Raw genomic sequence first — 57,671 nt, forward strand, 5'->3', positions numbered from 1 at the left:
AGTGTGATTATTTGGAGCTATTTTCCCTAAAATTGATGCCGCTTGCCTACGGGTTTCTTCAGATTGAGAATCACGAATTAACTCCACTAATGCAGTGATAGCAGTGTGATTATTTGGAGCTATTTTCCCTAAAATTGATGCCGCTTGCCTACGGGTTTCTTCAGATTGAGAATCACGAATTAACTCCACTAATGCAGCGATCGCTTTTTTGCAATCTGTTTCTGCCAGTACAGCTTTAGCCTTTTTTTCTATGCGTTCATCAAACCTCTGCCACTGCTGTTTTTCAATGTTGAAATAACCAAAGCCCCATGTAACAATTTGCTTGGCGATCGCATCTGCCAAAGCACAATCTTTAAACTCGGCAATCCCAGCTGCGGCTAGAAAATAGGCTCGATATTCATAAAACCCCTTCCAGTTAAGAATTTGACTCTGACTGTTGCACCCATCTTCAAACTCTACTAACGCTTTGATAAAATCTTCCTTCTGTTGCTTTTTTACATCTTCTCGTCCCAACCACAGTAAAATCACCTCTTTCCACTGCGGCTCAAATATACGATATATTCCTTGTTGCGGGTTTTCAGGAACGTGATTCAAAAAATAGTGCCAATCGTCAACGGCTAACGCGGCAAAATATTCCTCAAAGGTGGCATGGTAAAACGCATAAACCTTTTCTTTGCTAGGAGATTCAGCCGCAATCCCTACATGATTTAGCCAGCCGAGTTGCCAAGCTTTATAAAACAGTGAAGTGTCATCATCTACATCTCCCAGTTCCTCACTAATAAAACTTTCTCGCAACCGGAACCGCGAACTGCCTTCATTGATATCCCGCAGTGCTAAACGTCCCAAGCCTTTGTTTAAATCGCGTTGTTCTTTTGTGCTGGTGCGGAAACGATTTTTTTTCCATCTGTAGAACTGCTGCACACACTGATGATACAGTCCCGCTTTTGTCTCTGGTAACTTCTCTTCTTCACCGTGCCAGATACCACACAATAGTGCTAACCGTAAAGGAGTTTGCACCAAGTCTTGTAGGCGTACTGGTTCAGCTGAGTCTAATTCTGCCTTTAACCGTTCTCCTTTTTTACTGTTGCCAAACCAGTTATCGATAAACTGATGCACCTGTTGGGGATAGTCAAAGTCTAGCAAGCGATAGGTTTCAAAGGTTTCCAGGGCGTTAACATCCGCTTGCCAAACATTCAGCCGACAAGTTAGCACTATTCGTGATGAAGGTAGCCATCCAGTTAATTGACGGGAAATTTCCTCTAATGGCTGGTGAGATGCTTCCCCTCCAGACATTTCATCTACTCCATCTAACAGCAGCCACACTTGTCCCTGCTGTATTTGCTTTATAAAGTCTTCCCGCACTTCCTGAGTTAATTGTTTTGCAGGAATTGCTTGCTCTAGCCAACTATTACATATATATGTTTGAATATCTGTCAAAGTACTATTTTGCCCCAAGTCTGCCAGAGAAATCCAGACTGGTAAACCTAAATCTTTCTTTAACACCCAAAAAGCTATAGTTTGCAGGAGTGTTGTTTTTCCTGCACCCGGTTCCCCAATCACGGCTATTTGCTGGCCTTTGGTTTTACCTTCGCCATGTTCTAGAATTTGACTTAAGAAAGCTTCATGCTCAAATCGCTGCTGCGTTTCATACTGCGGTTCATAAAGCCGTGTTCCCACATCTGGAGAAAAGTTACCCTTATCGCGTTTATCTGTTTTTGTGCGTTGTACCAGTGCCAGAGGGACATAAATTTGTTCTTTATCTTTTCTGGCAGATTCATCTTGCATGATGAAATTGCTGGTTGTCCGCCGCTGCGGTTCTAGCATGGTGTTACAGATTTCGCGCCAGTCAATGGGAGTAGCTGCGGTTTCAGGTGGCGGAGTCGTCGCTTTTGCATCAATTAAGTCTGTTAGTTCTAAATCTAAGGCTTTGGCGATCCACTCACCATAACTCCTACTAACAAATTTTTCAGTAAAAAAGCGTTTAACCGTCTTCTCACTCACTCCGGCTTTTGTTGCAATTTCTAAAAAAGTTAAAGGACTGTCATCATAATTACGTTTCTCAGCTTTAGCCTTTTGTAATTTATTTTTTCCCTCTTCATTGACTCGAACACTATTGCGGTTCCGTGTTTCCCCCATAGTTAATATATTTATTTTTGCAGATGAGGATATTTCTAGTTTAAAGAGATTGGTTGATTTTTTGAGGGTCACAAAAGGTCAATTAATCTCTGTCCCTGTCCTGTCCCTAAATGTCCAGCGCCTCACTTATCACTCAACGTAACTTTGTCTTATAAGCACGTGAAACGGAGTTACGACAATGACAATGGTAAATCAAAACCTACAGAACCCAACCCTGCAACTAAAAAACGGAGTAGAACGACTTGATGTAAAGCCGCAAAAAGCTATCCCAGTGGTTGATGCTGGTCATGCATCATACCCAGTTGATGTTACACCTATATTGCTGCAACAACCTTCTAGCCCATTTGCGATCGCACTCAGCATCTCTATCGTAATTGGTGCGATCGCTGGACTGATAAAAACTCTAAAATCTGGCTAATCCCCACATTCTGCCCAGAAATTAACTTCTGGGCTAATAGATCCATAGGCAAATTATAAATGTTTACAGGGATAGAGTTACACGGATTCATACGCAAAGAGCGATCGTCACTTTTCAAGACAGACATCGCTGGACTGTTTAAAACTCTAAAATCTTACTAATTTCAACATCTCAAAATTCTCTGTGCATCAGCCCCTAATTGAGAATTGTCCAAGATGTTCAGTGAGATTTCCTAGTAATCGGAATTGCTATCTCTACCGTTGTATCTATAATTTATGGGAAAATTTCATGTAAATATTTAAAGTAATATGTCAGAAACACCTCCAGACGCTATTTGGATTGTGACCGATGAAACGCCGCAAATATCGATTCCTGACGGTGCTAAAGGCGGGAGTACGAATACACGCGGTTGGGGAGACGAAACTATCAGGGAAAGTATTGCTAGCAAAGGGGTAGGAGATGCCGTTAAAGTTAGCGCTCAAAAATTAGAGCAAAATATGACTCACTTTCTCAAAGTCGTGGGAAGTTTGTTTAGTCAAGCTGAACAGCAAGCAAAAGTCAACTCCAGGATGCAGCTAGATGAAATTGAGCTATCGGTGGAAATTAGTGCCGAAGGAGAAGTTAAATTAATTGGCAGTGGTGCTAAAGCTGGAAGTAAAGGAGCAATTAAGCTGAAGTTCAAGCGCCAAGAATCACAGTGAAATGGCAAAAAATTGGGCGATCGCGATCGGAATTAACCAGTATGATTATCTGCAACCGCTAAACTATGCCAAGCGGGATGCACAGTTAATGCAAGAGTTTCTGGGCAATGAAGCCGGATTTGAGCGGATATTCTTCTTCTCTGATGACTCTCCTAATGTTGCTGGAAAATCGACTCGCCCAACTCGCACTAACTTGCTGCGAGTCTTGCGGCAGTTATTTGACAATCCCTTTATGGGAGCAGGGGATAATTTCTGGTTTTTCTTCAGTGGTCATGGGATAAGATACGCTGACCGTGATTATCTCATGCCCTGTGATGGCGATCCAGAGGATATTGAAAACACGGCAATTGCGATTAACTTTGTGACTGAACGTCTGCGTCGCTGCGGTGCTGATAATGTTGTCTTGATTCTGGATGCTTGTCGTAATGAAGGCAAAAAAACAGGTGAAGGAATTGGACGACAAACCGCCCAAGAAGCACGTCAGCAAGGAGTTATCAGCATTTTTTCTTGTATTCCCCAAGAGTATTCTTATGAAATTGAAGCTTTACAACAAGGTGCTTTTACCACTGCATTACTAGAAGGGTTAGGAATTCAAGGTAAATGCGCTACTGTTGAACGATTGGAGCAATATCTCAGGTTTCGTGTGCCTGAACTGGTTCGCCAGCATAAGAATACAAGGCAAACGCCTTATGTGATTGCTGAACCTGTGAATAAATCCCACCTAATACTTGTGCCACGATATGCAACTCTAGCGGATATCGCCACGTTGAAAAATGATGCTTACCAAGCAGAAGTAAACAGGAATTTGGATTTAGCAGAGCAATTATGGATTCGAGTATTAGCTGCGGCTTCAGGACAGGATATGGACGCGGTGAGAGGTTTACAAAGAATTGAACGGTTGCGAAATAGTTCTGCAATTCCTGATTTATCTGAGCAAACAATTCCACAACCATCTAAGTCAGTCACAAATACACCTATAAGTAAACCTTCTCAAACACCTCCCAAGGCAACCTCACCAATTACTAATACTCAGACTTCTGGTGCGGAACAATTTGCAACATCTACTATTCCAACACCTTCAACACCTGCTTCACCATCAAAAAACCTAATATTACCTAACTGGTCACGACGACGTTTAATTCAAACTGCTGGATTTGCGGGTGCTGGGTTGGGTTTGACAATTGCAGTACCACGTTTTTGGCCATCTAGCCTAAAAAGCTTTCAATTTGAAGTTGTCACTGTGGATGCACAGGGAAATATCACCAACCGCCGTCAAGAGGAAGCGAAATATTTTGAAGAAAATTTAGGGAATGGTGTCACCCTAGAAATGGTGCAGATACCAGAGGGAAGCTTTATGATGGGTTCACCGGAAGGAGAAACAAAAAGAGATAAAGATGAAAGTCCACAGCATCAGGTGAAAGTGCCTAGGTTTTTCATGGGTAAATATGAAATCACCCAGGCGCAATATCAAGCAATTATGGATAATAATCCTTCCAACTTCAAAGGTGAGAAACGACCTGTAGAAGGGGTGAATTGGGATGATGCAGTAGAATTTTGTAAAAAATTGAGCCAAAAGACAGGAAAAAACTATCGACTACCCAGTGAAGCCAAATGGGAATATGCTTGTCGTGCTGGAACCAAGACCCCATTTTATTTTGGTGAAACGATTACCACAGATTTAGTTAACTACAACGGTGACAATCCCTACGGTTCTGCTCCAAAAGGTGAATTTCGTAAAGAAACAACAAATGTAGGAATATTTTCACCAAACTCTTTCGGTTTATACGATATGCATGGTAATGTATACGAATGGTGTCGAGATGTATATAATGAGAATTACCAGGATGCGCCGAAAGATGGTAGTGCCTGGCTAACTGGTGAAGAGAATGACGGAAGGCTGCTGCGTGGCGGTGGTTGGAACGACTACGCTTGGGATTGCCGTTCTGCTAATCGCCATAATTACTATCACACACATCTTGACTACGTTATTGGTTTTCGCGTGGTGGTGGCGTGAGGATTCCTTGCCCTTTACCCTCTTCCCCTTATGCCCTCTACACTTCTTATTCTTTTCCCTTCTTCTTCCCTGTCCGCCGCAGGCGAATCAAAAATTTCTTTCAACCAACAATTAATGTCTTGATATCAAAACTATTATACACTACATTTAATCAAATTTCTCACTTAGTTTAAGAGTTTGAGTATGGGGCAGGTCGTTTTTAGCTGCTGCGTGGCGGTAGTTGGAACAACAATGCCAGGAATTGCCGTTCTGCCAATCGTAATTAGGAACGCGCGCGAATCGTAACAACAATGTTGGTTTTCGCGTGGTAGCGGTGGCTGTGGCGTGAGTACTCCCCATTGTCAAAGTTGGTAAGTGGGAATTTATCGAGCGTACACCAGGGAGTCCAGACCTGAACCAGCGAGGAAGGCGACAACCTCCGAATATAAAACCGAGTCGGATAGCTTGGTAGGTTGCAAAACCGAACAGTTGTTCGACTCAATTAATTCTCTTACATTTAAAAGAAACTTCTAAAATTTAGCTCATTTTTAATTGTTCTAATTTTTGTTTAATCAAAATTTCAACTTCTTCAATCTCAGCATTCGATTTTGGGATGTCAAAAGTCTCTGGAGACGCTTCAGATGTAAAGCGGTCAACAAAAGCACGAAACGCTGCTTTGTTGTCGGGGTGAGCAATAACGAAGGCTCTTAACTCGGTTTTGCTCATGCTGCTAAATTCTGGCTCAATCACAAGAACCTCCAAAGACCATTGCGATAGATTTCTATCTCTATGTTATCTCCTGCCAAAATAAACACATTACCTGTTTGTTCATCGAGGCGGACAATGTAAATAGGAGTGAATGTATTAGTCAAAGATTGACATAGTATGACACACCTGATGCCTTGTTCAGCAGTTGGCAAGATTTGTATACCTCATAACCGCATAGCTTGGAATCAAAATAGCAGGTTCTGTTTCTGGTAGCTTGAGAAACTCATCTAAAGTTATCGATTTAGATGGGATTTGTAGCATTAGGGCTTTCTTATAAAAAAGAGTTTGATTAGCTTTATATTGATTTTAATGGTGCGTTGATCTTTGTGACAACGCACCATTATCTAAAGAAATGGCGAGTTTAAACAATCACTTCACAGATGTCACTGTTTGGTTTACTACTGAACGTGCTTTTTTACGGTCTGACCTGCGCGTTCCACCAGCCATCTCATACTCATCACTATTTTTGCCATAGCGAGATGCAACATTCAACAGCATCTGCTCAGTATAAGTATTTAACTCACGTTCTGCTTCTATTAATGCATTGTGTGTCTTATCTACTATTGTTTGTGCTTGATTATAAGCGGCTAGCTTTTCTCGTAACTCAACTACTTTAGTGTTGTAAATAACAATTGAAAAACCATTACTAAAGTCTAACTCAGGGTTAATTGTCTGCATTCCTTCAATCCGTCGTTCAGCTTTGGTCAGTGCTATAGAGTTTCGTTTGCGTTGCGTCATATAGTTTTCCTATTTGAATTAATTTATAAATAACCCTGCTTTTACACACTGAGTTATTTATATATCATCAAAATACGCAATAAGCAGATGCAGCAGCCACAGTGAAGTTACAGAATTATAAAAGCATTGGATGGCATTATCCAACTAGATAGATGCGGGTATATTTGCTGAAATTCGCTGAGAAAAGCAGGTTTTGAAGTCGAAAAAGCTGGTTTTGAAGTCGCAAAAGCTGGTTTTGAAGTCGCAAAAGCAGGTTTTGAAGTCGCAAAAGCTGGTTTTGAAGTCGAAAAAGCTGGTTTTGAAGTCGAAAAAGCTGGTTTTGAAGTCGAAAAAGCTGGTTTTGGAGTTGCAAAAGCTGGTTTGATGAAAGTTGTTCAAATAATTCCACGGGGTTATGGTGTACACACAAGTCTGAAATAGCTGATTAACCAGGGTTTTACCCCACCCTAACCCTTACGCCACTTGCTTCAAGTCGGCAGAGCCGACGGCAGTTGCTTCAATTCGGGAAACCCGCTGTTAGCACCTGCCTCCCCAACGCAGTGGCTCCCCTTTCCAAGGGGAGGGAACTAGATTTTCCGGTTTCCCCCCAATGCATCGGGGGGATTAAGGGGGGTAATTCAACTTGTGTATACTAAAAATTTATTTTTATAACTGAAAATTTTATTTTATTTATGTGTTAAGTAGCTTTTAGGATGTTATCTGTATAATCTATCATTCAGTCTAAATTATAGAATGTATAATCTATCATTCAGTCTTATTAATTCTTGACCTCTGTTACTTATTGATAGGTTGAAATTTGGGGATTAGGGCATCTATTTTTAAGACATAACATCCTACTCACTTAGTAGTTATTTATTAACGGAAGTTGAGAAGTTATGTAGGCATACTCTATCCTAGACATTACCTAAACTTGTGCTTCAAAAATCATGAGCCATTATATGAATAGTTAGCACGTTTACAGCACTATCCAATGTCTCAAGACTTATTAAACTCCTTTCAAGAAGCATACAGTAATCTCGAACTGTTTCCGTTGATGGAACGGAACGAAATGGAAAGATTTAGAGTTGAATACGGTGATGATTTGATTGCAGACCTGAACCAATTAGTGGAAGATAGTCCTAATGGAGATGGCAAAATTGTCTTTACAGGACATCGAGGATGTGGTAAGTCTACTTTGTTAGCTGAGTTTAGCCGACAAATTCAAGATAAATATTTTGTAGTTCTCTTTTCTATTGCTGACAAAATTGAAATGTCGGCAGTTAATCATATTAATATACTGTTTGCGATCGCAGTTAATTTAATGACAGAGGCAGAAGCACGCAAAGTTGATATTCCGCAATCTACTAAAGAAGCTCTTTATAAGTGGTTTGCTACCCGCACTCGCACTGAAGAATCAAATTTACAAGCAGAAACTAGTATTGGTTTTGACCTCTTAAAATTAATTAGCTCTAAATTAAAAGCTGATGCTAGCGTTCGGGATGAAATTAAGCAAGAATTTGAACGCAAGTTATCAGATTTAGTTGCCAGAATTAACGAAATTGCTGCTTTAATTCAAGCTGCGACTAAACAATATGTTTTAGTAATTATTGATGATTTAGATAAACTTGACTTAGGCAGAGTTAACGAAATTTATCGAGATAACATTAAAGCTCTTTGTCAACCTAGTTTTCAAATTATTTACACCATCCCGATCGCAGTTCTTCGAGAAACATTTCTCAGTACAATAATTGCCACTGAAACCAACGATCAAGTTGTGGCAATGCCTGTCTTAAAAATATTTGATAAAGGTAAAAATCGCTTCCCAAATGCCCAACCTCGCCCAGAAGCAACAAAGATTCTCGGTGAAGTTTTACAAAAACGAATTCCCAGTGAATTAATTGCAGCAGAAACGGCTGAAAAGATTGTAATTTACAGTGGTGGCGTATTGCGAGAGTTAATTCGGATTTCTAAGGAGTGTTGCCGTATATGTTTGCGAGCAATTCGGCGAAATCCTTCAGCCGAAGTTATCATTGATGATAAAATTCTTCTACAAGCAATCAATAAAATTCGCAATGATTTTTCCATCCGTTTAGGAAAGGTTGATTTCGATATTTTGCAGAGTGTGTACGAACAATTTATGCCCAACGACCCTAAACAAGCAGAGTTTTTAGATTTGTTACACGGGCTGTATGTTCTAGAATATCGCACTGAAGAAACTTGGTACGATGTTCATCCAATTATTATCGAAAGCTTGAAAAGACAGGGAGCCATTAATGTTAAATGAAGAATTATTAGATGATCAAGGAGAAAATCAAGATGCCTATGATGATTTAATTGTTTCTGTTGAAGCTCAAAAGCGGGGCTTAAATTTACTAATTGCAGTTTGCGATGATGCTAGCTTTCGCGATCAGATTATTGCTGAATATGAAGCTGAACTACAACCCGCCTTTCGTGCATATCGAGTAACTTTAGCGCGTCAAGAACCAAGCCTCAAAGCTGCTCTTAACCAACTGATACAACAAGAAGAATATCTCCGCCACCAAAATCCGGCGGTAATCGCTGTGACGGGTGCTGAACAATTGTATTTTCTCCGGTTGGAAAATGAGCAATCAGAACAAGAGAAATTTTTTGGTTACTTACAGTGGACAAGGGAAGGATTGCGCGAATTTCCATTTGCGATTGTGCTTTGGGTAACTAACCAAATTTTAGTCAACCTAATTAAAAAAGCTCCTGATTTTTGGAGTTGGCGCAATGGTGTATTTCGGTTTGAATCTAAAAAGACGAATGCTATTCCTGGTAAAGAATTAGAAAATATCCGCTTTGTTTTTCGAGACACAGAATTAGCCAGTACAGACACTAATGAAAATAACGCCTTTTTCTTACCCATTCAAGATTTACAAAGGTTAATCGAAAAAGTAGAACAAGAACAGGGAACCAAAAACCCCACTTTGGCTACGTTATACTCAAGATTGGGTGATATTTACCACAGTAGATTAAATCGGGGTGAATCTCAAAATTATCAAGAAGAACAAGAATTAGCAATTAAATATTGGCGTCAGGCGAGTGAGCTACAAAATGAATTAGGTTTGCAGATAGATTTAGCTACTAGCCTCAACAATTTGGCAGGAATATATCGTGCAATAGGACGCTACAGCGAAGCTGAACCATTATATCAACAAGCTTTAGAACTAAGGAAACGCCTGTTAGGAGAAAATCATCCTGCTTTTGCTACTAGCCTGAATAATTTGGCAGGACTCTACAAATCTACTGGACAATATAGTAAAGCAGAACTTCTATATCAACAAGCTTTGGAACTGAGGAAGCGTCTATTGGGAGAAAACCATGCCGATGTTGCCGCCAGTCTCAACGATTTGGCATTACTATACGATCAACAAGGACGTTATGAGGAAGCAGAACCTCTGTATCTGCAATCATTAGAACTCGAAAAAGGTCTGCTTGGCGAAAATCATCTTTCTTTCGCTCTGATACTAAATAATTTAGCACTACTTTATTATCATCAAGGACGCTACACTGAAGCTGAACCGTTATCGCAACAAGCAATAGAGCTAGATAAGCGATTTTTGGGAGAAGAAAATCCTGATGTTGCAACAGATTTGCACAATTTAGGTTTAATATACCGCGCTCAAGGACGCTACAGTGAAGCGGAATCTTTGTTTTTGGAATCGTTAGAACTCAAGCAGCGTGTATTACAAAAAGCGCATCCGCTTTTAGCAGATACGATCTATGCTTTAGGTTATATGTACAGAGAGCAGGGGCGTTACAATGAAGCGGAACCCTTATGTATAAAGGCATTAGAACTTGATAAGCACTTATTGGGAGAAAATCATCCCAATGTTGCCGAAAGTCTGAATAATCTGGCAGAAATTTATCGTGCAACTGGACGTTACATTGAAGCAGAACCGCTTTATTTGCAAGCTTTAGATATTTGTGAACGAGTCAGGGGTGTTGAGCATCTTCGTTGTGTAGCCGTGCGGGAGAATTTAGAAAAACTTAGTGTAGCAATGCGGGAGAATTAAGGTCAGAAAATCTCATGCAGAGAGAAGTTTGAGCGGCGGAAGCCGCCGCTCAAAACTTCGATGGGTGCACAGGTGCAGAGTAGAAGGATTGAGTTTTAAGACAGTCGCTAGAATCATTAGATTTTTAGTTGGGTAGCGATCGCCGTTAAGTAGTCATGTAAAATTAAGTACAGCAGATTGCAAGTTAATGAAGTACGAAAATACCCCACCCTAACCCTCCCCTTGGAAAGGGGAGGGAACTATATTGGGAATTTCTCCCCTTTACAAGGGGGGATTAAGGGGGGTAAAAGACGTTAGCAGCTTCCGCAATGCTCTAAATTACTTAAATTTTCGGTTTTTTAATAGAAATCAACAATTTTAGAGACGTTGCAATGCAACGTCTCCATATCTAGGTTATTGCATGAGAATTTGACGGATTAAAATGCTGATAACCTCATCTGGGTTATCGGTTGGTTGCAGTGGACTCCAGTCGCCAGCCCTGGCGTAGCCAATTACCTGTAAATAGTGGATTGTGCTAGTAACGGCTTTGGCAGAACCAATCAGTAGATGCTTTATCCGTTCTCTCTTGGGAAATGAACTCTCAGGCGATTGATTGCCGATGGGTGGAATGGAATCGTCGCCACGCAGATATTGTTCTAATTTTGACTGGGCGGAATTTTTCAATTGTGCCATTATTGTATTCATACTCCGATTTTGGGGTTTAGATAAGGGCGATCGCACACTTCTTTCCGGGATGAGGCGATCGCCTTTATCGATCTTGGGGTTTAGATAAGAGCGATCGCTGTCTTCTTTGTGGAATTTAGCGATCGCCTTTATCATATTTTTATTTTAATGTATAAAATTATACTTGTCAACCATTATTTGCAGAATTTTTATTAATAATTCTCAAGTTTTAACGACAAGAAATTATGTATATTTTTGACTTTTGAATGCGTGACTTTTGACTTATCCAACGGGGTCGCCTTTTTCTCAAACTAAGTTTTTACTATTTAAAATGACTTATTTTTGACTTTTGAATGCGTGACTTTTGACTTACCCAACAGGGTAGGATTTGAGAATGGTGCAAGGTCTTGGTTTTCTCGCTGATGTATGGTAAATTTAACTACAATCTAGCAGATACTTTGTTGTTAAGCTGGCTCAAAAGTTTATATGGCGGACAACACTACAGATAATGCCGATTCTCAAGAACAGTCTACTGCTAATGTTAGCCCTCAAGCAGATATTGACGAGCAACAAGAGTCTGTTAATGATGCTGCTATTAAGGATCAACCTACGTTTGAAGACTACCTTGGTTTTCAACCTTATGTGACAGCTATTGCAACTTTTTTAACAAATTCTGAAACCCAACCGCCGTTAACTCTTGCTATAGAGGGTGAATGGGGTAGTGGTAAGTCTTCTTTTATGAAGCAACTAGAGAAGGCAATTGAAAGAATTGAAAAGAACCATTTTGACAATGATATTAGAAAGCAAAGGTATAAGTGTGAAAAGGATCTTGAGAAATTTAAAAATAATAATATTCGTGAAAATTTATCTAGCTTTCATACACGTTTAAAACTGCTGGGTTTAAATTTCAAAAAATTTAAACCTTCAACAGTAGTGTGGTTCAATGCTTGGAGACATGATAAAGCAGAAGCTCTTTGGGCAGCTTTTGCACTTGAATTTATCAGACAAATATCTCGACATGACCAAAAACGCGATCGCTCTAAATCCCCGACTTCTTAAACAAGTCGGGGATCGGTAGGAAGCTTGCTCAATTGTCTTCCAAATCTATTAGGGAACTCCAACGAAACCAGCGTGCTCAATTGCCTTTTGTCCCTGATCGGTTAATAAAAGATTGGCATAAGCATTTCCAATCTGCTGTTCTTGACCTTTATTCTGCTTAATAATCACAAACAAATTAGCAATCATCGGATAGCTGCCATTTTTGATCGCCTCAGTATTTAGCTGGTTGCGCTGACGTGGACACTGTTCAAGTGGTACCATCGGCTCGCGATAGGGGGTAATTAGCTGACCAGAAGTCTGACCCAATGGCAAAGCCTTCACGCTACATTGAAAGACTACCGAACGGGCAGAAGCGTAATACACACCACCAGGGGTTTTACTGAGTTGGCGCACTGCTTCTGTAGCAGAGTAGACATACTGCACACTAGAACCAAGTGCTTGCCCCTTTAAGTCGCTGTTACTAGGGAATATTACTGTATCTGCATCCTCTGGTCGTTGGGAAAAAGCTGTGATGGGTAGATTTGGCCCACCGACTTGATTCCAATTAGTAATTTTCCCTAAATAAATTTGCTGCAATTGGTCAACAGTTAAACCAGGCACATTGAGTGATGGGTTGACTACCACTGCTATCCCATCTCTACCTACCAGACGTTGCTCAAGGGTAAAGCCTCGTTCTTTTGCCGTAGCTTGTTCTTCACCTGTGAGAGGACGGGAGGACTGAGCAAAGTCTATTTTCCCATCAAGCAACATCCGAATGCCGGAGCTAGAACCAGGGCTACCATTAACAGGGTTTACATAGTGTAATTGTAGTTCCGGGCGATCGCTCTGGATCTGAGAATCTACCAATTGCCGGATAGATGCCCAAGCTGTACTACCTCCGTAATTGAATGAGTCAGGGGGAACATCAGCAACTGTCTGAAAAGTTGATCCATTATTTGATTCATTATTATTAGAGACATAATTAGATACGCTCTTGCCATTTTGAGCAGTGGAAGAGTTAACACTGGTGCGGGGCAAATTTGGCTTCAAGAACCACCAAAGTAATCCGCCAATAACTATAATTGTCAAAACTTTACCAATAATCAAACCTCTGAGAAACAGGGCGATTTCGCTGTTAATTAAAGCTTTTCTTTGATTTGTATTGTCCATATTTTTAAATATTTGTTTCATTGTATTTATCTTACAGGAATATCTAAGTATTTATCCTACAGTAATCTTTAAATATTTAAATTTGAAGTAAATCTCTAATAGCTAGTTAATAAGCAGTTTTATGATTGCTGCTAAATGATTAACTTTTTCTAATCTAGTGAAATTAAATTTGCTATTTGGTAGTTTTTGCAATGGTGCAATTGCTTTAACTGATTCTTTTGTTAGGTGCTGATTTAGCTACTAGACTATTCATATTAGTTAATGGGAACTCAACAAATTTTTCTAGAAAACTCTTTAGTGGAGTCGGTTGGTTTGGAACTGATGTTCCTGTATTAATAAATGTGTAGATTAAAACTATTACTATCAAGCTAGTCGTAGCACCAAGACCTATGCCCAGCAACAAAATAAAGTTTTTATAAGTTAGCAAATAGGTATCATCAGCCTTGTGGTTGATGTCAGCAGATTGTGAAGACTCTGATAACGCTACATCATTAAGGGCTTGCAAAGCTTGTGTGGCAGACTGATAACGCTGGGTGTAGCGATCGCGAACCATTGTATCTAAAATATTTGCCAGACTATCACTTACCTGTGCCTTGTCGCGCCAGATAACTTCTCCAGTATTGGGATCTTCTGGTAGTTGCTCAGGTATTAAACCTGTTAAAGCTTGAATGCCAATCATCCCTACAGCATAAATATCGCTGCAAAGTTTTGGCTTTCCCTTAGCTTGTTCGCTTGGCATATAGCCAGGAGTTCCAACAGCAATTGTTAAGCCTGCTCCCAAAGCACCAATTTTCTTGATACTCCCAAAATCAATTAGCACAATCTTCCGATCGGAGTACCGCCGCATTAAGTTTTGAGGTTTTATATCTCGGTGAATAATATCGTGTTCGTGGACGAAAGCTAACACTTCTAGAATGTCTTTTAATAAATTTAATACTGTATTCTCATTCAGACACTGACCTGGGACAATTTCTTGAGTCAAGGCATGACCGTCAATATATTCCTGGACTAAATAAAAATCCCCGTCTTCATTAAAATGGGCAAACAGTCTCGGAATTTGCTCGTGGTTGTAGCCTAGCTGGTATAAAACTTCTGCTTCCCGATCAAATAGCTTTTTAGCAATGGGTAGAACAGCAGGGCTGGAATCTTTTGGGTGGAAATGTTTGACAACACAATGGGGTTGTCCTGGTAAATCCAAGTCAATAGCTAAGTAGGTATCACCAGAACCTCCGCTTCCTAATTTTTTGATAATCTCAAAGCGATTCCGAAGTGTTTTTCTGTTGAGAGAGTATCGATGTCCGTTACGTATAGCACCCCCTAATAAGTAAGTATTACCAGATTCTCCGCTTCCCATCACTTTGACAGTCTCAAAGCGACTTCGGAGTGTTTTTCTGACTAGAGGGTTCTGGCTCATGTGGCGTATACTACTTCTTAATATTTACTGACCATTCAGAGCTTGGTGAGGTTATGAATAACTGCTTGCTGCTAGATTTGCTGGTGTTTGCGGCAGTTAGCCATCGGGCGACCTGTGCTTTAGATAAGTTGGATGTTTAGTTGCTTGATTGCTTTATTTAATACCTTTATAAGTATCTTAATACAAAAGTATTTCATGAAATACTTTTGTAATGTTATCACTTAAGTAAATTTAACACTAGTCTACAATATTTAAACTGTGGGCAGAAAATAATATTCAGGAATCAGGATATTTACTTATTTATTTTAACAGTTAAGTCTGATTACTGACAAAACCTTGAACAGTGAAATTTAAAAGCACAAATACTCTTAGAGTGTTTGCCACAATTTGTGACCAGATTTGAGTCTTTACTAACTGCGATCGCATTGTCAGATCAATGTGAGTTCGATGAAAAAACTAAAAAAGATCGGGTAAGCTCTTGAGGTAAATATGGAGTGATGGTTTTTGAAGTAAGTAAATTAGGTGTAACTTTTCAATCACTCACACATTTTATGATCTCGATCTACTTGTAATTCTGGCAAATCTGTAATGCGTATTCGCTTCCATGAAATACCACAATTAATATGTGATACAAAAAATATTAGGACTGCATTTCCTTAAATTAAATCCGCATAAATTTGCGAACTTTCTTTATTTATTGGTTCACTCTGTCCTTAGAATATCAATTTACAGTATATTAACTGGTTATTCAACACTTACTCTAAAACATCCTACTTTTCCCACCTTTCCCACCTTTTACTTTACTCGTATTAATATCACTTGCAATAACTCAGTTGCATCTAGCAAAAGTAATAGTGAGAATAGTATACGCTTGTTTTGATATATTTTTTTCTTTAACTTTTCTGGGTAAATGATAAATATGCATTATCCATAACCTTTGTAGAGAGGTAGCAGTGCTATATCTCTACAATCTTTTTCACTGATATAGCCGTAGTCACATAGGTTAGGACATAAGGATGGGGTGAATGCTAGAGTTATACCAATTCAAAATTCAAAATGACGCTCTCTACGAGACGCTAAAAGCGAACGCGGACTCGCTAACGCTGCGCTAACAAAATTCATGCATTAAGAAAGCCAGACAGAACAAAGGTATGTCCGTATGTATCTGTTGCATTCTTTTTTCAAATTGGTATTAGCAATAGTTTTACCTCCTGCCTCCTGCCTCCTGCTATATTTTTATTCTGTTAATTAAAAAAGCCCCTTAGTAGGGGCTTATTAAGTTGTCCGCGTGGATTGAACAACTAGTTAATTAATACTCACAGTAGATACAGTAATCCGAACAAAATAATCCAAATCACGTCAACGAAGTGCCAGTAGATTTCGGCTGCTTCAATACCAAAGTGCTTTTCGTTACTATAGTGACCCGGAACGCGCGATCGCCACAACACAGCAACAATTGCCAAAACGCCGATAGTAACGTGCAATCCGTGGAAACCAGTCAAAACGTAAAATGCACTAGCAAATAAATTGGTAGTTAAACCAAATTCTAAATGGGTATATTCATATACTTGACCCACCAAGAAGATAGCACCCATTGCAGCAGTAATTGCTAACCAGATTTGTGCACCCCGCGCATCGTTCTTTTTGATCGCAGTATCGGCATTGTGCATGACAAAACTACTAGAAATTAGATTGATGGTGTTGACTCCAGGTAGCAATAGTTCTAACTCTGGGGTACCTGCTGGCGGCCATGCAGGTAAGGTAGCACGGAAAGCCAAATAGGCTCCGAACAACCCCATAAAAATCATCCCTTCAGCAACCAAGAAGACAATTAGCCCAAACATACGATGGTCTGGATGTTCTTCATGATGACCGACGGACGCTTGTGCCGCGTGGTGATGATTTAGTTCGGTTTTAGCTGGGTCAATAGTTTGACTTTGCATGAATTTTGATAAGTGGAGAATTGGGCATTAAAAAGAGGTAGGGGGGCAGGGTGCGGGGGGCGGAGGGGAAAACTCTGCTCCCTTGCTTTTTCCCTAGTCCCCAGTTTATTTCCGGTCTTCGGGATTGGCAGCAACTGCTGGGTCGGGTTCTGCTCTTAACACTGAGTTCGGGCCACCAGACAAGACTGGATTGGGATCAGATAAGGGTACACCTTCTTTAGCCTTTTCCAAACCGTAGTCATAGGGCCCCGTAGCTAATACTGGGAGTTCATCAAAATTCTCGATCGCTGGCGGTGAGGTTGTCATCCACTCTAAGGTAAGTGCCCTCCAAGGATTATTGGCAGCTTTCTCACCATACAACCAACTCCAAATCGCATTGATGATGAAGGGGAATGTCGAAACTGCTAGTATGTAAGCGCCATAAGTACAGATTTCGTTGATAAAGGTAAATTTAGGGTCATACTGGGCGACACGGCGGTTCATACCCATTAATCCCAGCTTGTGCATTGGTAAGAAGGTCATGTTTAGACCAACTATTGTTAAAGCAAAGTGAACCTTACCCCAAAATTCGTTTAGCATCCGTCCCGTCATTTTCGGGAACCAGTGGTAAATCGCTGCATAAATGCCGAGAACACTACCACCAAATAGCACGTAGTGCAAGTGTGCTACTACAAAATAGGTGTCGTGAACGTGAATATCAAAGGGCACTGCTGCCAACATCACGCCACTGATCCCACCAATTACAAAGGTACCGACAAAGCCCATTGCAAACAGCATGGCACTGTTAAGCCGGATTTTTCCACCCCACATGGTTGCTAACCAACTGAAAATTTTAATTCCCGTGGGTACGGCAATGATCATGGTGGTGATCATAAAAAACATCCGCAACCAACCGGGGATACCGCTGGTAAACATGTGGTGTGCCCAAACAATTAGCCCCAAAAAGCTAATGGCAAGAGACGAATAAGCGATCGCTTTATAGCCAAAAATCGGCTTGCGGGAATGCACCGGGATAATTTCTGAAATTGCCCCAAAGAAGGGCAAAATCATGATGTAAACCGCAGGGTGGGAGTAAAACCAGAACATGTGCTGATACACAACTGGGTCGCCACCTCCAGTCGGGTTAAAAAATGTCGTTCCTGCCAATAAGTCAAAAGCCAGCAGAATTAGACCTGCTGCTAACACTGGTGTAGATACCAGAGTCAGTGCCGAGGTAGCAAACATCGCCCAGCAGAACAAGGGCATTTGGTGAACCCCCATATCAGGGATACGCATCCTGAGCAATGTGACGAGGAAATTGATTGCTCCTAAAATAGATGACGTGCCTAGTAGGAGAACGCTCATAATCCAAATTCCCTCACCTACTTGACCTGTTACCAAGCTCAGGGGAGGGTAAGAAGTCCAACCCGCATCCGGTGCATCGCCTACCACTAAACTAGCGATCAACAATAAACCCGCAGGGGGAATCATCCAAAAGGCAACAGCATTCAAGCGGGGAAATGCCATATCTTTTGCCCCAATCATCAAAGGAATGAGGAAGTTAGCAAAACCTGCACCAGCTGGCACGATCCACAAGAAAATCATGATCGTGGCGTGCAGTGTAAATAAGCTGTTGTAGACTTCAGGGGTGACAAAATCGACTTCTGGAGTTCGCAGTTCTGTACGAACCAAGTCAGCCATCACGCCACCAATACAGTAAAAAATGAATGTAGTGACTAGGTATTGAATCCCAATCACCTTATGATCGGTGTTGAAACTAAAATAGTCTTGCCATTTTCTGATCCCTGGCTCCTCAACAAGAGCAGGGGCGTTGGCAGTTTCTTGCACTTGAGCTTGGGTCATTTGTCATTTGTCCTTTGTCATTTGTCCTTTGTCACTTGCCATTTGTATGAGTACTAATGACTAATGACTAATGACCAATGACTATTTGTGAACTTGATGGAGGATTTCTGGCTGAATTCCCATGTCCTTGGTGTAAGGAACAAGAAATTCATTTGGGGATAGATTGGCAGGGTTAACCCTTCGGGTTCGCGAGTTCCCCAGACGCTCGTTCCTCGCTACCGCTTGCGCTAACGCCGGAAACCGCCAAGACGGGGACTCGCTCACAGCAACGGCTTGATTTAGTGTTTCTTTGCTGGCAACTAACTGCTCTTGCACCCATTTGTCAAAGGCTTCTTCTGGCTCAACAACTACTGTTGCTCTCATTGCACCGTGGTAGGGGCCACAAAGTTCAGCACAGATTAGGGCATAATCGCCTGCTTTTCTGGGTGTAAAGCGAATCTCGCTCTGCCTACCAGGAATCGCATCTTGTTTCAGGCGGAACTCTGGCACCCAAAAGGCGTGGATGACATCGTTAGCTGTCATATTGATTTCCACTTCACGCCCGATGGGGACGTGCATTTCACTTGTAGTTATACCAGTTTCAGGATAGGTGAAAAGCCAAGCATATTGTAGACCTGTGACGTTGACCTGTAATCCTGCTGGTTTGCCTGCTTTATCAGGAGTGCCCCCAATTGTCGGAGCAACACTACCTACACCTGGGGCATTCCGCAGTTGGGGAATCTGGTCAGCATTGCGGACTTCTGCCGTAGCTGGGTCTTGCATTGCTTGATCAGATTTTTCTTGATTGAGGTTCGGTTCGGTGCTGGGAGGAGTATCGCTTAAAGTTGCAGCCATTGCACTCCCATGACCTGGCATTTTTTTCATCGACTCCTGATTCATCGGTGCTTCATGGATAGCATGGGGATCAAAACCACCGATTTCGTTGTAGACATCAAAGCTGTAAACAGAAATACCGATAACGATAATTGCTGGGATCGCCGTCCAGAGAATTTCTAAAGGTACATTGCCCTCAACTGGTGGGCCGTCTTCATTGTCACCTGCACGCCGACGGTATTTAAATGCAGAGAAAATTAAAACACCTTCGACGATCAGGAATATACCTGTAGAAACGATCATCATCGCGTTGAACAGACCATCCACTAAGACGGCTTCATCCGTGGCTGCTGCTGGCAACAGACCGTGATATTGACCGTACCAAAGGCTGGCTAGCGTTAGCACGATGCCAATGAGTAATGTCCAGATTGAACTTGGAATCTTCACGGTTTACTTAATTGAATTTACTACGTTATCTCAAAGCTGCCCACTTACTAAGGTAGTCTAGGCTGTTAGATATGGAGTACAGTGTTCTGAAATTTTTATTAATTTTTTTGGCTACTTTACTCATCCTGAGTGCAAGAAGTTGATCAAACAATAAGGTTTAGTTAAGCATTGTCTTTTGAGAATTTCAGTAGAAACGCTAATTTAGCTTTTTTATAGGGTTTATCAGATACTGATAGAAATAGACGTAAATCAATGAGAAAATTTAAGATAGCGACGAGAAACTCAATCGAATCATGGGTAGAGAGGGATAGTCGCCTCAAGCGACGGGGCGACACTTCGGGCATTGGTAAACTTCTTCCCCATGCCCTATACTTCTCTACCTTGGGCTGCACCAACGGCAACGCTAAGTACAAGTGCCCAAAAACTTTATCCCCTTGTGGGTGAAGTTTTTTATTTGTGAGAATTGAAAGCGACAGATCCCTGACATCTCAAAGAAGTCAGGGATCTTGTTTCTCACGATCGCCTGTTTACTACTAAAATTTCTTTATAACTCCCAGGAAATCGACCCCACCACCGTCAACGGATCACCTGGGAAAACACGCGTCTGGCTCTGGGAAGTCTCAAAATAGTCAGCGTCAAACAGATTCCTAATATTGACTGCGGCTCGAAAACCTCCTTGGTTGTAGAAGATAGCAGCATCCGTGCGTAAATAACTTGGCACAGTAAACGTGTTGTCTAAGTTTCCCTGGCGATCGCCTCGATCAAAAATTCTCATCAAAAAGTGATCGCTCTGATTTCAACTTCTGAAAAAAGGCGATCGCTCATAGACATTCTTGGCACTCGTGACGCAACTTCCGAAAAACAGAGATTTTATCGAGGTGATCGCTCTAACTCCAACTTCACAAAAACAGCGTTTGCCTGTTGACTACTAAAGAAGTCAAACTCAAGCAAATAGTCTGATGTAAACTTTCAAATGCAGAATCTGGGTTATAACAAGCATATCATCTACCAACTAGCTGATGACTGAAGAATTGGCCAGAGCAGACAATGATAGCCCGTGGAAAGAAATTTTATCAACATACTTTCCCCAAGCCATGCAATTTTTCTTCCCCGAAACAGCAGCATTAATTAATTGGCAACATCCACACGAATTCCTCGATAAAGAATTTCAACAAATAGCACGCGAAGCAGAATTTGGTAGGAGATATGCAGATAAATTAGTTAAAGTCTGGCAACTTCAAGGACAAGAAATTTGGCTATTAATTCATGTGGAAATCCAAGCTACACCAGAAGACATATTTCCCCAAAGAATGTTTTCTTACAGCTTACGAATATTTGACAAATTTGCAAAACCTGCCATAAGTTTAGCAATTTTGTGTGATGCTGACCCGACATGGCGACCTTATCAATATAGTTATAATTACCCCAATACCAGACTGAACTTTGAATTTGGCATCGTCAAGCTTTTGGATTATCAAAATCGGTGGCAAGAATTAGAAGCTAGCAACAACCCATTTGCCATAGTGGTGATGGCACATTTGAAGACACAGCAAACAACTAAAAAGCTCACAGAACGTAAAAGTTGGAAATTGAGTTTAATTCGCCGATTGTATGAATTAGGGTTACAGGAAAAAGATATTCGTAATCTGTATCGATTTATCGATTGGGTTATGATTTTACCAAAAGCCTTAGAAGCAGAATTTTGGCAAGAGTTTAAACAATTCGAGCAGGAGCGGACTATGAGCTACATTACCACAGGCGAGCGCATCGGCTATGAGCGGGGAAAGGAAGAAGGAAAACTAGAAGGAAAACTAGAAGGAAAACAGGAACAAGGACAAAGACTCGTGCTGCGGCAACTACAAAGACGAATAGGAGAGTTACCACAAGAGGTTCAAGGGCATATTGAAACTCTTTCCCTAGAGCAATTAGAAGCACTAGGTGAGGCTTTGTTGGATTTTATAACTATCGCTGATCTACTTGACTGGTTCGAGGCAAATCAAACAGTATAGAAAATTTATCGATATAAAAAAGGCGATCGCTCATGGGCATTTTTAGTAATCGCTCTAACTCCAAATTTCACAAAAACAGCGATCGCCTGTTGACTACTAAAATTTCTTTATAACTCCCAGGAAATCGACTCCACCACCGTCAACGGATCACCTGGGAAAACACGCGTCTGGCTCTGGGAAGTCTCAAAATAGTCAGCGTCAAACAGATTCCTAATATTGACTGCGGCTCGAAAACCTCCTTGGTTGTAGAAGATAGCAGCATCCGTGCGTAAATAACTTGGCAGAACAAACGAGTTGTTTAAATTTCTCTGGCGATCGCCGATGTAGAATAACCCCAAGCTCAAACTCCAACCCCTTCATTCCCTTACTATCCTAACTCCCTACCGGGGACACTAAAACTCCCACGAAATTGTTCCCAACACAGTCAACGGCGCACCAGGATAGATGACGGTTCTTGCCTGGCTAGTTTCGTAGTATTTCTCATCAAAGAGATTCTTGATATTGATTGCAGCCTTCCAGTTATTGCGTTTGTAATAAAGTGCTGCATCCGTTCTCCAGTAGCTGGGTAAGATAAAACTGTTATCTAAATCTCCTTGTCTATCCCCTACATAATACAGTCCCAATCCAAATCCTAAACCTTGTAAACTCCCACGTTGGATTTCATAAGTTGTCCATAGACTGGCAGTATTCTTTGCAACGTTGTTCAATAAATTACCAACTGGGAATTGATTGTCTTCAGTAATTTCAGCATTGGTATAAGCGTAAGTGCCAATAATTTTCCAACCGGGGAGAATTTCGCCTGCAACATCTAGCTCAACGCCTCGACTACGTTGCTCTCCAACCTGAATGGAAAAATTGGTATTGTTGAGATCGGTGGTCAGGACGTTGGTTTTTGTGATCTGGTATGCTGCGAGGGTTGCAGAGATTCTGTCACTTAAATCTGCTTTGACACCCACCTCATATTGAGTGCCGCGTTGAGGTTCAAAAACAGAGTTATCGCCTGCCTGACCGCATCATATAACTCAACTTTTGGTAAGGTTTTCTTACCCACTACCGTCACCCGTACAGTATTGGCATCAATATTCTCTGCTGTGATTTGGGTAATTCCTGTAACTGGTTTTTGAGAACGAAATGTAAAAGCATTGCCATCAGCTAATCGTAACTGCCCACCAGATATATCCACGATAAAATTATTACCAGCACTGCGATTTGTCACTTGCAGTTGAGTCCCAGTAGGTGTTTCTAAAATCACCTCTACGCCTTTGGCAGTAGGATTGGCTTTCACCCCTGTTATTGGCACAATTTCACCCTCCTGTTTTACCCCTGGCGAAGGGGGGTTTTGTAGAGCTTGAGACTGCACTCTTCTTTCGGCGCTAGTGAGTGTCCGTTTGATCTCGCCGATACTAGGGATATTAGCTAGGGCAGATTTCTGCTCTTGCATTTGTGCCAATCCGGCTTGAATACCCAATATGAACAGGGTGCTTACCATCAACACCACTTGTTGTAACTGATTTATCATCACTCCACACCCAACCAAACTTTCCAAATACAGCTTGCTAGTTGATAATTATTTGTATCTAATTCTATGTAGGAGAATACAGTAATTTGAGCGATCGCTGCAAATTAAGATTATTTTCTCTGTCTAAGACAAATAGTTATAGTAATACTCTTAACTAATTATTAAGAAATAGTGTCTATTAGCAGAGAGAGCGATCAACAAACAATGCAGCAAAGCAGTAACCGAAAGCCGATGTCCGATCAAAACTGCCAAGAAATCGTACCCTGCACGGTAAACGGCGCACCAGGGTTAACAGTGGTTCTAGTTCGGCTAGCTTCAATGTAGTCAATATTAAAAAGATTCTTGAAGTTGAGACCCAGGCTCAAGTTATTTCGCCGATAAAAAATGCTGGCATCAGTCCGCAAGTAGCTATCTACTTTAAAGTCGTTAGCCAGATCCCCCTGGCGATCGCCTACGTAGAATAAACCCAAGCCAAAGCTTAGCCCTTGCAAACTCCCAGTTTGAAGTTCATAGGTTGTCCACAAAGAAGCAGCGTTATATGGTACATTATAAAGTTGGTTTCCTTGTTGCCCATTGTTGCTTTTTGTAACTTTGGCATCGGTGTTAGCGTAAGAGGCGATGATATTCCAGCCTGGAAGAATGGAGCCTGTGACATCCAACTCAATGCCGCGACTTCTCTGCTCTCCAACTGGAATGACAAAATTTGTATTGTTAGGATCGGTTGTGGCGACGTTGCTTTTGGTGATTTCGTAGGCAGCTAGGGTTGTTGTCAACCGATTGTTAAGAAATTCACCTTTGACACCAACCTCATACTGAGTACCGCGCTCTGGTGGGAGCAGTGAACCATCAACACGAGTTCCTGAATTGGGTTGGAATGATTTACTGAAGCTAGCGTAGAGGGAAATTGGTTGAATCGGTTGGTAGACGATCCCAACCCGTGGCGTAAAGGCATCATCTTGTTGATCTGAAGTAGACTTTTGATCGACTAAATCGAAGCGTCCTCCCAGCAGTAATTTTAAATTGTCAGTGACTGCTACTTGATCTTGCAAAAAGATGCCTAAAAAATTTGTTTGATTATTGATCGCATAGACCACTGGAAGCTGATCTTGATTGGGACGAGGAACGGTTCCATAAACGGGGTTAAAGATATTAATACTAGGAGCAGCATCAACATGATAATCGATATTATTTGTTGTCCTTTCCAAATCAACACCAAACAGAAGTGTGTGCTTGACCCTACCAGTAGAAAACTTCCCAACTAAATCGTTTTGCAGCAAATAGTTCTTGAAATTAACTGGTATATCAGCCCAGCTTCTACTCAGTTCCCCAGTCTGCTTGTTTAAGCTTCCAGCGTAAGCACTACGGTATCTGGAGTCACTTACAGTGAATCGAAACCGACTGCGAAGCTTCAAGTCTTCGCTCAAATCATGTTCTAAACGGTATCCCACCGTGTCTTGTGTTCGACTGAAATTATCATCCCTTTCATTTAGAACCCGATCAAAGGGAATATTTGCAACTCCTATACCAAAGGCAATAAGTCCGTCATCAAGAGGTCGCTTCTCATCTAAATGTTCAAATTCCAGGGTCAAGTTGGTGCGTTCGTCAATCTTCCAGCTGAATACAGGCGAGACAAAATAACGTTCAATTTCTTGGTCCAAGTCCCGAAAATACCCGCCATGCTGATAAACTGCATTCAACCGATACAGCAGTGTACGCTTTGGGTTTAACGGACCTGATAGATCCAGGGTCGGTCGCACAAGACCAAAACTTCCGGCTTGCACTCCTAAAGAATAAAAAGGATCTCTAAGTGGTTGTTTGGTGACAAAGTTGATCGCTCCACCAGGGTCTACATTGCCATATAGTACTGAAGCAGGTCCTTTAAGTACCTCGATCCGTTCTAAATTAGAGGTTTCCACCAATTTCTGGTCAGTGTCTCTAAAACCATCACGTAGATTAACGTTTTGCTCAAAACCACGAATGGAAAATATGTCTTCAGCACTGCCGCCAGATGGTATTGACTGTTGGACACCACTAACGTTACGCAACGCCTCTGAAGCTTGAATGACTTGTTGATCCTTTAGTACCTGCTGGGGAACCACTTGAATCGACTGAGGAATATCACGCAAAGGCGTATCAGTCCGGGTAGCAGTTGAGGCATCTGGCACGCTGTATCCGTCTTGCTCCCCTGTCACCACTAGTTCAATCGGTTCATCACCACTAGTTGACGGTTGATTTAGCTGTGTCTGGTTTTGTGGCTGCTGCGGTTGTTGCGCCTTTGGTGCAGTACTTGCCACAGAGAATATCAGACCTTCGTTTGGACTGTCATACAACTCAACCTGTGGTACAAGAGTTTCCCCCGTCACCGTTACTCGGATAGTATTGGCATCAAAATTCCTGACTGTGATCTGTGTAATACCTGCAATTGGCTTATCCGAGCGGAATGTGAATGCCTCACCAGAAGGAAGGCGCAGCTGAGCATTGGGAACATCAACAATGAAGTTATTGCCAGCACTGTGATTCACCAATTGCAACTGCTGTCCTTTGGATGTCTGTAAAATCACCTCCACACCTTTATCAGTGGGATTTGCCTTAACTCCTGTCACTTGCACAACTTCTGAGGCAAGCGTATTTGACGGTGCTGGCAATTGCACTCTTCTTTCGGCGCTAGTGAGAGGAAGTTTAACTTCACGGATGCTAGGAATATTAACGATATTTTTCTCAACTGTTTGTGCCCAAACAGGCCTAACGCCCAATGTTAGCAGCACACTTACGATTAACGCCACTTGTTGCCACTGATTTATCATTACATCCTACCCTGACAAGCCTTCTTAAGAAGATTACTCGATGGACTAGTGTAAGTAAAAGAAATTTTGTGCTTTAGACGGACTTTTTTTGTGCTTTAGACGGACTTTTTCTGCGGCATTTGATATTCTTTGGGGCGCAGCCTAAAGTAGAGAACTAAAATGTTGGATAGTTGTATATGTTAAAACTCCCAAGAAATTGTGCCCTGTACTGTAAACGGATCGCCATAGAAAACACGATTCTGATTCTGGGCAGATTCAAAATAATCGATATTGAACAAATTCTTGAAATTTAATCCTACCCGCATACCCTCTCGTTTGTAGAAGATAGCAGCATCGGTGCGAAAATAACTGGGTAGTTGAAACGTGTTATCTAAGTCTCCTTGCCTGTCTCCGGCAAAGTAGAATCCTAAACCAACCCCCAACCCCTTGTAATTGCCCTGTTGAATTTCGTAGGTTGTCCACAGATTTAAAGCGTTTTTCGGAATATTGTCCAACTGATTGCCTACTGTCAATGTATTGTCTTTAGTAATTTCAGCATCGGTGTAAGCATAGCCTGCAATCATGTTCCATCCTGGCAAGATTTCTCCTGTGACATCAAACTCAATCCCTCGGCTGCGTTGTTCGCCTACCAGAATAGTTAACAATGGGTTATTGGGATCTTCGGTAGGCAAGTTGGTGCGCGTCAGGTCATGTAGATGTCATCGTTGAAGTCCTGTGTGCCGTAACCTCGATTGAGGGTACGTTGGTCTGCCGCTAAGTTGCCATAAACAATTTCTCTATCAGTACGCACAATCGAGGTGCGGAAGGCGCTACGCACTTGCCAGTTATCACTAAAGCGGTACTCAAAGTTATAACCGATTCGGTAGACTCGATTATCGCTATCGTCAACTGAAGGTTCACCGACAGCACGATTACGTGGAATCTTACCGTTGGGATTGGGTAGCACACTACCCTCGGCTGGAACACCAAAATCAAAGGGTCCTTTGGCATCGTAATACTCGGCTGCTAAAGTGAGCTTGGCTCTGTCGTTAATTTGCCAGGTTAACGAAGGTGCCACGTTGTAGCGCTGTTGTTCATAGAAATCACCAAAACTTTCGGTCGTTCGGGCGGCAACCCCTAACCGATACAGCACCGTTTTGTCAGCATTCACTGGACCCGACAGATCAATCGCCCCTCGGTAAAAGTTGAAACTTCCCGCAGAGCCTTCTAGAAAATAGTAGGGTTCTCGCAAGGGTTGTTTCATGACAATATTAACAACACCTCCCAGTGGTCCTTGCCCAAACAGAACCGAGGCAGGTCCTTTGAGAACTTCGATCTGGTCAACTGTGATCGGATCGTAGCCAACATAGGTTTGTGAAAGGTCTAGAAGCCCGTCTTTTAGTGTATTAGTCCCAGCGTCAAAACCCCGAATCGAAAAACTATCAGCGAAGGTGCGCGGAGAGCTTCCTGACTGCACCACACCTGGTACGTTTTTGATCGCATCAACCAAGCGGTTTGCCTGCTGGTCTTGAATTACTTGTTGAGGTACAACCTGGATCGATTGGGGAATGTTGCGTAGTGGGGTATCAGTTTTCGTAGCAGTCGAAGCATCTGGTACATTGTATCCGTCTTGTTCCCCTGTCACCACCAACTCAATCGGTTCATCACTTGTTGATGGTTGAGTTGGCTGTGTCTGATTTTGAGGCTGATTAGCTTGGGGTGTTTGGGGTGGCTGTTGTGGAGAAGTCGCCGTTGCTGTAGTTGCTACCGCAAAAACCAGCCCCGAATCATCATCAAATAACTCAACCGTGGGCAAAGCCTTCTCACCTAGCACTGTATTGGTATTAATATTTGTTACTGTTATTTGAGTAATTCCTGCAAGCGGTTTATCTGAACGAAATGTAAAAGCTTCACCTGAAGGTAAGCGCAACTGCCCACCAGATACATCAACAATAAAATTGCTGCCCGCACTGCGATTTATAACTTGCAGCTGAGTACCAACGGGTGTCTCTAAGATTACCTCTACACCTTTATCGGTGGGATTAGCTTTCACCCCCGTTATTGGCACAATTTCATTCCCTTGTTTTCCCCCTTGCGAAGGCGGGTTTTGTGGAGCTTGAGACCGCACTCTTCTTTCGGCGCTAGTGAGCGGAAGTTTAACTTCACGGATACTAGTGATATTAACGATATTTTTCGCAACTGTTTGTGCCCAAACAGGTCTAATGCCCAATGTTAGCAGCGTACTTACCATTAATACCACTTGTTGCCACTGATTTTTCATCACACCCCACCAAAACTGATAAGCCTTCTCAAGAAGATTACTGGATAGACTAGTGTGAGTGAAAGAAATTTTGTGCTTTAGACGGATTTTTTCTGCTGCATCTGATATTCTTTGGGGCTAAGACCAAACTTTTTCTTAAATGCGTTTGTAAAGTAACTGCGACTAGCAAAGCCAATGCTATCTGCGACTTCAATTACTTTTATTTCTCCAGTATTGAGGAGTTGGCGTGCTTTCTCCAAGCGATAGTCGTGTAGGTAGGCAAAGGCAGTTGTACCAAACACTCGGCGAAATCCTTGCTTGAGACTGCGATCGTTTAATCCTACTTGCTTTGCTAACTCAATCAAAGATGGTGGATTGTCAAGATTTTCTAGCAAAATATTTCTCGCATGGTGAATGCGATCAATATCATTTGGCTTCAATGCAGTGGGATTGTGCCTACCCTCTTTTGCTTCCAACTCCTCTTCTACCAGCAGTGTCATTAATTCCAGCGCCTTGCTTTCGAGATACATCCGCTTGGTCAAACCTTGATAAGGACAGCACAGAATTTGCTGCACAAGTCCTTGCATTACTAGTGTAATTGTTCCCAGACGCTGATACAGTTCTTGAGTGGGTTGCCGAAGCAGATGCTGTAAGGACGAGGAAACCTCTTTTTGGGCATTGCCTGCAAATGAGCAAAATAGTTCCTGTGTCATCCAAACAGATATAGCAAGATGAGGTTGCGCTGTTGAACTGATTCCAATTTGGCTTGGTATTGTGCCACCGCTAGAGAAAAGGTACTGTCCTGCTCCGCCTGCTAAATATTTTCCCGTATGAACGTCTCTGCCTTCGCCGCTTCCTGAAACCCACAAGTCGTATGCGACAAAATCACCTCCACGTTCTGGAACTTTGATTATTAAGCGATCGCGCAGTTGATAATTACTAATTAGTAACCCTAATCCCTCTCGCAATTGAATATTTCGGCAAAATCCTTTACCAAACTGCGATGGATACTGCCAAATCATGTCAAACTCATCTAAGGGATCGTAGCGTTGCTTGCTTGGTTCATCTTCAAAAAAGATTTCCCAGAAGTAATTCCGCGAAATGGAGATGGTCATTTTGGAACTGAGCAATAATTGCAATACCTGCAATAGTTTCTCATAAAGTGGGTGTGAAGCAATGTCTATTGACAAGCCGAGAAAACCTCTGTGCTTTTGTCAATGTCCCTGAGCAGTTAAGTAGATCGGTGTGAATATTTATCGTTGGGATGAGGCAGGAGGCAGCGATGTTGGAGACAGGAGGAAAAAGGGTTTGAGTCTATTTAATTTTTCTTAACATAGTTTGGTTTTGCCACATCGTTTTACTTAGCCCACTTTTGTTACTCTGGGGAAATAAAAATCGAGGCGAAATGATGAAACTCAGATTTGGTCAGAAGATTAGTGATCGCAAACTAATAGAAACCTCCAGACAAAGCTCTATAGGTAAAATTTTATCTGGGCAAGGGTTACAGATTATTCTCTGCCGAAAGTGACAAAAGAGAGTTAGACAGTAAATGTATAAACGTAGTTAAGTTGCCAGAACCTAGACAGCTTGAGCATTCTCATCAGATGCTTTTTCTGCAACAGATTTTAAGCGGCTAGCTCTGATTTTCCTGATGCGATCGCTATTGCGAACACCACCCACCATTTCATATTCGCAGCTATCTTTACCGTACTTGATAGCAACTACCATTAACATCTTCTCACAAAGCTGACTCAAGTTTTTTTCCATCTCTTCAATTTCAGTTTTAGAAGAATCAACCACAGACAGAGCGGTATTATAAACATCAATTTTGTTACGTAACTGCTCAATTGACGCAATCAGTTTTTCGAGACTATAATCCTCATCAAACTTGATATCTGGAACAATCGATTTCAGACCAGCAGACCTAATCTGAGCTTTTTCTAAGATGCGAGATGTTCTTTTCTGACGAGCCATAAATTTGTGTTTTTAAGATGCTTCTAGAGCTAGCTTGCCTTAATTAACCAGCATAGAGGTTCAGCAAAATTAACAATTTTTTGTGATAAAATTTTCAGGTAATAGCAGTAGTTTTTCGGTATTTTATCGAAAGTCGGCGGAAAACTCTATTTCCTTATAGGTAGAGAGGGATAGTTGCCCCCTGACTTGGGGCATTGGGCATTATTAGACTTCTTGCAGAAATCGGGAAAAGGGTAAGGGGGGAAAAAATAAAGATGCACTTCCTTACCACAAGAGCGCAAAAGTAACTATTGCTTATAGGTCTATTGATTTTTCCCCATTGTTACGAGGGAGACCGCTACTGTCGCGAGAAAGACTGATACCGTCACGAGAGAGACCGCTACTGTCGCGAGAAAGACCGCTACCGTCACGAGGGAGACTACTACCGTCACGAGGGAGACTGCTACTGTTGCGAGAAAGACCGCTACCGTTACGAGGGAGACTACTTCCTTATTTATGGAGTATCAAACTGTTGCCCGTTCCCTATTCCCTTTTAAAAATGATTTAAGTAGGAAGATACAAATAAACTTAACTATATCAATTAAGCGTCTGAAGCTTCGCCGGTATAGCGACTGCGAGGAATTTTACCATTGGGATTGGGCAGTACACTTCCCACGGCTGGGATGCCCGTGTCAAATGGTTGGGCTGCATATAAATATTCTGCTTCCAAGGTAAGCTTTGTGCGATCGCTAATCTGCCAGCTTAAAACAGGAGCAACTTGATAACGCTCACTCTTAAAGAAATCGATAAAACTTCCTGAAGTTTGAGCCGCAGTGTTTAAGCGATACAATAACGTTTTGTTGTCATTAAGTGGACCAGATAAGTCAATAGTTCCACGATAGAAGTCGAAACTCCCAGTAGAGCCTTCCACTGAATAGTAGGGTTCTGTTAGGGGTTGTTTGGTGAGTATACTAATCAAACCACCCCCCCCACCTGGACCGTAAAGAACGGAGCTAGGCCCTTTAAGAACCTCTAAGCGTTCTATGTTGGCAGTGTCAGTGCCGATAGAAAAATTTACGGCATTGTCTAGCAGCCCATTTCTTAAGAAATTGTAATTCACAAAACCTCGGATCAAATATGCATCAAACGGTGCACGGGATGATTGATTTCCTCGCACTACGCCTGGTACGTTTTTTAATGCTTCACCTAATGTTGCTGCGCTAACAAATCAACTGCACTCGTAGAAAAACCTCTTTGAGTTTGCTTGATACCCTGCAATTCATTTCCTCAAGCAGGTTGCATCATTGGTAAAACTAGAGCGATCGCCCACAATTGCCAACTAACATACCTACAACCCGCAAGTACCCTCTGTAATCTTCTCATAACTCTACCAATAGACAGATATTCTCAAGTACCTCTTGAGGTCACCCTACAGAGTTTCAATAACCGTGTCTTTGTATATCAAATTACTTTCACTGCTGACAAGTTGCAGCATGAATTCTAGGTAATTCGACTCTGGGAACAACCAACTCAGATATTTCTTCAAACTCCAGCTTTTATGAGTCCTATAATAAATTTTTCATATCTTGAAAAATACTTAAAGCTTCAGGCAAAAAGTGGCTAATGTGCTTCAAAGTATAAGTGAGTGCTGATTTATAATCCCTTAGCCTATACGCTAGGGTAAAGATAGGACGCTAAAAGAAAATTGAAAATTTTAACAGATCCACCAAGAGCGGGCAGAAGGTATCGTTAATGAGCGAATTTGTCCTACAACAACAAAATGAAGCGGCTCTTCAGCAGCAAAAGCCCAAAGAAATGATTCGGCGCTTGGTGTGGAAAATGTGCATAGCCACCTTAATTTTGATGGCAATAGGCTCTGCCACCCGTGTGATGAATGCTGGGCTTGCTTGCCCTGACTGGCCCTTATGCTATGGCGAACTCGTGCCAGCCAAGCAAATGAATCTCCAAGTGTTTTTGGAGTGGTTTCACAGATTGGATGCAGCTTTAATTGGTGTAAGCGCGATCGCACTTTTCGGTTTGTCCTGGTGGTGGCGTCGTTTCTTGCCCTCTTGGCTGCCTTGGGCATCTACATTCGCCCTATTTCTAATCGTCTTCCAAGGTATCTTAGGGGGACTTACCGTTACCGAACTGTTGCGGTTTGATATCGTTACCGCCCATTTAGGAACGGCGCTGTTGTTTTTTACTACTCTCCTGATTATCGGCACAGCACTCACACCCTATCAGGGGAATGGAACCGTTGGTAAGTTGCCTTGGGTTGGTTTAACTGCTGCTGTTCTAGTTTACCTGCAAAGTTTGCTAGGTGCTTTGGTAGGCTCTCGCTGGGCGCTACACCAATGCCTCGGCGGTTCTCAACTTTGTACTGTAATGTACAGCCATATTGCTGGTTTGGTGCCGCCAACAGTGGCAACCTTGGCAGTGGTATTTATCTGTTGGCGGACACCAGCACTACATCCAGCCTTGCGGCGACTGGCAAATATGGCTGGTGCGTTATTAATCTTACAAATCTTGTTGGGAATCGCCACTTTCAAATTACACCTCCAAGTCGAGCCTCTTACAGTCTCTCATCAAGCTATAGGAGCTACTTTGCTAGGTACTTTGGTGGTTTTCACAGTTCTCGCACTGCGTGACTCAGTGAGTGCTAATTCACAAGTGCTAAGTGCTGAGTAGATAGTGGGGCATTGGCCAAACAGGGCATGGGGCATGGGGCATGAAGAAGAGACAAGGTAGACAAGGAACAGAGGGGAGACTTGGGAGAGACTTGTTCAATAATTTCCCCTTTTCCCCCTTGTCCCCCTCATCTCCCCTGCTCCCCCTGCTCCCCTACTCCCCACTAAATGACGAAAGCTGCAACGGCGAGTATTGCGACCCACGCAAGTGCAGAAAATCTGTGTTTTCATTTGTCTGAAATAGCCAGCTTGAGCGGGGGCTGCATATAAGTTGTTGAAAAATAAGGAACCAGAGCCAAAATGATTGAGACTAATGTCTCTCGCCACCACGAAACATTTTTCCAGGTAGTTCAAAGTTATTACCAGCTAACGAAGCCTCGGATTATTCCGTTACTTTTGATTACCACGGCTGGAAGTATGTGGATTGCTGCCAAAGGAGAAGTAGACCCATTGCTGTTGCTAGTAACTCTCACTGGTGGCACAATGGCTGCTGCAAGCGCCCAAACAATTAACTGTGTCTATGACCGGGATATTGATTATGACATGGAGCGGACGCGCCATCGTCCGATGCCTTCCGGTAAGGTACAGCCACGCGATGCTTTAATTTTTGCGATCACACTGGCGACGATTTCCTTTACACTCCTAGCAGTATTTGCTAATCTGTTAGCTGCGCTTTTAGCCTTCTCTGGTATCGTCTTTTATATTTTGGTTTATACCCACTGGCTAAAACGCCACAGTACCCAGAATATCGTTATCGGTGGAGCTGCTGGGGCAATTCCGGCGTTAGTGGGTTGGGCTGCTGTTACAGGCACTTTAAGCTGGTCAGCATGGTTAATTTTTGCCATCGTCTTTTTGTGGACACCACCCCATTTCTGGGCTTTAGCTCTGATGATTCGGGACGATTACGCAAAGGTCGGGATACCAATGCTACCTGTAATCGAAGGTGACACAGCAACGGTGAAGCAGATTTGGTACTATACGCTGGTGACAGTGTTTGCAACCCTGTTATTGGTTTATCCTTTGGGCGCAAGTGGAATTCTTTATGCTGCGATCGCCCTAAGTCTGGGAGGATTATTTATCTACAAATCTTGGCGTTTGTTGCAACATCCAGAGGATCGCACTGTAGCTAGAGATTTGTTTCTCTATTCCATCTCCTACATGATGCTGTTGTGTCTAGGGATGGTAGTGGATAGCCTTCCTGTCATCCATAATCTAATTAATGCAGCGATCAAGCAGTTGCATTTTATTGCTTAGGGGATGCAAAATTTAGCGATCGCGTTGGTAAAAGGGCGCGATCGCATTTTCAGAAATTAAAAGTTATACATAATAATTAGAGTTTGGCGTATTTGCGATTAAAAGTAAAATTTCAGTTATAACCAAATTGATTAAAAAGCTGAATGAAGTTGTAAAAAATATAAATGTTGACAAATTACATTCGTACAGCAATGCACAAAGCAACTTATGAGTTGCTTGAGGATGGAACTTTCTATGGCGAAATTCTAGATGTTTTTCGGAGGTGATAGACAAGGAGAGCTACCAAATACCTTTGAATTGCCCAGTTATTTCCACACCGATGCTGCTATCTTCTACAAACGAAACAGATTCCGGGCAGCGATTAATTTCAAGAACTTGTTTAATATTGACTATTTTGAATCTGCTGTTTATTATGGCGATCCGTTTACAGTGCAGGGCACGATTTCGTGGCAGTTTTGACTCCAGCCTCCACGGCTGTTTCCCTTCTGGTTTGGCAAGAATATTTCCGCGCCGGACTCAATTTTATAAATCTGCTTCGACGTCAATTATTTTGAAGGTGCCGATGGTGACTTTGGCATTTCTGATGGTGAGCCGTTGACGGTGCAAGCAACACTTCGGTGGGAGTTTTGATAACATACTCAAGCTAGAGAATCAAAACAGCGTAGACACGGAGTGGCTTGTTGTTAGACATCGCCGTAACTAGAAAAATCAGGAGCGATCGCCTTTGCTATATTTACTACAAAACTGATGACCGAGGAATTACAAAGAGCAGATAATGATTCACCGTGGAAAGAAATTTTATCAGCTTATTTTCCCCAAGCCATGCAATTTTTCTTCCCCGAAACAGACATATTAATTGATTGGTCACGTCCTCACGAATTCCTCGATAAGGAATTTCAGCAAATCGTCCGAGAAGCAGAAACTGGTAGGCGATATGCCGATAAACTGGTGAAAGTTTGGCAACTGCAAGGTGAAGAAATTTGGCTATTAATCTATGTCGAAATCCAAGCCATACCAGAAGATGCTTTTCCCCAAAGAATGTTTTCTTACAACCTGCGAATCTTTGACAAATATGGCAAAGGAGCGATCAGTTTGGCGATTTTGTGTGATGCCAACGCGACATGGCGACCCCATCAATATAGTTATAATTATCCCAATACCAGGCTGAATTTTGAATTTGGCATCGTCAAGCTTTTAGATTATCAAAACAATTGGGCAGAATTAGAAGCCAGCAACAATCCATTTGCAACTGTGGTGATGACACATTTAAAGACGCAGCAAACAGCTAAAAAGCCACAAGAACGTAAAACTTGGAAATTTAGTTTAATTCGTCGATTGTATGAATTAGGTTTACAGGAAAGAGATATTCGTAACTTATATCGATTTATCGATTGGGTTATGATTTTACCAAAACCATTAGAAGCAGAATTTTGGCAAGAGTTTAAGCAATTTGAACAGGAGCGTTCTATGAGCTACATTACCACAGGCGAGCGCATTGGTTACGAGCGTGGAAAGGAAGAAGGTAGACAAGAAGGTAAACAGGAACTCGTGCTACGGCTACTACAAAGACGAATAGGAGAGTTACCACAAGAGGTTCAACAACGTATTCAAACTCTTTCCCTAGAGCAATTAGAAGCACTAGGCGAAACTTTATTGGATTTTAGTGCGATCGCAGATTTACTCAATTGGTTAGAAGCAAATCAAACCGCGTAGAAAATTTCGGGGAGATGAATTTTAGGATAATCAGAGCGATCGCCTTGGGGAAGGTTCTGCCTAAACCTGGAGAAGCCAATCTGCCAGAAAAAAGCGTCGTAAATGTCTCTCAGTTGCATCGTGGTGCGACCAAGTATGGGTTAGGCTGTGACGCATTTAAGTTGCACAATTTGATGCAGGATGGCGATCGCTTGAAAATCGCTATACTCAAAAAAGCAAATTAACTGAGAGTGAAAACAGTTATGCTAAACCAATCCGTAACTCAGGCGTTATACAACCAAGATTTTTGTCTTTGGGTAGACACAACAGTCCAGCAATTAAAATTAAAGCAATTTGAGACAGTGGATTGGGAAAATCTGATTGAGAAGATCCAAGATTTGAGTGGGAGTCAAAAACGAGTTTTAGAGAGTTAGCGGCTTGCCGCAGGCATCGCAGGACGCGAAAATGGATTTTGTCAAGCTAAAAGGATATTTTAAAAGTCCTCTTGTTGGTAGTAAAACTTGATGCGCCTGATTAGACGCATATTCGCTTGACAGTAGCAGCCATAGACAGTGATCGCTGTCTATGGCTGTTTAAACGACACATAGCGATCACAACTCCCTACTCTTTGTCTTTTGTTACCATGATAAATGAGGGCAAGAAGCCTGACTATTGCATAGGTGAACTAACATGACACCTGAACGTGAATTAAGAGTCGAAATCGCAAGAAACATCATTGATGAATGTGAAGTTCTGTTTAGCGCCCAGGCGTGGAAGTTCTATCAGCACTCTGGTCGGGGTTATCTGTATCTTCACAAAGTCGTGAATATCCAGCATTCCGGTGGTAACGACTTTTCAATCACAGAAAGTCCATCTGCGCTCGGGAGCAAAGTTCATTATGTGGCGCAAAGAAGTGAACCCTGGAAGATGATGATGCTCTCGCAAGCGGCGAAACAACAGCCGATCGAATATGCACAGTTGTTTAATGTAATTGACACTTATAAGCCTAAGGAAGAGTATGTGGTAATAGTGGGGTTTAATTACGGCTCTGATGCCTCAGAAAACTGGTTTTTAAGACGACCAGAATTGCCGCCAATAAAAGCCTATACGGCGGTTCGCCATCGTCCGCAGGAATTTGGAGTAGATTCGCTCTAAGCGCGAAACTAACTATTCAATATTGCCAAAACTAAATATCAACTTTCTTCCATCTCCACCTCAAAAAGTAGGAAATGCTCTTTCTGACGCATGAATATTAAAAGTAGTTGAGCGTTTGGGATGCTCTCTAAGCAGATGGTGTCTATGTTAAGTTTTCCATTTTCTGCTTACTGGGTTTCACAAGTGTTTATATTTTTGAGCAGATTTACTTCTAATGGTGTCTCCAGTCTTAGTCCGCTTTTGCTAGCGTAGTGATATAGAGTTTATCGCTTCCCAGTAAGCGGCTGGAAGCAAAAGGATTAATATGGCTCATTTAAATCAACGTCGCTCACAAAATGTTAACGGCGATTTTTATGTAGATACTACCTGTATTGATTGTGATACTTGTCGCTGGATGACTCCTGAAGTGTTTTCTCGTGTCGATCAACAGTCGGTGGTTTATCATCAACCTACGAATAATATAGAAAGATTAGCAGCCCTTGAAGCACTTTTAGCTTGTCCTACTAGTTCTATTGGTACAGTTGAGAAACCAAAAGATATCAAAGTTGCTCAAGAAAAGTTTCCAATATTAGTAGCAGAAAATGTTTACCATTGCGGCTATCATTCCGAAAAATCTTATGGTGCTGCTAGCTATTTAATTCAACTTCCAGAAGGTAATATTTTAGTGGATTCTCCCCGGTTTACGCCGCCTTTAGTCAAGCGTTTAGAAGAACTGGGGCCAATTCGTTATATGTACCTAACTCATAAAGATGATGTCGCAGATCATCAAAAGTTTGCCGAACATTTTCAGTGCGATCGCATCCTTCATGCTGATGATATTACTGCGGGTACTCGCAATGTAGAAATACAGCTAACTGGTTTTGAACCATTTGCCTTAACTCCAGATTTATTAATTATCCCAGTTCCCGGTCACACCAAAGGACAAACTGTTCTACTCTACAAAAATAAGTTTCTGTTCACTGGCGACCATCTCGCTTGGTCAGAAAGCTTGCACCAACTAACTGCATTCCATGGTGCCTGCTGGTATTCTTGGTCAGAACAGACTAAATCAATGCGTAACTTGGCTAATTACTCTTTTGAGTGGGTGCTACCAGGTCATGGACGAAGGTTTCATGCTGATAAAGAAACCATGCACCAGCAGATGCATAAGTGTATTGAGTTGATGGAATCTTGGAATTGACCGAATAATTCATAATTATTTGGTCATCTGAAAAAGGCTACGAAAAACCTAACCGCCTAACCCCCTTCTTAGTGCGGGAAGGGTGAAAATTCAAAGTCTCTCTCCTTTTAGGCTACAGTGTACACACAAGGATGACCAGCATAGGTTTCAACTCTTCTAGTAGTTTCGTAGTAGCGCGTATTGGCTAAAATAGTGCATTAGGTGTAGGTTGGGTTGACGTAAGGAAACCCAACCGACAATTTTTTTGCAACATTTGAGTAATGACACGCCAGTAGGGTGCTTTATGTCCACGCCAAAATAACAAATCAATCCGCCCTTTGTCACGCCAGTGTAACGCACCCTTCTCCTATGGTCGACGCTATGCGTAGCAAGATCCCGAAGGGTACGGGTGACGCTCCTGCGTCGAAGAGGCTGCGCTAACAGCAGTCGCCTGCGGAGGAGCCAGCGCGGTCTTGGGGTTTCCCCCATGAGTGACTGGCATTGGAAGCCCTACCAAGAGCGCTGCTTCACCGCAAATCTTTGGTGGATGAAGTTTTTCCGACTTGTGTGTACACCGTAGCCTTTTAGGACAGAGATTTAGAGAGAAGTCAGACTGTATTGCATACAAACCAGCGATCGCTATAACCTGGGTTTTAGCACCTTTTTAACCAAACACAGATTATGAAAAAGCTGATTAACAAGCCGGAAGACTTTGTGCAAGAAAGTTTAGAAGGTATGGCGGCGGCTCATTCCGATTTAATTAAACTGAACTACGACCCTGCCTTTGTCTATCGAGCCAATGCGCCTATTCCGGGTAAAGTAGCAATTATTTCAGGTGGTGGCAGTGGACATGAACCAATGCATGCTGGCTTCGTGGGCAAAGGAATGCTGGATGCAGCTTGTCCTGGTGAGGTTTTCACTTCACCGACTCCTGACCAAATGCTAGAAGCAGCCAAGCAAGTAGATGGAGGTTCAGGTATCCTTTATATCGTCAAAAATTACAGTGGCGATGTGATGAACTTTGAAATGGCAACGGAGTTGGCCCGTGGTGAAGGCATTCGATCGCTAAATATTTTGATTGATGACGATGTAGCAGTCAAGGATAGTCTCTATACCCAAGGACGGCGGGGTGTGGGAACAACAATACTGGCGGAAAAAATTTGTGGTGCAGCGGCTGAGGCAGGGTATGATTTGCCACAAATAGCAAATTTGTGTCGCCGAGTAAATCTGAATGGGCGGAGTATGGGAATTGCTCTAACATCTTGTACAGTCCCAGCTAGTGGAACGCCGACATTTGAATTGGGCGGTCGCCAAATCGAATTAGGTATCGGTATTCACGGTGAGCCAGGAACAGAACGTACAGCCATCAAATCAGTAGATGAAATTACCGAAATTTTAACGCGATCGCTGATTGAGGATGCAACATACAGCCGCACACTGCGCGAGTGGGATGAAGAAAAAGGAGAATGGGTAGATGTAGAACTAACAAGTCTACCATTTGCCAAAGGCGATCGCCTCTTAGCTTTTGTCAATAGTATGTGTGGAACCCCGATTTCTGAACTGTATATTGTTTATCGCAAACTCGCCCAAATCTGCGAACAGCAAGAATTGCAAATTGTGCGAAACTTGATAGGTCCTTACATCACATCTCTAGAAATGCAAGGTTGCTCTATTACCTTGCTGAAATTAGATGATGAGATGATCCGACTATGGGATGCACCAGTAAAAACGCCAAGTTGGCGTTGGGGAATTTCATAATTACGTTAGCGTAGCGTTAGCGAGTATTCGAGCTTCATTACGAATTATGTTGATATGGTGACTCAAGCGCAGATATTACAATGGTTGCAGGCTTATGCAACCGAGATAGAGCAGAATAAAGCATATTTGACAGAATTAGATGCTGCGATCGGAGATGCTGACCACGGGATCAATATGGATCGTGGCTTCAAAAAGGTAAACGCTCAGTTACCAACTGTTGCAGACAAGGACATCGGTAACATTCTCAAAGCTGTGAGTATGACCTTGATTTCATCTATTGGCGGTGCCAGTGGCCCTCTTTATGGCACATGGTTTTTGCGAGCAAGTACAGCAGCAGTTGGTAAGCAAGAATTAACACAACAAGATGTGTTAGAGCTACTCCAAACAGGCTTAGATGGCGTGCTGCAACGTGGCAAAGCGCAACTAGGAGACAAAACAATGGTGGATGTGCTATCTCCGGCTGTAGCCACTTTTGAGCAAGCTGTAAGAGAAGGTAAGGGAACATTGGAAGCTATGCAACAGGCTGTAGCAGCAGCCCAAAGGGGGTTGCAAGAAACTATACCGATGCAGGCGAGAAAGGGACGAGCTAGCTACCTGGGAGAACGGAGTGTTGGGCATCAAGATCCAGGAGGGACTTCTGCTTATTTGATGTTGAAGAGTTTGTTAGGGGTGTTGGAAAGTTCTGGGGAATAACGCTGGCTGTACTAGAACGCAAAGCTCGTTATTCTCATCGTGATTATACACTGATGCTGATCATGTTTCGCCACGGTCTGAGGGTAGGGGAAGCTGTAGGATCTAAATGCGGTTTGCGCTGGGATGCACTGATGTGGACCGAACATCAGATTTTCATCACCAGGGAAAAGGGCAGTGACTCTGGGGTGCATCCCTTGAGAGATGATGAATTGGTTTTGCTTAAAGAACTCAGAGAAATGCTACCTGATAGCAAATACATTTTCGTTTCCGAGCGCGGTGAGGTAATGTCTACAGGACTTACGCAAAAATTGCCATAAACCTTGATTTATCGAACCGCTAAGACGCCTTCGCGAAGCGTCTCGAAGAGAAGAATGCCAAGAATTCGTAGAGCGTGCGTAAGTCCTAGTCTACTGATGCAGCGCGAAAACTGATTGGGCGACTGGCAGCGCAGGCAGGGCTTGATATCAAAGTTCACTGTCACATGATGCGCCATGCTTGCGGTTACTATCTGGTGAATCAGGGTTATAACACTAGAGAAATTCAAGACTTTCCGGGACACCGCGATATCAAACACACTGAAAAATATACCAAGCTGAATGCTGGGCGGTTCCTAAATTTTGATTGGGGTGATTTGTAACATTCTAAGGGAATTAAAGAATCAACTCTAACTGGCGCGATTACTGACGCGGTATAACAGCTGACAACGGAAGTAAGTTGCGCCGGTTCATGTAAATATATTTTAAATTTTGTAAATATTTGTGATATTTTGGTTGAGGAGCAAAACTGTAAGCTATGTGTCTTGCTCCACATTGTGTCAGTTGAAAACTTAGTGAGGTAATCCTCTATATGGCAATTACTATCGAATCCGCTCGTGGCATTTTCCCCACCACACTGTCGGCTGATGCCGTGCCAGCTCTAACTGCTCGATTCAACCAACTTAGCGCCGAAGATCAACTTGCATGGACATGGTTCGCTTTCTTGGAGATGGGTAAGACCGTGACGGTTGCGGCTCCTGGCGCAGCCAGTATGCAGTTTGCAGAAGGAACCCTGAAGCAAATCAAGCAAATGACATTTCCTGAGCAAACTCAGGTAATGTGCGATCTAGCAAACCATGCAGATACAACCATTTGCCGTACCTATGCTACTTGGTCGCCTAATATTAAGTTAGGTTTCTGGAATCAGCTTGGAGAATGGATGGAGCAAGGAATTGTCGCGCCAATTCCGGCTGGCTATAAGCTATCAGCTAACGCTAATGCTGTATTGGAAACTCTCAAAAGCTTGGATCAAGGACAACAGATTACCGTGTTGCGGAACTCCGTTGTGGACATGGGGTTTGATGCAAATAAACTAGGCGGCTACACCAGAATTTCTGAACCTGTGGTTGCGCCCAAACAAATGCAAGAGCGCACTCAAGTCACCATTCAAGGTATCGACAACCCAACTGTGTTGAGTTACATGAACCTATTGAATGCAAATGACTTTGATGAGCTGATCAAACTGTTCGTGGTAGACGGTGCTTTGCAGCCTCCCTTCCAGAGACCAATCGTGGGCAAAGATGCGATCTTGCGGTTCTTCCGGGAAGAATGCCAGAACCTGAGTTTGCTTCCAGAACGCGGTGTCGCTGAACCTACAGACGATGGCTATACTCAGGTGAAAGTGACAGGCAAGGTTCAAACCCCTTGGTTTGGTGCAGCAGTAGGCATGAATATGGCTTGGCGATTCTTGCTCAACCCGCAAGGTAATATCTTTTTCGTAGCCATTGACTTGTTAGCTTCTCCCAAAGAACTTTTGAACTTAGTTCGCTAGTAGTTCACTTTCGTTAACAAAAGCGATTTATTGGCAAAGGGGGAAAGGTTTATTTCCTTTCCCCTTTACCCGACTTAGATACAGGCGTTATTTCGGGGTTGATGAACTACTAAACAGACGCAAGAGACAAGTAAATCGCCGATGCTCATACTGAGCGCTTTCTTAACCTATAGCGCTCAATTAATCTGGGCAAACGGAACAATCCTAACCAAATAACTATCGTAGAAATTTCAGGTTGAATCATGCAAGCAAGTGAAGCTGAATGGACGGACATTGAGAAGAAAATAGCTCGAACTGCCTTTGATAAGGCCTACGAACGAGAAATTGAGGCTTTGCTTAAACAAGTTCAAAAGCAGGCAAGTACGCTTGTGGACTTGGGTGAACTCTGGCAGTTACACGATTTCTTGAGTGCTAAAAGGCATGAAATTGAGGGTAAGTATGACTACCAATACTCAGTTTTGCTGTTTGTCTTTGCTGGATTAGTTAAAGAAGGCTGGCTACATCTGAATGAACTCCAAGGGCTGGATAAAGACAAGCTATCCAAGGTTGCTGTTCTGTCACGGATGTAGGCTGTTATAGTCATTAGCGAATGGTACTGACAGTAAAGCATTCAGCCCCAGATTAACCTGTTCTTGAGCGCGATCGCGCTTTATTTGGTCTGTGCCTGTATGCCGCTGCCAGAATTAACGAGAGCTGCAAAGTGCAGCGTGGAGATGTCATTGGCTCTAGGGGCATTAGACCCAAGCTGATTATCAGAGCTTATAACAACCAAGGGGGGCAGGATACCAGCCTCCAACACAGGGAGAGGGGAAACTTTTCAGGTATAAAACCAGTTACAACGAGGGCTATACACAGTTGGCTAAAGCTGTCTCAAAGTTGGAAAATTAACAGGTTATTGTGGGAAATATTTTTGGGAATTAGGTTAATTGCAACTTTCGCTAGTTCTTTCCCCTGGCGTTCCTTATTTGGTCAAGAACAGATGGGCGATGGCTTGCTCTACTGGTTACTCATCGCCCTCTTCACCCTCAGCAATAACCTACTGTTAAGACTACACCCAGAACTAGCCTGTTCTCAACTTATTGGTTTAGTAATTGGTGGAATCATCCTTACCCTGTCGTAGACATCGCCTAAAAATTCAAACTTATCTAATTATCTGATTGACAGCAGATATACTCTGGATGCGCCATTTACCTCGTTCTCGAATCAAATCATATTGAACTCGCAAATCCTCGTTAGAAGACTTTTGAAACTGACCATTTTCATATAACTGCTTCGCTTCCTTAACCGTAGCTTTTACTACGGCACGATCTGCAAATAAATCAACTTTTTCTACAGATTCTATCTTCAGACTATGGTCGTACTTGTAATATTGGTTTTCTAGCCTATACTGTTCACCAGTCTGCCGCGATTTAGACAAAGCTGAACCAGTTAAAATCTGCTCTAAATTATTAATTTCATGATTCGGCCCGAAAGCTTCAGCTTTGGTCGATAACCAAGTCCGAATCACTTCCTCCGCCGCTGCATCTGTTAAAGGGCCATCTAATCCTTGTGGTTGACTATTTGGATCGGGAATAGATATTGGTGGTTGATTTATTTGTACAAACAACTGTGAAGTAGGTACAGATCGTGTAGGAAAAAACAGATTTTTTAACCATCCAAAAGTTGTTGTGGCTAACACCCAGAAAACTAATAGACTCACCAAAGAAATAAACACTCTCCATACCAGCCGTGTTTTCCCTTCGATGGTGTTAGCAAAAGTTCGCCGTCGCCGAGGACGACGAGAATGGGGACGGTTATCCGGTACACGCTCCCGGATAGCAGATGGAGTAGGTTTTCTCCGCCGACGCTTTTGGTTATGAGCAGGTGTAGCACTTTTAGCTGAACCGTTCAAATGCTGATTAGTGCCTCTGCTAGTTCGTTCAGCAGCAGGAACCTCTGATTTTACACTTCCAGATGAATTCCACATAGGTGGTGAGAAGTTTGAATATTCTGGTGTTTCTGGCAAATCTAGGTCAGGTGTTCTGCTATGATTAAATTCCCTTGGATTCCTAGTTGAATTCTTAGGGAAAGGCGAATTATTTGTCTGTGGCTGGGGAAAATTTTGGGGGTTAATTACAGCCCACTCATTAGTTGTTTCTGCATCTGTTGGCAGTGCTTCTAAATAAGCTTGTACCTGTTGGTTAGCAAAGTAATCTTTTAGAAAAGCTTGCTGGTTTGCTAAATCTCGAAAATGGGGAAATACTTCATGTTGCAACCACTGTTCTGCATATAGACATAGCCCTGGTAACAAATCTGGAGAGTCTTGAGATTTTTCTCTAATAAAAGCTAAAGCTTCGTACTCCTGACTAAGTTCTAAAACCCGAGTTGCTTCTTGGGTTTGTCCCAAAAGTAACGCACATAAAGATTGTTCTAAATGTACATCTTGGCGCTTACTCAGACGTATGAGCATTTGCCTTGCTTGACGAATTAAAGCAGGTTGCCGTTGAGCAAATCCCCGTGCTATTAATGCATAAACAGCTAAGTAAGTGGCAACAGCAGAAGGACGTTTGCTTTGGGCTTCAAATAGCTTGTGCTGCTCGGCGACTGTTAAGTGGTTGCGTAACTGCTGGATAAATCGCAGAAAGTCATCTATATTTAAACCAGAGTCATCATTGTTCGTGCCATCAATCCCGCCGCGATCTTCTAAGAGGTTTTGCAATAATTCCAAACCTTGGCTTCGTTCGGCAGTCTTTTCTTGAGGTAGTGCCAGTAACTCCAAAATTCGATATGGTCGCAATTTATAAAGATCCGCCTGAATTTCTGCCTGAACACTGGCGAACAACCCTTCGCGTACTAGCAGTTCTTGACCAGTTTCTAAAGATATGGCGGCATTTTCATAGTGACCTTGTTGCCACTGTTCGCGACCTAATTCTAGACAAGCAAGGGCAACAGTGAGAACAACATCTGGATGTTCAGCACTTTCATGTATTTCTTCGTCTGCTAAATTATTGCTCTTTCTTGCACTTGTAGCACCATTTTTACTTACTAGGTACGGACGACCTAGTTTCAGTACAAGTTCGTATTCCCCCAACTCTTGCAAAATTAATAAAGCGCCAACTAATTCGTCTTGGGTAATTTCGATCCCCAGACTCTGGGTATCACTACCCCTTTTGGTGCTTTCTGGACGATTTTCCAGTGCTACTGCGGCAGCAGCAAGGTTATCAGGGTCATAGGCGTGAGCAAGATAAAGCTGATCGTAGGTACTGCGTTGTTTTGGATCTGATAAAACCACGTAAGCTTCTTCTATGAGTTGTTTACGAGAAGAAATTGCTGCCTGAGAATACTCACGTCGTGGCAATTGTACAATGCGATCGCTGTATGCCTGCCGCAATTGTTCATCACTTGCCGCTAACGGTAGTCCTAAAATTCGGTAGTAATCTAGCGGGATTCGCACAGCCTACTTCCCCTGCACCGCGATCAACATAATTCACCTAGAGCGTTCCAGGCCTGTAAAACTGTGCCATAAAAATGCGGTATAGAATTTACTCTACAAGTGTATATTGCAACAACTTGTTTTGTACCTTCCCGAAATTTTGAGTCACATTTTAGTACTAATTTTTTGCTTTCGCCTAGAAAGCCTCAATTGTTTGTTTTAATTCTTAGTATTTTTGTTTAACACAACTATTATCAGCCTTCGATACCACAAACCACAACTACCACTTTTAATTACGGCATAATTGTTGTGGCTAGAAGAATCTATTGATGATTGATTTTTTTGGGACTTTCCCACTAGGCAGTAACAAAAATACCACTATTGAGGATTTACCCTGATAACAAGGAGACAAAAATCATATCATAATTTACCCTTCATTACAATTACCTATTTGGGTATTATAAATTTTTGCTTGCTTTTTTTAAATTACGTCTGATGTGAATTAGAAACGCCGCTTATTCTATAAGGGTTTCTAGATTCGCTCAAAATCATAGTTTTGGGATTACCTATGAAATTACAAGGGTTTCAAAGCTTAATTCACATTAAACGTAAATTGTTAATGGATATGCAGAAAGCAGTCTATCTTGATTGCTAGTCTGTGAAGGGGAATAGTGAGAGAGAAAACCTAAAGCGGCAGATATTGCCGTTAGAGTCAAATCCTCACGGGGTATGAGCTGAAAAGTTAAAAATCCGTCTTGGAAAGTTCTGGTCTAAGGAAGCCTTAGCTCAGACTTTCCGCAAAATAAAAAATTCAGCTATTCCCTAAGACCCTTTTTTGGTGCATAAATAAAGTTTGATTGTTGAGTCTTACAAACGCTAGCCTGTTAAAAGCTGAGGTGTTATCAGACCAACTTATTTAAGACCGTAATTTTAAGTTGTACAACAGGGATACTCAAAAATAATGGTTCAAGAGCGTACTTTACCCACTTTTAATCCTGCTACTACGCAAATTACAAAAGAAGAAGGGTTACGGTTGTATGAAGACATGGTATTAGGGCGCTTGTTTGAAGACAAGTGCGCTGAAATGTACTACAGGGGCAAAATGTTTGGTTTTGTCCATTTGTACAACGGTCAAGAAGCCGTTTGCAGTGGTGTTGTGCAGTCAATGCGACCGGGTGAAGATTTCGTTTGCAGTACCTACCGCGACCATGTTCATGCTCTGAGCGCGGGAGTACCAGCAAAAGAGGTAATGGCAGAGTTATTTGGCAAAGCCACAGGTTGCAGCAAAGGCCGCGGTGGTTCCATGCACATGTTTTCTGCCGAACATCGCTTGCTGGGTGGCTATGCTTTTGTGGCTGAGGGAATTCCTGTAGCAGCTGGAGCGGCTTTTCAAACTAAATACCGCCGCGAAGTGCTAAAAGATCAAAATGCTGACCAAGTAACAGCTTGCTTTTTTGGCGACGGTGCAGCTAATAACGGTCAGTTTTTCGAGACGCTAAATATGGCAGCCCTATGGAAACTGCCAATTCTGTTTGTAGTCGAAAATAATAAGTGGGCTATTGGGATGTCTCACGAACGAGCCACTTCCCAGCCAGAGATTTATAAAAAAGCCAGTGTATTTAACATGGTGGGTGTGGAAGTAGATGGCATGGATGTACTAGCAGTACGAGCCGTAGCCCAAGAAGCTGTAGCCCGTGCCCGTGCAGGTGAAGGTCCAACATTAATTGAGGCACTTACTTACCGCTTCCGGGGTCACTCCTTGGCAGACCCTGATGAAATGCGAAGCAAAGCTGAGAAGGAATTTTGGTTCGCCCGTGACCCAATTAAGAAGTTGGCAACTTATTTGCTAGAGCAAAACTTGGCGAATGAGGAAGAACTCAAAGCCGTTGACCATAAAATTCAGAGTGTAATCGACGAGGCAGTTAAATTCGCCGAAAGTAGCCCCGAACCAGACCCCAGTGAGTTATATCGTTTCGTGTTTGCAGAAGACGAATAAATTTTGGGAATTGGGCATGGGGGAGGGAGGCAGAGGAGACAAGGGGACAAGGGGGACAAAGGGGACAAAGGGGAAATTATTGAACAAGTCTCTCCCCGAAGTTCTGATGCCTACGGCGGGCTACGCCAACGCCGGAAGCCGGCGCTCAGACTTCTCTCCTTGTCTCCCCTCTCTTCCTTGTCTACCTTGTCTCTTCTTCATGCTCCATGCCCCATGCCCAATGCCCTATGCCCAATTAGGACTAAAATTATGTTTAGCATTGCAGTTCAACAGCAACAGTACAAGACGTACATTCTTTCTGACGAAGCCGCAAGTTCTCAGTTGGAAGTCGTACCAGAACGTGGTGGGATCATCACCCGTTGGCGCATTCAAGGGCAAGAAATTTTCTACCTGGACACTGAACGCTTTACTCATCCTGAGTTGAGTGTCAGAGGTGGAAATCCTATTTTGTTTCCCATCTGCGGCAATATACCGGATAATACTTATACTTATAATGGGCAACAGTATACTCTTAAACAACACGGTTTTGCCCGTGATCTACCGTGGGAAGTAACTGACCAAGTTACTCAAGATAAAGCTAGCCTCACCCTCGTTCTCAACAGCAACGAGCAAACACGGGCAGTTTATCCTTTTGACTTTCAAGTGCTGTTTACTTATGAACTCCAAGGTAATACCTTAAAAATTCGCCAGCAGTATAAAAATCTTTCATCCACATCACTACCCTTTTCAACGGGTTTCCATCCTTATTTTTTAACAGTTGATAAAGCTGGGCTAGAGTTTGAAATTCCTTCGCAAAAGTATCAAGACCAGATAACCAAGGAAATTCACTCCTTCAATGGTAATTTTGACTTTAGCCGCGATGAAATTGACATTGCCTTTAAGCAACTAACCAGTCAATCTGCTGCTGTGACAGACAACAACCGGAAGTTAAAACTAACTCTAGATTATGGCAATGAATATCCAATTTTGGTGTTTTGGACGCTCAAAGGCAAAGATTTCTATTGTTTAGAACCGTGGAGCGCTCCCCGCAACTCCTTGAACACTGGTGAACATCTGACTGTGTTAGAACCAAAAAGCAGCTACACAGCATCTGTGCGCTTCAGGGCAGATTTTTTCTAAAGCCTTTACAAATCTACAGATATTCATGCTATGATGGCAAAGTTGCAAAAAGCAAAAAAGGGTCGCTAACTCAACGGTAGAGTACTCGGCTTTTAACCGATTAGTTCCGGGTTCGAATCCCGGGCGACCCATATTCAAGGAAAAAATGCTTGCTAAGTCTTTGAGAATAAAAGTCGAGGCTAGCTCTATGGCTATCAAAAAAATTGTGAATCCGATCGCTCTGGGGAATAAAAAATTTTCAGATGAGCGGTCGCTTTTTGCTGAAGATAAAAAAAGATTACAGATTAATCGAAATTAACTGAGTTGTCTGCCTATTTCAGTGATTTTACGGCTACTTCTGCGATCGCAGCTTGTAGATACCGCTTTGTTTTTGTTTATTATTATACATATATTTTTCGGTATGTATCGTAGTTTTTTAGAAATCAAATATGATTTTTATAGTATATACGTATAATACATAAGTTATAAAAACTTAAATGTTAATTATTTAATACTTAAGGGAATACTAATAAAAGTTGTGTAAAGCTGACTCTTTTTCTTTTATGGGAACAAAAAAAGAGTATTTGGAACAGACAATAGTCAAGAATTTGGGTATGCCCTTTATCTATTAATTTAGGAAGTAAATTAATATGGAAAATTTGACATGCGAGCAAGCTGAGGAAGCTTTGTTTCGCCTAGCGGCAATTGTAGAGTCCTCTGAGGATGCTATTATCAGCAAAACCTTAGATGGAATAATTGTTAGCTGGAATCTTGGTGCAGAAAGAATATTTGGCTATAAGGGAAAAGAAGTGCTTGGTCAACATGTGACAATACTTATTCCTCCCGATCGGATTAACGAGGAAACTCAAATTATTCAGAAATTGAGGCAAGGAGAACGAGTTGAACACTTTGAAACCGTGCGTCAACACAAAGATGGGACACTGATTGATATCTCGCTAACAATTTCTCCGATTAAAAATTCGACAGGTACAATCATTGGTGTCTCCAAAATTGCTCGTGATATCAGTGTTGGAAAACAAGTTGAAAAAGCTTTGCAAGAGTCAGAAGCTCAGCTGCGTCAGAAAGCAACCGAGTTGGAAACTACCTTACTTGAACTGAAGCGAACGCAAACTCAGCTAGTGCAAAATGAGAAAATGTCTAGTTTAGGGCAATTAGTCGCTGGGGTAGCGCATGAAATTAATAACCCAGTGAACTTCATCTATGCCAACCTCAAGCCTGCCAATGACTATACTCAAGACCTATTAAGACTGCTGCGGTTGTATCAAAAGCATTATCCCAGACCAGTGGCGGAAATCCAGTACGAAAGTGAGGAGATGGACCTAGATTTCCTGCTAGAAGATTTGCCTAAGTTACTTTCCTCAATGGAAGTTGGAGCAGTCCGAATTCAAACAATTGTCCGCTCTTTACGGAACTTCTCCCGTATGGATGAAGCTGAGGTCAAACAGGTCAACATCCATGAGGGTATTGATAGTACGCTGATGATTTTGCAGCATCGTCTGAAAGGCAAGTTTGACCAGGAAATTAAAGTGGTTAAGAATTACGGCAACCTACCGCTGGTTGAGTGCAAAGCTTCTCAACTGAACCAGGTGTTTATGAATATCATTTGTAATGCAATCGATGTCCTTGAAGAACGAGACCTACAGCGTACGTTTAGCGAGATTGAGCAACAGCCCAGTCAAATTCTGATTTGTACTAAGATGCTTGATTCACATCATGTACAAATTCGGATTGTAGATAACGGTCTTGGTATCCCAAAATTCGCCCAAGAACGATTGTTTGACCCATTCTTCACCACTAAGCCAGTTGGCAAGGGAACTGGATTGGGATTGTCGATCAGCCACCAGATTGTTACCGAGAAGCATAATGGCTCATTGCGGTGCCATTCCATACCCGATCAGGAAACCGAGTTTGTGATTGAGATCCCGATTCGACATAACTGTCTAAACAATGCTTCATAAATTTAGGTATCTAATTTTACTTTAGTGCAGAACTTTTCGGTCTACTGAATTTGAAGACTTAGAAAGAGCGATCTTTGCTCGTTCATTTAGGAAATGCGATCGCTTTTAATTTGAATTGAGATTTGACAGATGGGTTGAGTGCGATCGCGATCGCGTAAGTCTCATAGAAAAGCGTTCCCAACCGTCGTAGGCGCTCACCTTCACTCAGCAATCTAGGATACAGAGCTACCAAAGCCTTTAAACGTAGGGTAGCTTACCATACAGTAGAATAGGTGAAGTATAAGGCATGTTTATGAGCGATGGCGTAAACTTTTTCAACATAGACACACGACACTAGTTATAATTTCCTATAAGTTGAAAAAACTCTTAAGATTTAGCGTAAGAATTACGCTTCTCTCACACAGACTAGCTGACAACCACATTAGGAGGACTATCTATGGCGCTTGTACCACTGCGGCTGCTGTTGGATCACGCAGCTGAAAACGGTTACGGCATCCCAGCTTTCAACGTTAACAATTTGGAGCAGATTCAGGCGATTCTGAAAGCTGCTGTCGAGACAGATAGCCCCGTAATTTTACAAGCTTCACGCGGCGCTCGTAATTATGCAGGAGAAAACTTTCTACGTCACCTGATTTTGGCAGCCGTAGAAACCTATCCTCATATTCCCATTGTCATGCACCAAGATCATGGTAATGAGCCTTCTACCTGCTACTCAGCAATTAAGAACAACTTCACCAGCGTGATGATGGATGGTTCGCTGGAAGCTGATGCTAAGACTCCTGCTAGCTACGAGTACAACGTTAATGTTACCCGCGAAGTAGTGAAAGTAGCTCATTCCTTGGGAGTTAGCGTTGAAGGCGAACTCGGTTGCTTGGGTTCTCTAGAAACAGGTGCGGGTGAAGCTGAAGATGGTCACGGGTTCGAGGGTACACTCGACCATTCCCAACTGTTGACTGACCCTGACCAAGCGGTTGACTTCGTAGAGCAAACCCAGGTAGATGCTTTAGCAGTTGCTATTGGCACCAGCCACGGTGCTTACAAGTTTACCCGCAAGCCGACTGGGGAAATTTTAGCAATCAGCCGCATTGAAGAAATTAACCGCCGTCTGCCTAACACCCACTTGGTAATGCACGGTTCTTCTTCTGTACCAGAAGATTTACTTGCACTAATTAATCAATATGGCGGTGCAATTCCTGAAACCTACGGCGTACCTGTAGAAGAAATCCAAAAAGGCATCAAGAGTGGTGTACGTAAAGTAAACATCGACACTGACAACCGTTTAGCTATTACTGCTGCTGTCCGTGAAGCTTTGTCTAAAAAACCAGAGGAGTTTGACCCTCGTCACTTCCTCAAACCTTCCATTGCATACATGCAGAAGGTTTGTGCTGAACGCTACCAGCAATTTGGCACAGCTGGTAATGCCAGTAAGATTAAGCAAATTACTTTGGAAGACTTTGCTGCTAAGTATGCTAAAGGTGAACTTAACGTTGTTACCAAATCAGCTGCTAAAGTTTAATTTTGACAACAAATAAATAGGGGCACAGTACTGCTATGCTCTTCAAAAACTGAGGGTTTTAATGTTGTCAGAAACCGGGTGTTTACCCGGTTTTTTATTTTATTCATTCAGGTGTGGGAATTGGGAATGGAGCATTGGGCATGGCGATTGAATCTTCAATTTTGAATTTTGAATTTTGAATTTTGAATTTTGAATTGATTTCTCCCCCTGCTCCCTTGCTTTTTCTCCAATCCCTAAAATACCCGATGTTGTAAGGAAGGCATTTGACGGCGGACTTGTTCGAGCCTAGTAGGTTTGATTTCTGCGATCGCAATTCCCGGTTTTTCTCCAGCATCGGCTAAAATTACACCCCAAGGGTCGATAATGACCGCGTGACCGTGGGTTAGACGACGGGCATAGTTATTCCCCGTTTGGGCGGGAGCAATGACGTAGGCGGTATTTTCGATGGCTCTGGCTTGTAGTAGTACTTGCCAGTGGTCTTTACCTGTAAAAGCGGTAAAAGCGGCGGGAATAAAGATAACATCGACTCCCTTATCTGCCATATGACGATACAGTTCTGGGAATCGGACATCATAACAAATAGAAAGCCCTAAATTACCGAGCTTTTCTGAAAAATATACGGGGGGCAGTTGCGTACCAGCCACAACTGTGCTCGATTCGCGGTAGGTGTTGCCGTCAGGGACATTAACATCAAATAGGTGTACTTTGTAGTAGCGGGCAAGCTCTTGACCGCTGGGGTTGATGAGTAAAGTAGTGTTATAAACTCTGCCTGTATTATCTACAGGAACTGGAAAGCTGCCGCCCAAGATGGTAATTTGAAAGCGTTGAGCCATTTTTTTGAGAAATTTTTCACTTTCAAGAGCGATCGCATCACCTTGTGCGAGTTTATCTTTTTCTTCTCCCATATAGGAAAAGTTTTCTGGCAAACCTACCAATTCAGCACCTTGACGCACGGCAAGTTCTATTAATTCTTCTGCCTGTGCCAAATTTTTGTGTAAATCGGGCACACTAGTCAATTGAATAGCGGCGGCTAAATAAGACTTCATAGATTCAACAATGAACAGTTGATTTATGGAAGATAGATTATCAAAATATATCGCTACTTCAAAATCTGTGGAACTTAATTAGAAATGTGTAAGTGTTGCTTTTTTTTAACAGCCTTGTTTTATTGCTGATCTTAATCTTCCTCTGGGTTCTAGCAAACTGAGCAAGATTAAGATTAGGTTGTGATTAAACCCCGATCAAAGCTACCTGCTGTGGATATTCCTATTCTCATTCAAACATTTATCGCTGTGTTTATTCTGGCAGATGCAGTGGGCAATATACCAATTGTTTTAGTTTTGACTAAAGGCATGATGCCAGACCAAAGAAACAAAGTTATAGATAAAGCAATTATCATTGCGATCGCAGTTCTTTTGCTATTTGCCTTTGCAGGGCAAGTAATTTTAAATTATTTGGAAATCAGTATCGGCTCTTTGCGAGTAGCAGGAGGACTATTGTTGCTGTTAATTGCTTTGCAAATGCTGCGGGGAGAATTAGATCAGCCGATTATTGAGGAAGGACGTGATGTCGCAATTACTCCACTAGCTTTACCGTTACTAGCGGGGCCAGGGACTTTGACGACGGTGATGTTACTGATGTCGAAATCACAGAGTCCACATATTGGTGTCGTGGTGGGTATATTAGGGGCAATGTTTGTCACTTGGTTGATTTTGCGTTTAGCAAATCTGATTGATCGGTGGATTGGTGCAGAAGGTGGAGTAATTGTGACTCAGCTTTTAGGCTTTCTGTTGGCGGCGCTAGCGGTGGAAATTGGTAGTGGGGGAATTAGGGAGTTATTTTTGAGCTAGAAAACTCCTAAAAATATTCTCAGACTGTACACAAATGTAAACAAGTTTGAGAGACAGGAAATTCGCACCTCTCAAACTTGTTTATGAAAATTAACTTAAAGTTAAAACAAAATGGATAACTCAAGAGGATTTTATTGCCAATTGAGTTTCAAAGATGCTTTTCGAGAGTGGAAGCTAATGTAGTTTTAGGCACAGCGCCGACCACCATATCCACTTTTTGTCCACCCTTAAAAATCATTAATGTGGGAATGCTGCGAATGCCGTACTGACTAGCAACATTCGGATTTTCATCTGTGTTGACTTTTACGACCTTTATTTGACCTTTGTACTGTTCGGAGATTTCATCGACAACAGGAGCTACCATACGGCATGGTCCGCACCAGGGTGCCCAAAAGTCAACTAAAACGGGTACATCGCTGTCGAGTACTTCTTGCTTGAAACTAGAATCGGTAACTTGTGCGGCTGTTGACATGCCTAAAACCTTCGCCAATAATATCTGAACTTGGTGAAAATTCTACCATAGCAAAAACCTCAGCTTGGGAGTGCGAGGATGTACATTTGCAAAGAAGCTCTAGAATTTATTTACAAATATAAGGAACCGCCCGAACAGTAGTCCGGGCGGAGTGTGGTGTGAGGAGTGAACGGAAACATGCGTCTCCGCTATTTCTATTGTAAGCGACATACCGGATTTTTCCAGCAATTGTTTAGGGGGCTAGAAAAATTTATTGAAGAATTTGATGTTGGGCATTGGGCATTGGTTTTTCTCCTTGTCGCCTTTATCTCCCTTATGCCGATGCCCCATGCCCAAATTTTATTTCCCCATACCTAATTGTTGAGCTTTTTGGTAAACTTTGCCCTCGGTTAATAAAGAAGGTGCAATTACAACTTCCACTTGCTGCATTTCTTTAATATTTTTCACTCCCAAAGTACCCATGCTGGTCTTTAAGGCTCCTAAAAGATTGTGAGTACCATCATCTAGTCCTGCTGGGCCAATGAGTATTTGCTCTAAGCTACCAGTGGTGGCAACGCGAATGCGGGTGCCACGGGGCAAGACTGGGCTAGGAGTCGCCATACCCCAATGATAACCTCGTCCAGGGGCTTGGGCGGCTCTAGCAAAGGGGGAGCCAATCATCACACCATCAGCACCACAGGCGATACATTTGCAAATGTCGCCACCAGTGATTAAACCGCCATCAGCAATAATGGGGATATAGTTGCCAGTTTCGTTATAGTAATCATCTCGTGCTGCAGCACAATCTGCGATCGCAGTCGCCTGTGGCACACCTACACCCAACACCCCACGAGAAGTACAAGCCGCACCAGGCCCAATTCCCACCAGTACCCCAGCTGCCCCAGCTTTCAACAAATTCAACGTGACTTCGTAAGTCACGCAATTCCCCAATACCACGGGGATGGGCATGGAACGGCAAAATTCTGCTAAATCGAGTGGTACTAAAGACTCTGGTGACAGATGTGCAGTAGAAACTACTGTAGCTTGGACAAAAAATAAATCAGCCCCAGCTTTTGCCACCGCCTCACCGTATTTACTTGCGCCCGCTGGAGTCGCACTCACTGCGGCAATGCCACCTTGTTGTTTTATTTCCTGAATACGTTGTTCAATTAATTCCGGCTTTATTGGTTCGGCATAGAGTTCTTGCATGAGGGCAACAAATTCATCTTTCCCCACAGAGGTAATCCGATCTAATATTGGCTCTGGGTCGGCATAGCGAGTTTGAATACCCTCTAAGTTGAGGACACCTAATGCTCCTAACTGTGACAAACGTACAGCCATACGAACATCTACTACACTATCCATAGCACTAGCAATTATCGGGATTTCTCGCTCAATATTGCCAATACGCCACTTAGTATCTACCAAACTAGGGTCTAGTGTTCTGTTACCAGGGGCTAGAGCAATTTCATCTATTCCGTAAGCTCTGCGAGCTGTTTTTCCCCGCCCAAGTTGAATTTCCACGCTTTAACTTTACTCAAATCTGTTTAAGCTAGGGTATCAAATTGTGGGAAAATTTGGGGCGTTTTTTTCCGAACCATATTAAGTGACTAGTAACGGCTGTGATTAGTCATTTGGATTTTGAATTGGTCAAAATCCAAAATTAGTTTTATTTACCGTTTATTTTTAGCGGCATCCACACCAGTGTAACCAGTTGCTAACCAAATTATCGCTCTAGCTCCATCACGAACAGATTTTTCGATAGATTCAGGGGGTTTTTCTGACGGAACTGGCACTGGTTTTAAATAAATACCCCGACTACCCAAAATAATTTCGCCAATGACACAAGCCCGGCGCATGTGAAAGTCTGAAGTAATCAAATAAACGCTCTTAATGCCGCGAGCTTGCAAATCATCTACCAAAGTAGTAAAATTAGTAACTGTATCTACTGCTTCATAATCCAAGTGTAAACGTTGAGGATCAACTCCAGCTTTGGTAAATACTCTTTGGGTGAATGTACGTGGACTACCGCCCGTAATCCAAATCGGTATATTTGGATGCTCGCGAACAAATTTTGCTGTAAATTTCTCTCGCTCTAAATGTCTCGTTGAACCACCTAATACTACAACTGCTTGCGGCTGCACAAATTGATTTTGTACTTCTTTATATCCCCACCACGTAATTATTGGTAGGACAAAAGCCATAAAACGAAAAGATTTATTTGTAAAGAGTAGCTTATTCAAGGCTCAATAACTTAATTTACTTAGTGCACAATTTTCTCTGGATATAAGAAAAACAATTGATAGTAGAGTAGCAAACTTCCAAAGAATCTGCCCAAATATAAATTTGGTTGTTTTTCGTGTAACAGCGCGAATAAGCGTGTCTGGAGTTTTTCCTCTAATTGATGGATTATCCTAACCGATATCGGACGATTCATCAAAGGGTGTTAACCACTTTATGTAGCAGTTCTTAACTGAATGCATGGTATACAGGAGCCATTCGCGTGGGCGGGGATCTGCCGACTTGGCAAACTGGCGTAAC

The 57,671-nt window shown here is 42.4% G+C and carries 51 protein-coding genes, 1 tRNA gene and 3 pseudogenes; 29 read left to right on the top strand and 26 right to left on the bottom strand.

All coding sequences use genetic code 11. The annotated features are described in order from the left end of the window. The coding region (locus V7K56_RS25385) for an NACHT domain-containing protein (protein WP_334914812.1) at positions 1–2,136 on the bottom strand (2,136 nt) is incomplete at its 3' end. A gap of 178 nt (positions 2,137–2,314) precedes the next feature. On the opposite strand from V7K56_RS25385, the gene V7K56_RS25390 reads away from it, so the two are divergent. The 3 genes from V7K56_RS25390 (at position 2,315) to V7K56_RS25400 (ending at position 5,269) form a co-directional block, all read left to right on the top strand. Beyond that, positions 2,315–2,554 (top strand): hypothetical protein, encoded by a 240-nt coding sequence (locus tag V7K56_RS25390; protein WP_334914814.1) that lies wholly within the window; start codon positions 2,315–2,317, stop codon positions 2,552–2,554. 308 nt (positions 2,555–2,862) lie between these two features. After that, positions 2,863–3,255 (top strand): Pepco domain-containing protein, encoded by a 393-nt coding sequence (locus tag V7K56_RS25395; RefSeq protein ID WP_334914815.1) that lies wholly within the window; start codon positions 2,863–2,865, stop codon positions 3,253–3,255. Position 3,256: 1 nt separating this feature from the next. Further along, positions 3,257–5,269, top strand: a complete 2,013-nt coding sequence (locus tag V7K56_RS25400; RefSeq protein WP_334914816.1) for an SUMF1/EgtB/PvdO family nonheme iron enzyme — start codon at positions 3,257–3,259, stop codon at positions 5,267–5,269. 516 nt (positions 5,270–5,785) lie between these two features. Here V7K56_RS25400 and V7K56_RS25405 read toward each other — a convergent pair. From V7K56_RS25405 to V7K56_RS25415, 3 genes are all read right to left on the bottom strand, one after another. Then, complete coding sequence (locus tag V7K56_RS25405) at positions 5,786–5,998, bottom strand: DUF6887 family protein (RefSeq protein WP_229486806.1); 213 nt, start codon at positions 5,996–5,998, stop codon at positions 5,786–5,788. Beyond that, positions 5,995–6,168 carry a DUF6888 family protein gene (locus V7K56_RS25410; protein ID WP_334914817.1) on the bottom strand — a complete coding sequence of 58 codons (174 nt, stop codon included), beginning with the start codon at positions 6,166–6,168 and terminating at the stop codon, positions 5,995–5,997. The genes V7K56_RS25405 and V7K56_RS25410 overlap by 4 nt, the downstream gene beginning before the upstream one ends. 217 nt (positions 6,169–6,385) lie before the next feature. Beyond that, positions 6,386–6,754: a hypothetical protein gene (locus tag V7K56_RS25415; RefSeq protein WP_334914818.1), complete on the bottom strand. Its 369-nt coding sequence runs from the start codon at positions 6,752–6,754 to the stop codon at positions 6,386–6,388. A gap of 970 nt (positions 6,755–7,724) precedes the next feature. Between V7K56_RS25415 and V7K56_RS25420 the strand changes: the two genes are divergently transcribed. Together V7K56_RS25420 and V7K56_RS25425 are read left to right on the top strand one after the other, a co-directional pair. Then, positions 7,725–9,017, top strand: coding sequence for an ATP-binding protein (locus V7K56_RS25420; protein ID WP_334914819.1), 1,293 nt, complete (start codon positions 7,725–7,727; stop codon positions 9,015–9,017). Then, positions 9,007–10,770 carry a tetratricopeptide repeat protein gene (locus V7K56_RS25425; RefSeq protein WP_334914820.1) on the top strand — a complete coding sequence of 588 codons (1,764 nt, stop codon included), beginning with the start codon at positions 9,007–9,009 and terminating at the stop codon, positions 10,768–10,770. The genes V7K56_RS25420 and V7K56_RS25425 overlap by 11 nt, the downstream gene beginning before the upstream one ends. Positions 10,771–11,163: 393 nt before the next feature. On the opposite strand, the gene V7K56_RS25430 is transcribed toward V7K56_RS25425, so the two are convergent. Continuing rightward, on the bottom strand, positions 11,164–11,442 hold the full coding sequence (locus V7K56_RS25430) for a hypothetical protein (protein WP_334914901.1): 279 nt from the start codon (positions 11,440–11,442) through the stop codon (positions 11,164–11,166). Between the two features lie 477 nt (positions 11,443–11,919). On the opposite strand from V7K56_RS25430, the gene V7K56_RS25435 reads away from it, so the two are divergent. Beyond that, positions 11,920–12,492 carry a P-loop NTPase fold protein gene (locus V7K56_RS25435; RefSeq protein WP_334914823.1) on the top strand — a complete coding sequence of 191 codons (573 nt, stop codon included), beginning with the start codon at positions 11,920–11,922 and terminating at the stop codon, positions 12,490–12,492. 48 nt (positions 12,493–12,540) lie between these two features. On the opposite strand, the gene V7K56_RS25440 is transcribed toward V7K56_RS25435, so the two are convergent. The 6 genes from V7K56_RS25440 to V7K56_RS25465 all read right to left on the bottom strand — a co-directional run bounded on the left by V7K56_RS25440 (position 12,541) and on the right by V7K56_RS25465 (position 20,875). Continuing rightward, complete coding sequence (locus V7K56_RS25440; RefSeq protein ID WP_334914902.1) at positions 12,541–13,641, bottom strand: PstS family phosphate ABC transporter substrate-binding protein; 1,101 nt, start codon at positions 13,639–13,641, stop codon at positions 12,541–12,543. A gap of 205 nt (positions 13,642–13,846) precedes the next feature. Next, positions 13,847–15,055, bottom strand: coding sequence for a serine/threonine-protein kinase (locus tag V7K56_RS25445; protein WP_334914825.1), 1,209 nt, complete (start codon positions 15,053–15,055; stop codon positions 13,847–13,849). Between the two features lie 1,316 nt (positions 15,056–16,371). Then, the gene (locus tag V7K56_RS25450; RefSeq protein ID WP_334914827.1) at positions 16,372–16,998 is read right to left on the bottom strand and encodes a cytochrome c oxidase subunit 3; all 627 of its coding nucleotides are present in this window, start codon (positions 16,996–16,998) and stop codon (positions 16,372–16,374) included. A gap of 105 nt (positions 16,999–17,103) precedes the next feature. Next, on the bottom strand, positions 17,104–18,840 hold the full coding sequence (ctaD, locus tag V7K56_RS25455) for a cytochrome c oxidase subunit I (RefSeq protein ID WP_334914829.1): 1,737 nt from the start codon (positions 18,838–18,840) through the stop codon (positions 17,104–17,106). Positions 18,841–18,921: 81 nt separating this feature from the next. Further along, positions 18,922–20,100: a cytochrome c oxidase subunit II gene (locus V7K56_RS25460; RefSeq protein WP_334914831.1), complete on the bottom strand. Its 1,179-nt coding sequence runs from the start codon at positions 20,098–20,100 to the stop codon at positions 18,922–18,924. 544 nt (positions 20,101–20,644) lie between these two features. Further along, complete coding sequence (locus V7K56_RS25465) at positions 20,645–20,875, bottom strand: hypothetical protein (RefSeq protein WP_334914833.1); 231 nt, start codon at positions 20,873–20,875, stop codon at positions 20,645–20,647. Between the two features lie 244 nt (positions 20,876–21,119). Between V7K56_RS25465 and V7K56_RS25470 the strand changes: the two genes are divergently transcribed. After that, the gene (locus V7K56_RS25470) at positions 21,120–22,109 is read left to right on the top strand and encodes a DUF4351 domain-containing protein (RefSeq protein ID WP_334914835.1); all 990 of its coding nucleotides are present in this window, start codon (positions 21,120–21,122) and stop codon (positions 22,107–22,109) included. Positions 22,110–22,216: 107 nt separating this feature from the next. Here the strand turns inward: V7K56_RS25470 and V7K56_RS25475 are convergent, their stop codons facing one another. The 9 genes and pseudogenes from V7K56_RS25475 to V7K56_RS25515 all read right to left on the bottom strand — a co-directional run. After that, on the bottom strand, positions 22,217–22,453 hold the full coding sequence (locus V7K56_RS25475; RefSeq protein WP_334914837.1) for a hypothetical protein: 237 nt from the start codon (positions 22,451–22,453) through the stop codon (positions 22,217–22,219). A gap of 48 nt (positions 22,454–22,501) precedes the next feature. Next, positions 22,502–23,119, bottom strand: a pseudogene (locus V7K56_RS25480) (TonB-dependent siderophore receptor); the annotation flags it as partial. Continuing rightward, positions 23,044–23,628 (bottom strand): AMIN domain-containing protein, encoded by a 585-nt coding sequence (locus tag V7K56_RS25485; RefSeq protein WP_334914841.1) that lies wholly within the window; start codon positions 23,626–23,628, stop codon positions 23,044–23,046. The pseudogene V7K56_RS25480 and the gene V7K56_RS25485, both read right to left, overlap by 76 nt. Positions 23,629–23,867: 239 nt before the next feature. Continuing rightward, positions 23,868–26,432 (bottom strand): TonB-dependent receptor, encoded by a 2,565-nt coding sequence (locus tag V7K56_RS25490; protein WP_334914845.1) that lies wholly within the window; start codon positions 26,430–26,432, stop codon positions 23,868–23,870. 179 nt (positions 26,433–26,611) lie between these two features. Beyond that, positions 26,612–27,103, bottom strand: a complete 492-nt coding sequence (locus tag V7K56_RS25495; protein WP_334914847.1) for a TonB-dependent siderophore receptor — start codon at positions 27,101–27,103, stop codon at positions 26,612–26,614. 11 nt (positions 27,104–27,114) lie between these two features. After that, positions 27,115–28,692, bottom strand: a complete 1,578-nt coding sequence (locus V7K56_RS25500; RefSeq protein WP_334914849.1) for a TonB-dependent receptor plug domain-containing protein — start codon at positions 28,690–28,692, stop codon at positions 27,115–27,117. 77 nt (positions 28,693–28,769) lie between these two features. Then, a complete protein-coding gene (locus V7K56_RS25505; RefSeq protein ID WP_334914852.1) occupies positions 28,770–29,786 on the bottom strand; it encodes an AraC family transcriptional regulator in 1,017 nt (338 codons plus the stop codon). 463 nt (positions 29,787–30,249) lie between these two features. Further along, positions 30,250–30,645 carry a hypothetical protein gene (locus V7K56_RS25510; RefSeq protein WP_334914854.1) on the bottom strand — a complete coding sequence of 132 codons (396 nt, stop codon included), beginning with the start codon at positions 30,643–30,645 and terminating at the stop codon, positions 30,250–30,252. 580 nt (positions 30,646–31,225) lie between these two features. After that, positions 31,226–31,831: pseudogene (locus V7K56_RS25515) on the bottom strand (TonB-dependent siderophore receptor); the annotation flags it as partial. Positions 31,832–32,376: 545 nt separating this feature from the next. Here V7K56_RS25515 and V7K56_RS25520 point away from each other — a divergent pair. The 16 genes and pseudogenes from V7K56_RS25520 to V7K56_RS25595 all read left to right on the top strand — a co-directional run bounded on the left by V7K56_RS25520 (position 32,377) and on the right by V7K56_RS25595 (position 43,948). After that, entirely contained in the window at positions 32,377–33,312 is a 936-nt protein-coding gene (locus V7K56_RS25520) for a COX15/CtaA family protein (RefSeq protein WP_334914856.1), read from the top strand. 299 nt (positions 33,313–33,611) lie between these two features. Next, positions 33,612–34,565, top strand: coding sequence for a heme o synthase (locus V7K56_RS25525; protein WP_334914858.1), 954 nt, complete (start codon positions 33,612–33,614; stop codon positions 34,563–34,565). A gap of 191 nt (positions 34,566–34,756) precedes the next feature. Beyond that, positions 34,757–34,831 carry a hypothetical protein gene (locus tag V7K56_RS25530; RefSeq protein WP_334914904.1) on the top strand — a complete coding sequence of 25 codons (75 nt, stop codon included), beginning with the start codon at positions 34,757–34,759 and terminating at the stop codon, positions 34,829–34,831. Further along, positions 34,815–35,024 (top strand): annotated as a pseudogene (locus tag V7K56_RS25535) (hypothetical protein); the annotation flags it as partial. The gene V7K56_RS25530 and the pseudogene V7K56_RS25535, both read left to right, overlap by 17 nt. 288 nt (positions 35,025–35,312) lie before the next feature. After that, positions 35,313–36,278, top strand: coding sequence for a DUF4351 domain-containing protein (locus V7K56_RS25540; protein ID WP_334914861.1), 966 nt, complete (start codon positions 35,313–35,315; stop codon positions 36,276–36,278). A 14-nt stretch (positions 36,279–36,292) separates the two neighbouring features. Then, positions 36,293–36,502: a hypothetical protein gene (locus tag V7K56_RS25545; RefSeq protein WP_334914863.1), complete on the top strand. Its 210-nt coding sequence runs from the start codon at positions 36,293–36,295 to the stop codon at positions 36,500–36,502. A gap of 18 nt (positions 36,503–36,520) precedes the next feature. Further along, positions 36,521–36,691, top strand: coding sequence for a DUF29 family protein (locus V7K56_RS25550; protein WP_334914865.1), 171 nt, complete (start codon positions 36,521–36,523; stop codon positions 36,689–36,691). Positions 36,692–36,947: 256 nt separating this feature from the next. Continuing rightward, complete coding sequence (locus V7K56_RS25555; protein WP_334914867.1) at positions 36,948–37,412, top strand: hypothetical protein; 465 nt, start codon at positions 36,948–36,950, stop codon at positions 37,410–37,412. 304 nt (positions 37,413–37,716) lie between these two features. After that, positions 37,717–38,592 carry an MBL fold metallo-hydrolase gene (locus V7K56_RS25560; protein ID WP_334914869.1) on the top strand — a complete coding sequence of 292 codons (876 nt, stop codon included), beginning with the start codon at positions 37,717–37,719 and terminating at the stop codon, positions 38,590–38,592. Positions 38,593–39,252: 660 nt separating this feature from the next. Next, the gene (gene dhaK, locus V7K56_RS25565; RefSeq protein WP_334914871.1) at positions 39,253–40,329 is read left to right on the top strand and encodes a dihydroxyacetone kinase subunit DhaK; all 1,077 of its coding nucleotides are present in this window, start codon (positions 39,253–39,255) and stop codon (positions 40,327–40,329) included. Between the two features lie 54 nt (positions 40,330–40,383). Beyond that, positions 40,384–41,022, top strand: coding sequence for a dihydroxyacetone kinase subunit DhaL (gene dhaL / locus V7K56_RS25570; RefSeq protein WP_334914873.1), 639 nt, complete (start codon positions 40,384–40,386; stop codon positions 41,020–41,022). Positions 41,023–41,084: 62 nt separating this feature from the next. Continuing rightward, positions 41,085–41,339 (top strand): tyrosine-type recombinase/integrase, encoded by a 255-nt coding sequence (locus tag V7K56_RS25575; RefSeq protein ID WP_442940178.1) that lies wholly within the window; start codon positions 41,085–41,087, stop codon positions 41,337–41,339. 146 nt (positions 41,340–41,485) lie between these two features. Continuing rightward, positions 41,486–41,659 carry a tyrosine-type recombinase/integrase gene (locus V7K56_RS25580; protein ID WP_442940179.1) on the top strand — a complete coding sequence of 58 codons (174 nt, stop codon included), beginning with the start codon at positions 41,486–41,488 and terminating at the stop codon, positions 41,657–41,659. A gap of 209 nt (positions 41,660–41,868) precedes the next feature. Then, positions 41,869–42,828, top strand: coding sequence for an orange carotenoid-binding protein (locus tag V7K56_RS25585; protein WP_334914875.1), 960 nt, complete (start codon positions 41,869–41,871; stop codon positions 42,826–42,828). A gap of 242 nt (positions 42,829–43,070) precedes the next feature. Beyond that, complete coding sequence (locus V7K56_RS25590) at positions 43,071–43,397, top strand: hypothetical protein (protein WP_334693861.1); 327 nt, start codon at positions 43,071–43,073, stop codon at positions 43,395–43,397. 131 nt (positions 43,398–43,528) lie between these two features. Beyond that, entirely contained in the window at positions 43,529–43,948 is a 420-nt protein-coding gene (locus V7K56_RS25595) for a hypothetical protein (protein ID WP_334914878.1), read from the top strand. Positions 43,949–43,969: 21 nt separating this feature from the next. Here the strand turns inward: V7K56_RS25595 and V7K56_RS25600 are convergent, their stop codons facing one another. Further along, a complete protein-coding gene (locus V7K56_RS25600) occupies positions 43,970–46,261 on the bottom strand; it encodes an IMS domain-containing protein (RefSeq protein ID WP_334914880.1) in 2,292 nt (763 codons plus the stop codon). A 940-nt stretch (positions 46,262–47,201) separates the two neighbouring features. Between V7K56_RS25600 and pdhA the strand changes: the two genes are divergently transcribed. From pdhA to V7K56_RS25620, 4 genes are all read left to right on the top strand, one after another. After that, positions 47,202–48,236, top strand: a complete 1,035-nt coding sequence (gene pdhA, locus V7K56_RS25605) for a pyruvate dehydrogenase (acetyl-transferring) E1 component subunit alpha (protein ID WP_334914882.1) — start codon at positions 47,202–47,204, stop codon at positions 48,234–48,236. A gap of 249 nt (positions 48,237–48,485) precedes the next feature. Further along, on the top strand, positions 48,486–49,355 hold the full coding sequence (locus tag V7K56_RS25610; protein WP_334914884.1) for an aldose epimerase family protein: 870 nt from the start codon (positions 48,486–48,488) through the stop codon (positions 49,353–49,355). Positions 49,356–49,414: 59 nt separating this feature from the next. Continuing rightward, positions 49,415–49,486 (top strand) — tRNA-Lys (locus V7K56_RS25615). Positions 49,487–49,984: 498 nt separating this feature from the next. Next, positions 49,985–51,313 (top strand): sensor histidine kinase, encoded by a 1,329-nt coding sequence (locus tag V7K56_RS25620; protein ID WP_334914886.1) that lies wholly within the window; start codon positions 49,985–49,987, stop codon positions 51,311–51,313. A gap of 82 nt (positions 51,314–51,395) precedes the next feature. On the opposite strand, the gene V7K56_RS25625 is transcribed toward V7K56_RS25620, so the two are convergent. Continuing rightward, a complete protein-coding gene (locus tag V7K56_RS25625) occupies positions 51,396–51,545 on the bottom strand; it encodes a hypothetical protein (RefSeq protein WP_334914888.1) in 150 nt (49 codons plus the stop codon). Between the two features lie 204 nt (positions 51,546–51,749). On the opposite strand from V7K56_RS25625, the gene fba reads away from it, so the two are divergent. Continuing rightward, complete coding sequence (gene fba, locus V7K56_RS25630) at positions 51,750–52,829, top strand: class II fructose-bisphosphate aldolase (RefSeq protein ID WP_334914890.1); 1,080 nt, start codon at positions 51,750–51,752, stop codon at positions 52,827–52,829. Positions 52,830–53,062: 233 nt separating this feature from the next. Here fba and V7K56_RS25635 read toward each other — a convergent pair whose 3' ends face one another. Next, complete coding sequence (locus tag V7K56_RS25635; protein ID WP_334914892.1) at positions 53,063–53,875, bottom strand: carbon-nitrogen hydrolase family protein; 813 nt, start codon at positions 53,873–53,875, stop codon at positions 53,063–53,065. A gap of 210 nt (positions 53,876–54,085) precedes the next feature. Here V7K56_RS25635 and V7K56_RS25640 point away from each other — a divergent pair, with 210 nt between their 5' ends. Then, positions 54,086–54,679, top strand: coding sequence for a MarC family protein (locus tag V7K56_RS25640; protein ID WP_334914908.1), 594 nt, complete (start codon positions 54,086–54,088; stop codon positions 54,677–54,679). A gap of 148 nt (positions 54,680–54,827) precedes the next feature. Here V7K56_RS25640 and trxA read toward each other — a convergent pair whose 3' ends face one another. The 3 genes from trxA to V7K56_RS25655 form a co-directional block, all read right to left on the bottom strand. Further along, on the bottom strand, positions 54,828–55,151 hold the full coding sequence (gene trxA / locus V7K56_RS25645; protein ID WP_104909616.1) for a thioredoxin: 324 nt from the start codon (positions 55,149–55,151) through the stop codon (positions 54,828–54,830). 339 nt (positions 55,152–55,490) lie between these two features. Beyond that, positions 55,491–56,654: a GuaB3 family IMP dehydrogenase-related protein gene (locus V7K56_RS25650; protein WP_334914894.1), complete on the bottom strand. Its 1,164-nt coding sequence runs from the start codon at positions 56,652–56,654 to the stop codon at positions 55,491–55,493. Positions 56,655–56,803: 149 nt separating this feature from the next. After that, complete coding sequence (locus V7K56_RS25655) at positions 56,804–57,334, bottom strand: YdcF family protein (RefSeq protein ID WP_334914896.1); 531 nt, start codon at positions 57,332–57,334, stop codon at positions 56,804–56,806. Between the last annotated feature and the right edge of the window lie 337 nt (positions 57,335–57,671).

Source organism: Nostoc sp., from assembly GCF_036917535.1.
Classification (GTDB): Bacteria; Cyanobacteriota; Cyanobacteriia; order Cyanobacteriales; family Nostocaceae; genus Nostoc.

Coding starts and splice junctions, on each gene's coding strand:
- V7K56_RS25390 (WP_334914814.1), top strand. CDS start 2,315: ATGACAATGGTAAATCAAAACCTACAGAACCCAACCCTGCAACTAAAA.
- V7K56_RS25395 (WP_334914815.1), top strand. CDS start 2,863: ATGTCAGAAACACCTCCAGACGCTATTTGGATTGTGACCGATGAAACG.
- V7K56_RS25400 (WP_334914816.1), top strand. CDS start 3,257: ATGGCAAAAAATTGGGCGATCGCGATCGGAATTAACCAGTATGATTAT.
- V7K56_RS25415 (WP_334914818.1), bottom strand. CDS start 6,754: ATGACGCAACGCAAACGAAACTCTATAGCACTGACCAAAGCTGAACGA.
- V7K56_RS25420 (WP_334914819.1), top strand. CDS start 7,725: ATGTCTCAAGACTTATTAAACTCCTTTCAAGAAGCATACAGTAATCTC.
- V7K56_RS25425 (WP_334914820.1), top strand. CDS start 9,007: ATGTTAAATGAAGAATTATTAGATGATCAAGGAGAAAATCAAGATGCC.
- V7K56_RS25430 (WP_334914901.1), bottom strand. CDS start 11,442: ATGGCACAATTGAAAAATTCCGCCCAGTCAAAATTAGAACAATATCTG.
- V7K56_RS25435 (WP_334914823.1), top strand. CDS start 11,920: ATGGCGGACAACACTACAGATAATGCCGATTCTCAAGAACAGTCTACT.
- V7K56_RS25440 (WP_334914902.1), bottom strand. CDS start 13,641: ATGGACAATACAAATCAAAGAAAAGCTTTAATTAACAGCGAAATCGCC.
- V7K56_RS25445 (WP_334914825.1), bottom strand. CDS start 15,055: ATGAGCCAGAACCCTCTAGTCAGAAAAACACTCCGAAGTCGCTTTGAG.
- V7K56_RS25450 (WP_334914827.1), bottom strand. CDS start 16,998: ATGCAAAGTCAAACTATTGACCCAGCTAAAACCGAACTAAATCATCAC.
- ctaD (WP_334914829.1), bottom strand. CDS start 18,840: ATGACCCAAGCTCAAGTGCAAGAAACTGCCAACGCCCCTGCTCTTGTT.
- V7K56_RS25465 (WP_334914833.1), bottom strand. CDS start 20,875: ATGAGAATTTTTGATCGAGGCGATCGCCAGGGAAACTTAGACAACACG.
- V7K56_RS25470 (WP_334914835.1), top strand. CDS start 21,120: ATGACTGAAGAATTGGCCAGAGCAGACAATGATAGCCCGTGGAAAGAA.
- V7K56_RS25485 (WP_334914841.1), bottom strand. CDS start 23,628: ATGATAAATCAGTTACAACAAGTGGTGTTGATGGTAAGCACCCTGTTC.
- V7K56_RS25490 (WP_334914845.1), bottom strand. CDS start 26,432: ATGATAAATCAGTGGCAACAAGTGGCGTTAATCGTAAGTGTGCTGCTA.
- V7K56_RS25500 (WP_334914849.1), bottom strand. CDS start 28,692: ATGAAAAATCAGTGGCAACAAGTGGTATTAATGGTAAGTACGCTGCTA.
- V7K56_RS25505 (WP_334914852.1), bottom strand. CDS start 29,786: ATGACCATCTCCATTTCGCGGAATTACTTCTGGGAAATCTTTTTTGAA.
- V7K56_RS25510 (WP_334914854.1), bottom strand. CDS start 30,645: ATGGCTCGTCAGAAAAGAACATCTCGCATCTTAGAAAAAGCTCAGATT.
- V7K56_RS25520 (WP_334914856.1), top strand. CDS start 32,377: ATGAGCGAATTTGTCCTACAACAACAAAATGAAGCGGCTCTTCAGCAG.
- V7K56_RS25525 (WP_334914858.1), top strand. CDS start 33,612: ATGATTGAGACTAATGTCTCTCGCCACCACGAAACATTTTTCCAGGTA.
- V7K56_RS25540 (WP_334914861.1), top strand. CDS start 35,313: ATGACCGAGGAATTACAAAGAGCAGATAATGATTCACCGTGGAAAGAA.
- V7K56_RS25545 (WP_334914863.1), top strand. CDS start 36,293: ATGAATTTTAGGATAATCAGAGCGATCGCCTTGGGGAAGGTTCTGCCT.
- V7K56_RS25550 (WP_334914865.1), top strand. CDS start 36,521: ATGCTAAACCAATCCGTAACTCAGGCGTTATACAACCAAGATTTTTGT.
- V7K56_RS25555 (WP_334914867.1), top strand. CDS start 36,948: ATGACACCTGAACGTGAATTAAGAGTCGAAATCGCAAGAAACATCATT.
- V7K56_RS25560 (WP_334914869.1), top strand. CDS start 37,717: ATGGCTCATTTAAATCAACGTCGCTCACAAAATGTTAACGGCGATTTT.
- dhaK (WP_334914871.1), top strand. CDS start 39,253: ATGAAAAAGCTGATTAACAAGCCGGAAGACTTTGTGCAAGAAAGTTTA.
- dhaL (WP_334914873.1), top strand. CDS start 40,384: ATGGTGACTCAAGCGCAGATATTACAATGGTTGCAGGCTTATGCAACC.
- V7K56_RS25575 (WP_442940178.1), top strand. CDS start 41,085: ATGTTTCGCCACGGTCTGAGGGTAGGGGAAGCTGTAGGATCTAAATGC.
- V7K56_RS25585 (WP_334914875.1), top strand. CDS start 41,869: ATGGCAATTACTATCGAATCCGCTCGTGGCATTTTCCCCACCACACTG.
- V7K56_RS25590 (WP_334693861.1), top strand. CDS start 43,071: ATGCAAGCAAGTGAAGCTGAATGGACGGACATTGAGAAGAAAATAGCT.
- pdhA (WP_334914882.1), top strand. CDS start 47,202: ATGGTTCAAGAGCGTACTTTACCCACTTTTAATCCTGCTACTACGCAA.
- V7K56_RS25610 (WP_334914884.1), top strand. CDS start 48,486: ATGTTTAGCATTGCAGTTCAACAGCAACAGTACAAGACGTACATTCTT.
- V7K56_RS25620 (WP_334914886.1), top strand. CDS start 49,985: ATGGAAAATTTGACATGCGAGCAAGCTGAGGAAGCTTTGTTTCGCCTA.
- fba (WP_334914890.1), top strand. CDS start 51,750: ATGGCGCTTGTACCACTGCGGCTGCTGTTGGATCACGCAGCTGAAAAC.
- V7K56_RS25635 (WP_334914892.1), bottom strand. CDS start 53,875: ATGAAGTCTTATTTAGCCGCCGCTATTCAATTGACTAGTGTGCCCGAT.
- trxA (WP_104909616.1), bottom strand. CDS start 55,151: ATGTCAACAGCCGCACAAGTTACCGATTCTAGTTTCAAGCAAGAAGTA.
- V7K56_RS25655 (WP_334914896.1), bottom strand. CDS start 57,334: ATGGCTTTTGTCCTACCAATAATTACGTGGTGGGGATATAAAGAAGTA.